Source organism: Fibrobacter sp. UWB3 (genome assembly GCF_002210405.1).
Lineage (GTDB): Bacteria > Fibrobacterota > Fibrobacteria > Fibrobacterales > Fibrobacteraceae > Fibrobacter.
On record NZ_MWQJ01000007.1, the window covers coordinates 115,343 to 172,489 of the forward strand.

Genomic DNA, 57,147 nt, shown 5'->3' on the forward strand with positions numbered 1-57,147 from the left:
GCGCCAGGATGGGATTAAGTATGGGGCCCCGCCCGCATGAAGCTCATTTTAAATTAAAAAGGCTTTGGGCGTAAGCCCATATCCCTTTTCACACCAGTAAATATTCCAATGTGGTATTAGGACTTTGGCGATTCTGCCTCGCTGGAATCGTGTTTCTATTTATATTAATTTGGTGCAAGTAGCGAGGTTTGATTATGGTACTCGACGAATTTTACAAGCTGAATAACGGGCAGCGAATCCCGAAAATTGCTTTGGGAACATGGCAAACCCCAAATGATGTGGCGGCAACTGCTGTTGCGACAGCTATTGATGCGGGCTATCGCCATATCGATACCGCAATCGCCTACGAAAACGAGGCGGGCGTGGGTGCGGGGCTTAAGGCGGCGTTAAAATCGACCGGAATCCACCGCGAAAGCATCTTTATCACCACGAAAATCCCTGCCGAAGTCAAGAATTACGCCGACACGGTGCGCTGTATTCAAGAATCGATGGACCGCTTGGATGCGTATCATATTGACATGATGCTAATACATGCCCCCCGTCCGTGGGCCGAAATGGGCGTTCCTGGCGGGAACTATTATTACCGTGAAAACGTAGATGTCTGGAAGGCTCTCGAAGAAGCTTACGAGGCTGGTAAAATTCGTGCGATTGGTGTCTCGAACTTTGATATCGACGACCTGAACAATTTGCTGGCGGGTGCACGTGTGGTGCCGGCGGTGAATCAGGTTCGCGTTCACATTGGACATGTGCCGACGGAACTCATTGACTTCTGCGAACAGGTCGGAATTTTGGTGGAAGCGTATTCGCCCAATGCGACGGGGCGCCTTTTGAAAGTGCCTGAAGTCTGTGCCATGGCGGAGAGGTACCATGTGTCGGTGCCGCAACTTGCAAGCCGGTTTGTGTTGCAACTTGGGCTTTTGCCAATCCCAAAATCCGTGCACGAAGAACGCATCCGGCAGAACGCCAAGCTTGATTTCGAAATCAATTCGAACGACATGGCCGCGCTTTTGGAAATTGATGGACTGTAACAAAAAGGTCCCGCTCTAATGAGCGGGATCTTTTTGTTATGAAGGTCTAATCAGACTTTTTTTTATCTCACATTGACTTTCTTGTAATTATGCCCGACCTTGACGATATATGTTCCTGATGTTGGAACTTTCACGCGAGTCTCGATGCTGTTCAACGAACCTGTTGAAAGTACCTGACCTTTCATGTCTATGAGCGCATATTGCCTGGTCGCATTTTGCTTGCTTGTGATGATTGCAATTTCAAGCGTTCCTGTTTTAGCAACGCGGAATTGGCTGAAATCAGAGCTTGTTCTGCGACTTGCAATAGCGTATGGATCAGGACTGATTATGGATTGTTCCAAAATCATGTTTGTCGCGATTTGCAATGTGCTTGTCGGATTGCGACGGTTGCAGTAGTAAATGTCGATGTCGTAAACATCGCCCAATTTTGCACTTGGCAAGAACTTGTCTACATCGACATAGCCGGGGGCCGAAATATGGACGCCGCCGACATCGACCGCTAATTTGTTGTTGATGTAAACCCAGATGTCGTCATTTCCGACAATGCTAAAGTTCAACCCTTTTCTGTATTTGAATGTGGCGTGCGATTCAAGGCAGAAGTGATGGTTGCGCCCAGCAGTAGTTAAGATTGCACTCTCGGCAGAATCATTGTGTAGCTCTATAGACATCCAGCGAGGAGTACCATATTGATCTTGCGGTAATACAGGAGTTTCTGTACCATCTTTGTAATGCAACCAATCAATCGGTGCGTCATAGGCGCAGGACCATCCCCAACCATCTTCAATCCAGGAAACTCCAATTTTTTCGGAGATTTCCGTGCCCAAAGGAGTCAGTGAATTGCCCATGCCAAATTCCCCGCCTTTTATGTAAATGCCTTCGCAATCAATGCCTTTGTCCCAACCGGGACCATTGCAAATAAGTTTGTATGCTGGAACTTTTTGTGTAGCGTCAATTGTGCGTAGACCATCGGGTGTTTTTGAATTTTTTGAGGGGTCAGAACAGTAGAATACGGGACCTTCGGCTCTGCGCTTGCTCTCGGCGGCTGGCAAGCGTTCGGACAACATCATGTCATCATCTGGCGGAACTTCAGCGGGATAGAAACCGCCAGGGACTTTGGCTCCTTTACTTTGTTGATAGTCTGAGTCGAATTCTAGCTTGCCGTAGTAGTTCTTATAGAATGGAATGGCAAAATAGTAGCTTTCATTTATGCCTGGAGTAGCAGTGAAGAGTGCGGCGAAGGCTTCGTCTGCTTGGTCTCCGAAGCATTTTTGGCCTTTGGCGGTCAACTTCAACTTTTTGGTTTTGGCATCAAGCGATGATTCGACCATGCCTGTGGTTACGCCGATGCATGGAATCACGGTGTCCGCAACTGAGGTCGTCGGATATTTTGCGGTCGGATAATAGCAGGCGTTGTAGTTGGATTTACCGGACGCTTCTCGTTCCATTGTCCATCCCGGTGCGCAAGAGAACGCTCCGTGCAATGATGCGTCGGAATCGTAAATCGTAGCGATTAACTCGCGCATGTTAGACCCTTCTGAAGTCGGATGCTTTATATACCATCCATCGTTGCCAGCCGGAAGTTTTGACGCTTCTTCCTTGTCTGCGACAAAATACAGAGCATTGCTGTAATCGGGTTCGCTTGAAAATAGTTCAAAAAAAGCAACTAAAGGAATCGGGGTGGGTGTTGCACTTGTTTCCCATTCTCCATTCACACCGATTGCTTCTTTCTTATCCTCGTCACCTTCGTGGTAGATGAGAACGCTGCTTGGAATTTCTTCGTCAATGTAGCGTCTGATGTACCATCCAAGGTAAGATGGATCTGGGTACATTTCGTGAGGCTTGCCATTTTCTTCGATAATGGGGTTTCCGATAAGCCAGGATTGGTTGTTCGGAACAAAGACGTAAAAGTCGTGGATGACCGGTTCTTTGTACGTCATGTAGATTTGATACTTTTTGCTCGGATCGGGATGCTCCTGAATCCAGACTTCGGCGTTGTCTTCTTTGAAGGTGGAGCAAGTGAAATACTCGTAAATCGTAGATTTGTAGATGCCTTCGGGGGATATGCAAGCGTGCTTATAGCAACTTCTGCCACTGTTATTGTTGATGAAAAACTTGGTGGCATTTTTTGTGATGCTTTTGTCTGCAAGTGAAATCGTGGACCATCCGTTAGCATCTGCTTTAGGGAATGCTATAGCCGTATCACCTAAACTGATGAATGCGTTTATCCAGGTTGCTGGGACTTTTAGGTGTATGGTCGGCGAGCAGGCTGTGCTATCTTCGCGAATCAAGTCTGCCCAAACGCTGGATGCGCCAAAAATAATAGCAGTTGCTGCTAGAATCTTAAAGAGTTTCATTTGTTTTCTCCTCCTCTGGTAGAAGTTAAATAAAAAATACATAATAAAGTTTTTCGAATGAAATGAGCGTAATGATTTTCTTTCTTTTTCTTATGTTGTAGGAAATTTTGACGTATTATTGGTGTATCATGGTGGATGAATAAAAAAAATCCCGTTCGTTTGAACGGGATTTCTTATTCGTGTCACCCCGGACTCCGGGGTCGTCAATGTATTTTACTTTAGTCGTTGATCATGTGTTCGTAGAACTTACGATACATGTCCTTTTCTTCGGTCTTGCGGACGGCAATGGCGTCTTGCGGATGGCGGTTGAGCATGCCCGTGATCATCTGCGGGATGATGTAGCCCCATTCGTACTTGCTCTGCAACGGCAAGAAGAGTTCCTGGATGGCGTCGAGAACCGGGCGGAGGTCGTACTTCGGATTCTTGAGGAAACCGAGGAGGAGTTCAGTGGTGCAGTTGCCTGCGCCGCGGCCCATGCCGGACACGGAGCCATCGAGGTAGTCGACGTGGTTGATGATAGCCTGGATCGTGTTGGAGAAGGCGAGCTGCTGGTTGTTGTGACCGTGGAAGCCGAACTTCTTGTTCTTCACGATGCCTTTGTAGCGGGCAAGTTCCTTGTCGATGTCTTCCTGGTAGAAGGCACCGAAGCTGTCGACGAGGTAAAGCACGTCGGCCTTGCATTCTTCGTTGACCTGGTGGAGGGCTTCGTCAAGTTCCGGACCGCGGTCGCGGCTCACAGCCATGATGTTGAGCGTCGTTTCGTAGCCCATGTCGTGGAAGGCGTTCACCATGCTGATGCCCTTGTCAATGTTCTTGACGTAGCTTGCCACGCGGAACATCTGGTACGGGCTTTCGGAAGCGGGCTTCACGGCATCCATGTTGACGCGGCCCACGTCGGCCATCACGGCCATCTTCATCTTGGAATCGATGCCGTCCTTGACCTTCCAGAGCAAATCGTCATCGCAGAACTTCCACGGGCCGTATTCCTTCGGGTCGAAGAGTTCCGGGGAGTTCTTGTAACCCATTTCCATGTAGTCTACGCCGGCTGCTGTGAGAAGGGTGTACAATCTACGCACGAATTCAAGAGAAAAATCGTGCTTGTTGACGAGACCGCCATCGCGGATCGTGCAGTCGAGAACTTTAATTGTTTCGTAGTACATGTTTGTGTCTCAGGTTATTGGTTTAAAGTTGTTTGTGACGTCATTCTGAGCGATGGAATCGCGAAGAATCCAGTCGTTTTTCATTTACATCGCAAACATAGGTTTTGAATTTTGAATGGTCAATAAATTTTTTGAAGCTGTTGAAAAATATTTAATAATTAACGTAAAACTTGCGTTAAATTGTGATCAAATGGGCTTTGAACTTGTAATTTAAGGCTACAATGGTTTTGAAAAACATCCTTATCCTGATGCTGTTGCTGTAAAACAAGCCAAATAAAATGCGTTTTTTAGTCGCTCTGAACGGTTTCTCGAATGAACTGTAAATGGTTAATTTTGTTTTCTACGCTGAATATGCGTTAAATAAATGCAAAAACTTAACTAGGTTCTTCGTCCTTTCGGTCCTCAGAACGACGCGGCAATGGTCCCCTTTTCGTATGAGGATTATTTTACTTTTCGAAAAACCGTCGTGTATCTATATTTAGCGCATGCATGTATATAAGCTTTCCCCGATTTTGTCTGCCGCGGTTCTTTTGAGCGCGGGCGCTGCTTCTGCTGAAACCAAGTTTTTCTACAACCAGGTCGGTTATGATGTCGGTCAGCCGATTTCCGTGATCGTCAAGAGCGATAATCTTTCGGATGGTGCTGAATTTAGTGTGATGTCAGGCGAGACTGCGGTCAAGACAGGTAAGCTTTCGGCGGGTACGAATCCGGACAACTGGCTCAACAATGGCAAGTTTTTTGTGGCGGATTTGACGGGCCTTACGGCAGGTAAGTACACGCTTCAGGTTTCTGAAAATGGTCAACCGCAGAAATCGGGCGAATTTACGGTGGGCGAAAACGCTTTGGCTGCAAATACGCTTGCGTCAGTGCTCAATTACTTCTATGATGATCGTGCAGATGACCCTACTGTTGAAGGCTGGGATAAGCAGATGCCGGTGTACAAGTCTGATAAAAAGCTCGATGTGCATGGCGGTTGGTACGATGCCAGCGGCGATGTCAGCAAATACTTGAGCCACCTTTCTTACGCGAACTACTTGAACCCGCAGCAGATTCCTTTGACGGTCTGGTCGCTTGCTTTTGCTTCGGAACGCATTCCGGCGTTGCTTGCATCGACTTCGACCAAGGCGAAAACGGCTGATGAAGCCGCTTACGGTGCGGATTTTTTGGTGCGCATGCTTGCCGAAGAAGGCTTCTTTTACATGACCGTGTTCGATAACTGGGGCTCGCTTATGGGCAAACGCGAAATTTGTGCGTTCTCCGGTTCCGATGGCATCAAGAGTACTGATTACCAGACGGCATTCCGCGAAGGCGGTGGCATGGCAATAGCCGGTCTTGCAAGCGCTGCAAGGCTTCAGCTGAAGGGTGATTTTACGAGTGAACAGTATTTGGCTGCGGCTGAAAACGCTTATAAGCATTTATCCGAAAAACAGGGAATTGGCAAGTCTTGTGCTTACTGCGATGATGGCAAGGAAAACATTATCGACGATTATACGGCGCTCTTGGCTGCGACGGAACTTTATGCCGCTACAAAAAAACAGGAGTATCTGGAAGATGCTTATGACCGTGCCGAACATTTATCTTCTCGTGTAAGTGAGGAAGGCTATTTCTGGAGCGATGATGCAAAGACTCGTCCGTTCTGGCATGCAAGCGATGCGGGGCTTCCGTTGGTTGCCCTTGCTCGTTATAGTGAGGTTGTTGGCGCTATTGGCGAAGATGCCGGCATAGAAGTTCATGGTCGGCCATTCCCTTATTGGGCTTGCGTTACTATGATTGGTGGTGGTTGCGTGAACGAATCTATCGTTAATGTTCGTAATGCCATTAAGTCTCATTTTGACTGGCTTGTTAAAATTACGAATAAGGTTGATAACCCGTTTGGTTATGCCCGTCAGACTTACAAGACTCAGGACAAAATAAAGGATGGATTCTTTATCCCGCACGATAATGAAAGCAATTATTGGTGGCAGGGTGAAGATGCTCGTCTTGCAAGTCTTTCTGCGGCGATAATGTACGCAAAACGCATTATTGACGGCGAATATAGGAATGTTACCACGAGTGATGTGCAAAAATATGCTACGGATCAGCTCGACTGGATTTTGGGCAAGAACCCGTATGCGACTTGCATGATGTATGGCAAGGGAACGAAGAACCCGAAAAAGTACGATGGTCAGTCTGAATATGATGCAACGCTTGAAGGCGGTATTGCAAACGGCATTACCGGCAAGAATCAGGATGGTTCAGGCATTGCTTGGACGGATGATGGTGTTGCTGCAGTGGGCTTTGATTCCATGAAGGAATCTTGGCAGGTGTGGCGCTGGGATGAACAGTGGCTTCCGCATAGCACATGGTACTTGATGGCACTTGTGGAACGCTATGATGAATTGACTAAGCCTGTGAAGTTCTCTGTTGGACTTTCGAAGTCTGTGGTTGCAGCGAAGTTCGGCATGTCGCTCGTAGACAACACGCTTTCGCTCCGTTTGCCGCGTTCTGTCGTGGGCAAGTCCATCAAGATTCTTGATGTGCAGGGCAATGTGCAAATGCAAAAGACCGCTCAGAGCATGAATGAATCGCTCAACGTCAGCACACTCAAAACCGGACTTTACCTCGTGCAAATTCAAGGCTTTTCCGCCAAGAAGTTTGTTGTAAAGTAAGAATGCTTTGACGTCATCCTGAGTCCGTAAGGACGAAGGATCCAGTTAATTCTTGGTGAAGCAACTGATAATGTAACTGGATTCTTCGCTACGCTCAGAATGACGAAGCCCCGGATTTATCCCGGGGCTTTGTTGTCATGCCGGCCTTGTGCCGGCATCGCCTTTTTTAATTAGACACTTTAAACTGTTTGGGAGCGGCGTAGGCCATTTGAACTAGGATGTCCTTGCCGGTTTCCATAAGCTTCTTGGACTGCTCGGCGAGCGTGTCGCTGTCGTTTTCCTTGATGACCTTGGTCAAATGCTCCATGGCTGCGTTCACATCGGACTTTGTCTGAATGCGGAGCTCGCCAATGTCAAAGTGCGCACGTCGCAAAAGTTTTGCGTCTGTTTCTTTTGCAATTCCCTTCTCGAACAGAGTAATGGCGGCCTCCGGGATTTTCTTCTGCTTGGCGATAGCGCCCCATTCGAGCCATTGCGTGCTCGGAATTTCTGCATAGCAGGCTGCAATTCGATTCACGGCATCCTTGACTTCCAGGAACTTGACCGGTTCTTCTTGCAGAAGCGCCGTCAGCCCGTATTGCAGTAGGCGAGCCGCATTCTCGTTTTCACCATTGTTTGCCGCTTCAAGTCCCTTGCTGATCATCTTACGGGTGCGTTCGCTAGGTGATTCCGTTTCTTCGGGCCTTTGTTCGGTAACAACTTGTTTGGCGTTTCCTTCTGCGCGATGAGGCATGAAGTACCCTGCAAGCCCGCCTAAAGCAAAGAAGAACGGCGATTCCACAGCGACCGCATTGAATATTCCAGGATTCAGGAACCAGTCAATCGCCATGCTCCCGAAAAGAGCCAATTGCGATATCTTGCTCACGTAAGACGGAATGGCGTCTTTCTCCTTGTCGAAAACGTTTGCTCCAAGCAAGAAACAGACCATCAGGCTTACGCCCATGTAGCGTTGCGATGCAAACTGCCCAAAGAACGATGTGTCTACGAGTAAATCGACAAAGAAACCGCTAATAATTGCGATTACTACCGCGTAAATGTAAACAAAGATTGCGTGCCAGCGCTTCTCAAGCTGCATCAGCGCAAACATGAAAAATACGACGAAGAAAATAAAGGACCATGCGCTTGGGAACAGCAAACTGCAAGTGAGCCAACTTTCGGTATTGCCTCGGCTAGGCTGGTATGCCCAACGGTAACGGAGGAATTTGTCCGTATAATTGTAAATCCATTTTTTGAGTTCCGCCTCATATTGCTTGTCGGTGGGGTAGTTGCCATGCTCCTTGGCGTACTGTTCCTTGCCGCCCTGATTTTCCCACCAATCAAGGAATTCTCCCTTCATTTCCTCGATGCGGTCTTCTATAATCGGTGTCGGTTTCTCGACTTTGTAGCGTTCTTTGTAAAGCTCGAATTCTTGCGCCTTTATGGTGTCGTTTGGCGTGAGTCCCACGTTTCTGAATTCCTGGGCGCGTTCTTCGTCCCACCACTTGTCGAAGGACTGGTGGATTTCCTTTTCCTGGCGGAATTTTTGGATGATGGGGTCAAAGCTGGTCTGGACGTTGAATACCCCGAGTGCTGCGATCGCCAAAAGCGTCACGTAATGGTGAAATTTGAAAAATCGGAACGGTTTTAGGAGGATGCTCAATATTTTCTTCATACCAATGAATATAACTAAAAAGAGCGCTTTCCGTATTCGTTCAGCTGGTTCCACAGAAAATCGGTGTTTACATCCCGGAATCCCTGGGCATTTACCTCTTCGCGGAGCTTGTGGGCGAGGGCGAACAAGTTCGGGCTCTTTTTCATGCGTTCGTTGGCGTCAAACGTGGTCAGGGCATCGATCCAATCGTGAATTTCCGGGAAACGTTCATCGTTGAACACGTTTTCGCGACCGTTCTCGATGTATTCCATGTAGCGCTTGGTAATCAGGCGACCTTCTTCTGTGTAGATTTCCTTCGCCTTGGGGTAGAGCTTTACGCCGGTCAGGTATTCGTGCATCACGGCACCGAAACTAAAGTAGTCCACGGCGTACGTGATGTTTTCGCTAGACTGGGCAAGTTCGGGGGCGCTGTAGCTTGGCGATGAAAGCCCGCCGCCTTCGGTGACGGTTTCGCGCATCTTGGCCTGTGCGTAGCCAAAGTCGCAGAGCAAAATCTTATGGTTGTTCTTGTGCGCCGGATTCTGGCACAGGAGCAAGTTCTTGGGCTTGATGTCCTTATGCACAATTTGGTAGTAATGGAGCTGGCTGATGGTGTTTGCAAGGTAGGCGATTTGTGCCACGCGCTGCAAAAGTTCTTCGTCAGTGAGCTTTGGCTTGATGACTCTATCGAGCGAGCAACCCTTGATAAACTCTAGCTTGAGGTAGGGGTGGCGACCCGCGATGCCTCCGCCAAAAGTCTGCACCACGCCTTCGATGTTTGTGGCGCGGATGAGGTTGTTGATGCGGATCTCGTCTTGGAACGCACTCAAGAGCATGTTCAAACGGTGCAAACGGTTTTTGCCTGGGGGTGCCCAGTATTTGCAGATTTTCACGACGATTTCTTTTTCGTCGTAGCGCTTTTCATCGCGCGGGTGCTGCATCCAGAGCTTGGCGCGGTATAGCTGGTTTGTGCCTACGAGCGAAAGCGGCTCGATAAGCTCGATGCGTTCTGCATTGCCGTTGTGCTTAAAGTCAGGATTGTGGTCGAACCACCGCTGGTATTCTTCCATGGTGTAGTTCGGACGGAGCGCCAAATTGCGCGAGACCCTGTCCATCGTTTCTGCCAAATTGTTCCAGAACATGAAAAAAAATTAGCAAAAAAGGTGACCCCGGCACGGAGGCCGGGGTGACAGGGGCGACAAAAAAGATGCCCGCTTACTTCGACTGCGCTCAGCACAGGCTCCGACGGGCATGACTTTGTTACTTCTTCTTTTCTTCGTCTTCGGCGTGGGAGCGCGCGAACGTGACCTTTTCTTCGCTTTGTTCTTCGAGCTTGGATGTGATGAAGTCGTAAGCCTCATCAACGGTGTCGCAGAACTTGAAGAGCTTGAGGTCTTCGGGATTGATCATGCCTGTTTCGGCAAAGAATTCCCAGTTCAGAGCCTTCTTCCAGAACTTGGAATCGAAAATCACGACCGGCATCTGCTGCGCATACTTATCGGTCTGGATAAGCGTGAGCATTTCGAAGGCTTCGTCGAGTGTGCCGAATCCACCAGGGAAAATAACGAGCGCACGAGCCATGCGCAAGAACCAGTATTTACGAACAAAGAAATAGCGGAACTGCAAATTCAGTTCGTCATCGATGTACGGATTGCAATGTTGTTCGAAAGGTAACTTGATGTTCAAACCGACAGAAGGCGTACCCACGTCAGATGCACCGCGGTTGCCGGCTTCCATAATGCCCGGACCACCGCCCGTCATGATGGCGTAGCCGTGGTGGCGCTTGTTTATCCACTTGCCGAGCTTGGCAGCGAGTTCACGAGCTGCATTGTAAGAATCAGCGACTTTGGAGAGTCGGTCAAGCCTTGCAAGTTCCTTTTTATCCTTGCAGCCCTTGCGGCGTTTTTTGATTTCGTCGGGCGGAAGTGTGCGGGCCGAACCAAAGAACACGATAGAATTCTTGATATCTTCTTGTGCAAAAACTTGTGCAGGCTGGAAAAATTCAGAAAGGAATCGAATGGGGCGTGCGGCATCGCTTTCCATGAATTCGGCGTTGTTGTATGCCATCAGCCCTGGAATCGTGCGTACTTTTTTCGGTGCCATAATGCGAACCTCTTAATTAAGTTTAAATTGATTCATTCTTGTCATTCCCGCGAAAGCGGGAATCTCCTATTTTCTTTTAAAAGGGAGATGCCCGAATAAATCGGGCATGACATTGTTGTATCTTATTGAATAATATACGATAAAATGGCTTTAGGGGCGAAAAAATAAGGTTTTTATCTTCTTACTTGGACTAACATTTATATATTAGTGGTATGCTAGTAAAAATGTGGACAGATAATTTTGTCATTACGGGCGAAATCGACACGCTGCGTGACGAACGCCTCACGGACTATATCCGTGAAAACAAGGACTTTATTGCGGTGACGCAGGTGCGCGTTTGCGATAGGAATGAAAAGGACCTGTTCCGTACGCACTTCCTCAACGTCAGCACCAGTCACATCGAGATTATTCTCCCGGCGGAATAGAACTTGTCATGCCCGCTAAATTGACCTTGCTTAATCGCTCGTCATCCTGAGCGTAGCGAAGGATCCAGTAAAGTCTTGTTTTGCAATACAGAATTTCACTGGATCCTTCCGCCTTTGGCGTCAGGATGACATCTACGGGGGTGTTGGTTACCACTCGATTGCAATCTTCGCGACGAGGAAGCGACGGGAGACTTCATCGAGCTTGGCCGGGTCAATCTCAATGCCAAGCAGCCCTGCAAAAATGACAAACGGACTAGGGGTTGTCCCCTGGTTGTTGCACTTGACGCGCACGACCATCGTGCCGTTTTGAATATCAATACCCAAAATCTGCTCGTTCAAGTCCATCTGCTGACCGCGGTGGTTCGTGACAATAGGCAACTGCTTTTGTTCAAACTTTTGCATAAGGTCGGCGGGGATGCTTTCGGGCGTATGGCGGTAGACCATCGCCTTCGGGAAATGCTTCGAGAGCTTTTCCTTCAAAGGCTCGATGTCCACGATTTCCATGCCGCGCGGGAACGGAGCGCTGAGCTTTGCGATAATGGCGGGTTTACCTTCGGCGGAGAGGTCGAGTTTTTGCAGCAAATCGACGCTGATGACTTCGCAGTAAGTCTCAAGTCCGAGCGGGAGCGCGCCCATGTTCACAATGCGGGGCTTCGGGCTGAATCCCTCGCTGAACTTGATCGGGATGCCTGCGCAAATGAACGTGCGTTCAAAGAAACTGAGCATGTTGTGGTGCGGCAGGAATCGGCTGATGCCGGACTTCTTGAATGTAATCTTGTAGCTGTAGCTCACCTTCTGGCTCGGACGGCGTTCTGCCACGAGCTTCTTGATTTCTTCAGGGGTACGGCTCGGCGCCTTGTGGCGCACAGGGTCGTCGGCGAGGACTATTTCTTTGCCGAATCCCGGAATGCCGCATGCTTGGCAGTCGCCCCATTTGCAGTTTGGCACGGGTGCGGAATTTGGATCGAAAGCCTTTTCCCATTCGCGGCGCAAGTATTGCTTTGTCGTACCTGCGTGAATAAAGTCCCACGGGAAGACTTCGTCCTTATCGCGTTCGCGGTAGACCCAGCTTGTGTCATAGCCGCATTCTTGCCAGACTTCGAGCCACTTGTTAAAGTCAAAACGATAGCTGTCGCTTTCAAAGATGATGCCCTTCTTGTAGGCGGCGTAAATGACAGGACCGAGACTGCGGTCGCCACGGCTGTAGACTGCTTCCAAGAAACTTGTTTCCCAGGCCGCCCAGTTGATTTTCACGTTCGGGTGCTTGAAGAACTTTTCGCGCACATAGCGGATGTGCCCGAGTGCTGTTTCTTTGTCCATAAACGGAGCCCATTGCAGGCCCGTAAACGACTTCGGGATGAGAATGCCAATGCTCACTGCAATTTGAATGCCGCGGTTATACTTGCGTCCGATTTTCACGAGATTGAAGATGAGTTCGCAGAACGCCTGCATGTCATCCAGGTTCTCGGTCGGGAAACCAATCATCGTGTAAAGCTTAATCTTGTTGAACCCGCTAGAGAAAGCGTGTTCGGCAGCGTCGTACATGTCTTGGTCGCTGATGGTCTTGTTGATCATCTTGCGGATGCGTTCGGAACCTGTTTCTGGTGCGAACGTGGCGCTACGACCGCCCTTGAGCGCGGCTACCTTTTCGGCGAGACTTTGTCCAAAACTGTTGACGCGGATACTCGGAAGGCTTACGTCTACGTTGTCATAAAACGGGTCGTCAATGATGGAATCTGTGAGCGCTTCGACCGGCTTGTAGTCAGCGGTCGAAAGTGACAAAAGACCGAGTTCGCGTTCGCCAGTCGCCTGAATGCCTGCCTTTGCAATGTCCAGAACATCGTCCGGATTGAGCTCGCGGCACGGCCTGTACCAAATGCCCGCTTGGCAGAAACGGCAACCCTGCGCGCAACCACGCATTACTTCCACGCTAAAACGGTTGTGAACAAGCTGCATGTTTGCAATCAAGTTCTTGATGGGGTAGTCTTTCGGATCCAAAACCGGGATGAACTGGCGACGTACACCGTTCGTTTTTTCGTAAGAGCCCTTTGCGGGTTCTGCCGGGACAATAACGCCGTATTCGTTCTTGACGACATTCGTCAAGCTCGGTACGTAAACGCCATCGATTTTAGACAAATTTTCCAAAATCTGGGCGCGCTTGAGGCCCGCCTTGCGTCCTTCGCCAACGCAACGCACAAATTTGACAATCAGCTTTTCGCCATCGCCGATCATGAACGCGTCAAAGAAGTCTGCGACCGGTTCGGGGTTCCCCATCGAGGGGCCGCCCGAAACGACAATCGGGTCGCTCTCGGCGCGGTCCTTTTGCCATGCTGGAATCCCTGCAAGTTCAAGCACGTACGGCACGTTTGTAAAGTTGAGCTCGGTCTGGAGCGTAAGCCCCACGACTTCGTAATCCTTGACCGCCGTATAGCTTGCGTGCGTATAAAGCGGAATATCGTACTTCTTCATCTCGGCGGCCATGTCGTCCCACGGCGCAAAAGCCACTTCGCAAAGCAAATTCGGTTCGCGGTTCAGCACATGGTACAAAATTCTGAGCCCGTTGTTGCTCATGCCGATTTCGTAAGTGTCCGGGAACACAAACGCCATGCGCGCCAGCATTTTGCTATGGTCTTTGATGACGCTATTTGCTTCGCCACCCATGTAACGGGCGGGGGATTCAACTGCAGGGAGTGCAAGAGCGATTTTCTCAAGGATTGTCATACCCCCAAAAATAGATAATCTTGTTGCCTGCCCTGTAATATTTTAATATTATTTATGGTATGAATATCGTTAAATATATCTTTTGGTTGGTCGCCTTTTTGATGGGCGTCATTGCTGCATATGTCGTCCCCGAAGAAACCATGTCCATCGGGGCGAAGTTCATATTTGTCGGAGCTTGGGGCGCAGTACTCGGCTTCGTTTTTTATACCGTCTGCAGCAGGCAGATTGAAGCCATCGAAAACGATTTTAACGAGGTGCTGAACAAGCCGCAGCCCAAGGACACGCAGTTCGTGTCGGTCCGCCTCCAAGAAGAAAAGAAGAACCCGCTTCCGCCGGGTGCTATCCCCGCCGCCGAAGCCCTCAAACAGCAACCCGTGCCTGCTTCCATCAAGAAGCTCGATGCCGCCGCCCTCAAGGTCGGGTTCCCGCTCGAAGCCTGGAACGGCTTTAAGGTGGGGATTCTCCGCAACCGTCCGTTTACCGAAGTCATCGACGCCATGCAAAAGCTTTTGCCGGAACTCTTCCCCGAAGCTTCTGGCGTGCTTTATATGTACGGCGGCGTGCAGACTGAACTCTCTCAGATTTTCCGCTTTGGTCCGAACGTCATCAGTGACGAAACCGTGCTCCCAGCCGAATGCGCAAGCTTCAATACCGGCGACATCGTTGTGACCGACTATAGCTCGCCTGAAGTCTCTAGCGGTTGTACGCACTTGCACCACCGCCCGAAGGGCATCGCCATTTGCGCCCCGATCGAAGGCCTTGAAGAACACTTCGGCATTCTGACACTCCAGGTCGATAAGCTTCCGGAAACCGAAACCAAGGAATACTGGCAGGCTAAGGTGAGTATTGTCGCTGCCGCGTTTGGACTTTACGTGGCGAACCAGGACCTCAGCATGCGCTTTGAACAGCACAGCATCCGCGACGTGCTGACCGGTCTTTTTAACAAACGTTATATGGAAGAATCGCTCAGCCGCGAAATCACTGCTGCTGTGCGCCACAAGTCGCCCATTGGCATTGTGATGCTTTACCCCGATGCAATCCCTGCCGTGCAGAACGCTCAAGGTCGCCACGCTGTGGAACAGCTCTTCTGGGAACTTGGACAGCGCTTGCCGAGCTACATCCGTGGCGAAGACATCCCGTGCCGCTACTCCGACGACGTGTTCTGCGTGATTATGCCGGGTGCCGACCTCCAGATTACCAGGAACCGTGCCGAACGTATTCGCAATGAAATCTCGCAGCTCCAGATTGCCTACGGTGAAGGAATCCTCGCGACCACGCTCAGCATGGGCGTTGCCGTGATGCCGACCCACGCAAACGATGCAGGCTCGCTCATCTACACCGCAGAAGCCTCCCTCCAGATGGCTATGCAGGCCGGTGGCAACCGCGTCGTCGTCGCAAATTCTGTGATGAAGTAATCGCTTTCACGTCGTTCTGACGCCGCCTATTACGTCATGCGTTATATCGTCGTTCTGACACTGTTTATTACGTCATCCTGAGCGCAGCGAAGGATCCAGTTAATTCTAGAAAAGCCTCCTTCGGGAGGCCTTTTTTATATGTATATCTGTGCTAAAATGGAAGTGGACTTCCTGTTTTGCATGAAAAAGCTCTTGAATGTAAATATTCGTAAATGAATGGACTGCAAAACGATGTGATGGTCATCACACCTCCGAATAATATATTCCAAATTGGAATATAAAAAACAGATGAAAATCCCTTTTTCGTAAAAAATTATCTATATATAGTTCATCGGAAAGTTTGGTTAATATTTGCGAAATTTTGCGAAAAACGGCACTTTTAAGTTGGAATATACTGAGTCATGACAAAAACGTGACAAAAGTTTGACAAAAGTATTGCTTTTCGGAAAAAAAGTGGATATATTACTGAATGTAAACGAGCAATAACGCTCAAAACAAGAATGTGTCACAAAAACAAGGAGAACACACTATGAAGAAGCAAGGTTTTACCCTTATTGAATTGATGGTCGTGATTGTTATCATGGGCATCCTCGCCGCCGTCGCAGTTCCGAAACTCTTCGGTATGATTGCAAAGTCCAAGGCCTCTGAAGTCGGTCCGGCAGCTGGAACCTACGTGAAGTTGCAGGATGCACATGCATCTGAAACCGGTGCTATTGGTACATGGCAGATGATTGGTTATATTGCTCCGGGTTCCAAGCAAGGTGGTAGCTCCGAAAGTTACTCTACTTCAGTCTTTGATTATACCAATGCGTTCACAGGTACTGGAACTTCTGGAACAACAATGGTTGGTTCAATGGCTGCCAATCAGGAAGGTTGGAGAGCTACTGCTAAGACCGCTTTGAACGATTGCACGATTCAGAGTTACTGGAAAATTGTAATGAATCAGGCTGGTAACGGTGCTTCGGTTAGCTACACTGCATCCATCACGGATAACGGCAACAGCACTAGCAATGCAAATTGCAAGACTTTGACTGCTAATTTCGAAAATATCGGTCACGACTAATCGTCTGACTGAACGAAAACTTCAAAAGTCCTCCCATTCGGGAGGGCTTTTGTTATATCATAATTGATGTTGGGTTTGTCGTAATTATAGGCTATTTTGATAAGGTGAAAACAGAAATTCTCGTTTGAAAAATTAAGCTGTATTGACTTCTTTTCCGAAAGATTCTATATCTCATATATGGATGTACAAAATTTAACCTACACTCTTATAAATAAGGATGTTCCTCTTTGCGACTTTATCATCGAAGGTGAAGGTGAACTTGAATTTTGCAAAATCGTAAAAACGAATGCACCTTTACCGTTCTGATGTGATCCGCTTTCTACATGGGTTGCAAACAGAAGTGCTGCCAAACATCGTAGCCACGTGAATAAAATACTGGAATTATGCGGTGGAAAAACAAAGAGCGGTTTTATTGCTTTAACGCATTGTCTCTCCTTGACCGACACACTTTGGGTAAAAAGCGAACGGGAAAATATTTCTTGGAAAGATGTCAATCTGTACGAAAATCACTTTGATGAGGATATTTCTAAATTTGTAATTTATGGGCATGATGTAGTTAAATTTCAAAAATCAACGAAATACCCCGAACTCACGACTGACGGTGCTTACGACAAATGCTGGTTGAATGAGAAAGATGGGATCCATCTTATAAAAACGGGTAGCTCTGGAGCAAGAAATGCAGGACTTGAGCCCTATGGCGACGTCCTTGCAAGCCAGGTCTTTGAAAAAATCTGCTGTTCTGTAAAATATGACCTGAGAAAATACGATGGTCGAGTTGTATCGGATTGTAAAATCTTTACGAGTCAGGAATTTGGTTATCGACCGATAGCACTGTTTTACAAAGTGCGGTTGACGCTTCCGAAGTTACTTGAAATTTACCGCGAATTCAATTGCGAAGACGAATTCCGTCGCATGGTAGTGGCTGACTGCATAACGCTGAATTCCGACCGTCATTTTGGAAATTTCGGCTTTTTGGTCAACAACGAGACTTTTGAACGCACCGAGCTGAATCCGTGCTTTGATTTCAACATGGCTTTTGTCCCTCTCGCCGAAGACGGCTTTGATTTCGGCGTAAGAGGCGACGGATCAATGCCAGACTTTGACGAATACTTGTCGAAGCGAAGCCCTGTAATTGGCTGCGATTACGTTGCCCCGGCTCGTGCAATACTCACGCCTGAAATCAAAAAATGCGTCGAAGAAATCCGCGAAACTCCGCTATCAGTGCCATGTGACGACAAATTCACTGAAAAACGCCTTTCGCAAAAGAACATGATAAAGAACGTCCAATGCGAACGAATTCTCGGCTTTGATTCAAAGTGGGAATTTTAGAATTCTCATCACTTAGTTCCATTTTCAAACAACTGCAAATTCAAGCCTAGCATTTTCAACACTTGAAGCGTTTTACCCAAGTGTATGGACTCTTTTCCGTTCTCAAGTTCAGAAAGAAAACGGATGCCAACCCCGCAAAATGCGGCACATTCAGCCTGAGTAAAACCCAGACTTTTCCGGCGTGCCCTAATCTGCGATGAAATATCTTTGAGCGATTGGATTTCCATGCTCTAAATATAATATTCCCGAACGGGAAAATCAACGTCTCGATTGTCGATAAAAATCAAAATATTCCCGAACGGGAAGATTAAATTTCCGTCTGTACTATTTTCCCATTCTTTAATTCAGAATCAAGCAAATCGTAATTGTAGGCTGAACTTTCCGTGCAAAGTCCTGTTGTCGGATTTTGTAACAGCTCAAAAGTTTTTGAATTATAGATGAGACTTAACGCCGCCTGCAGTGAAAGATTGCGTTCTTCCATCAGCCATTTAGCCATATCGCTGACTATGCCTTCAACGAGAAATTCCTGTTTTAAAGTCATACACTAGGTCTCTTTTGCAAAAAGGATATCGCCTTCGGTGTCCTAAAAGCGTATTGGTTGTTCAGTCTACGAGATTTTAAACCATTCACCAATTCGTCTATTGAAATCACATTAATCGCAAATGTTCTGAATAGTGTAGCGATATCATCATTTGCCACAGGACCAATAATTAAATCAAACTCTTCTGCGGGATGCTTTTGATTACGACTTCTATTCGCCATCACAAATTCAGCCCATTCCCGATCTGGTTGTCCGAAATTTTTAATTTTTAAGGAAGATAAATCGGAATCGTCAAACTCGAAGGCGTTTACTACAGGCTTACCCCCAAATCTATCGGCAACTTTTTGCGACATTTCACGAGCTTGCACTAATATTGTTGTTAGATAAAAAGACTGTCCAAAATCTTTAAACGGCTTACACATGGCTAAGTCGATTTTTTCAATATCGCAATTGGAACCATGGTACAAAATCATTGAATCTGCCCTCCGTTTTTTTGACAGATTGCAGTCAAATCTTCAATGGTATCGTCAAAAGAAAGCAAATGTTCAGCTCCATAGTGAGCTTCTAAGAAATCCATTCCTTTAAAAAGGTGCAGATAATTAAAAGCTTGCTTTACCGAAAGCGCTTTTGCTTTCGCAAATTCACTAATTGCAGCGACAGTCCATGTTATTTGCTTATCCATATAGAGAAATATACAAAAAAGACATCCCTAGTCAAAATTATAAGCATTTCGATTTACAATCTAACTCTACATTTACACTTTATATGCTCCTATATTCCAACCACCAATCTGGGTTGTTGTCAGAGATGTATGCTTTGTGCAATTTTACGTGAATGTAACGAAATCACGTTTTTTAGTTATCGGCTTAGTTGCTTAAAATTGGGTGTTAAAGGTTCTGCATTTGGTGGCATTGTCGCTGTATAGCGGATTATACCTGAATTATCCGTGCCAACAGCGATTGTCCAAGAAGAACCGGCGGCAACATCATTCAATGCAGTCAAACTTGAGGCAATCCACCCCACAGTTGCAGTTCCTGAATTTCCTCTAAAGGTCACTGAAGCCCCCCCACCTTTCAAAGTTCCTCCGCCATAGCAAAAGTTTGTGCTTTTGGTAGAATCTGTAGCAACGATAGAGCCTGGTCCTATATACCCAATAATCGTCCATGATCCAAGTTGATGAGTCTCACCTATATAAGAGTCTTGCAATTTTTCGTAAGTTCTTGCAGCTGGTCCAATTTCAGCAGCTTTGGATTTTGCAATCATACCAAACATCTTGGGAACTGCTACAGCAGAAAGGATGCCCATGATGACGATCACAGTCAGCAATTCAATAAGAGTAAACCCTTGCCTTTTCATAAGCTCCCCAATGGTAAAATTGAAAATTTTTTCAGTTTCTAAAGATAAACATTTGAAGAAAAAAAACAATGCATAAAAAATTTACTTAGAGAAAATAAGATTAAAACAGAAGCTACTTCACAGAGCTGAAAAAAATCCTTCCCCTTGGGAAGGATTCATTATTTTCAGCAAATCTGTTTAAAAACTACTTGCCGATGTTTTCGAAGTTTGCCGTCAAAGAAGCACAACCGGTTCCGGTCGGATTTTTAGCAACGTACTTAACCATCGAGCCACTTGCAGAGGCATCGCCCTTTGCCAATTTGACAGTCCATTCGCTTTTCACAGCACAATCATTGAGTGCAGTTAATGCTTCAGCAGCCCAACCGGCTTCACCAACCTCCGTAGTACTCAACTCACCAACCATCGTTGTGTGTTTGGTATTATCTTTTGGTGCGAATTGGTCACTATACTGAAAAACCGTTGTCTTAGAAGACTTTCCGTCAGAAGCCTTTGTACCCGGAGCGATATAGCCGATTTCCGACCATGCACCAGCGGCACCAGTTTCAGCTGCATAAGCATCCTGCAACTTCACGTAGGTTGCGGTCATTTTTGAGTGAGTAATTAGTTCAATATCACGAACGGAACCCACCGCTTGTAGAAGCGTTCTTGGAACTTGATAGGGGAGAGGATGGGGTTGTGGTCGCCTTGAACAATGAATCTTGTTTCGGGGTGTTTTTGTGCCAAAACGGCGATTTGCGAGAGTGTCTTGATAAGTCGTTCTGTGTAGGCGGAATCTATAGCTTCGGCGTTGTTATTGTAAATATCAGAAAATCCGGGTAATGGAAATTTTGTATCGTGGGTTGTCCAAGCTATAAAGTGTTTTTGAGTAGTGTCGGCGAGGATGTTGTCTATTTTGGCAATCATTTGAGCGTCGTTTAAAATGAGATCGCTTTTTGATTTTTTGCCATAAAACGAATCATTAAATCCTATGTTTGCGATGTATTTGTGCCGCCATTGTTCCATGCTGTCTCCGCCAAATAGGAATGTTGTTTTGTAGCCGATGTTTGCGAATGTTTGGGGTAAAAAGGTGGTATCTCGATGGCCTGTGGAGTCGCGTGTGAAAGTTTGTATTAGGTCTTCTCGTTCTGCTGTGCGGGTGCGGCTATACATGCGATTGTGAATGCCAACGAATATTGGGGCGTTGAATGTTTTTAATTGTTTTTCGAATCGCTTTATATCAAGAGGAATGCCCCAGCTTTCTACAAGTATGATGACATTGTTGCGTGTCGTGTCAACGTAATTTTTTGTGATGGAAACGGAATCTGTGACTGCCCATTCTTCTTTGAATTCATCGGAAATATTAGTTCGCTGAACGGGCTTGGGTGCGGTGCGTTCTAAGTAGTCGATTGTCGGGAATTGGACGAGTGGCTGGGCAGGATAGTAATTGAGTGCAGCTAGGTGAACGAATAGCGTAACGAATAAAATAAAGCTTATGGTGTTGAATTGGAATGATTTGATTTTCCAAACCATGGCGATTGCGAGGCTGCATGTGGCGAATGGTAATATTCCATACCAGCTTGTCTTCCAGTTTTTAAAGGCGAGTTGGTTTTGCAAATCTGTCCAAGCGATGGTGAAAAGTGCTGCAATGAGTAATATTAGGAGTCCTGAATATGTTATAAAACGTGCCGGGATTTGTTTTGGGCTTTTTAGGAAACCTCGCGGTGAAAAGAGTCTGCTACTCGGTATTGTCCTTAAAAGTTTTTCTTTGATAAAAACAATGAACAGCAACAATGCAAAGAACTCATAGCCGAATAGGCCGCGGACAATGTTCTGCCCTTTCTCGAATGTCAGTAAAAAAGATACGATGGTGATGAGAGCACTTGCTATGAGGGGGTATAGGAGACGTTGCATTATTCAGCCTCCTTTGAAAGAGTGTCTGCACTTTGTGTTAAACGGTATTTATAGAATGTCATGTCCCCAAATTTGGCAAGTGTGTCTAGGACAACTTTGTTGTAATAGTGGCGTTCTAAAAAATCGGTTAATCCGGGCTTGTTTAAGACAATTACGTTGTTTTTGACAACGTCCTTGATGGGATTGCTTATGCCAAAGTCTGCTAGTGCTGTGGTAACTTCGGGTAAGTAGGGTGTCCAATAGCCGAATGAAACTGTGCGTCTGAATGAACCGATTGGCGTTGCCAAGTAAGGCGGATTGCGGTGGTGGCTGAATCGCATGAATGCGTTCATACTGAGCAAAAACATTTTGTCGGGTTGGCTGTCGATGTAATTGAAAACTTGTGTGTAATCAGTGGAGTCTTCAACTGCAATTGTTCTCTTTTCTCCATTGACGGGGTTGCGAACTAAGTTCCCTGAATTTGCGTATGAAATTGTATTTGCAGTGGCGATTACGCCTAGTATGGTGTAAACAAGCTTTCGTGGAATTGCTAGCGTGATTTTATTGAATAACGGAATGGCGAGGACTGCTGCATAAAGCCAAAATCCGCTTTCGACGCGATAGACTAGCCGTCCCATAGCAAGCAGTTGAGCCATCAGTGCCAAGATGATAAAAAGGGATGCCCATGCGTAAATGGATTTTTTTCGATTCGTTATATAAATCAACAAGCACATGATAAACCACGTCCAAAAAAGTGGAGAGTGGAGTGCGTTGCTGAGGGCCGAAAATAATTGGCGAGGGATGAATTCTAGTGGATTTGTATCGCGATAAGGGGGAATGACATCGGTGTATCGTTTGAGACTGTCAACAGAGAAAACTTCGGTGTCATAGTGAACCCATTCTGTGAGCATGAGGTAATCTTTGCTGGATAATCCTAGTTCTTCGATATCTTCTAATACTGCGTTCTGATTGTAATTGCTGTTGTCGCCTAAAGCCACGCGAGGCCCTTGAAATTTATTGAATGCTTCGTATTCGGGAGTCTTGTATATATTTTGATCGAAATTGTGCATTGCGAATGCTGCCGCAAAAAGAATTGCTAGGCCTGCAATCACATGCCATTTGGCTTTCCAACACTCACGCAAAATAAATAGTAGCCCAAGACAAAAGAACGGCATGCCCATGAGGAACGCTTGCCACCGCATCACAGAACCCCACAGCATGAGGAGGACTCCTAATATAAATGGAATTGCTTTTTGAATGTCATTCTGGAGCGAAGCAACGGAATCCATAAAGCCATTGCGAGCTCCAAGGTCGTTGAGTCTCGCTGAAACGGTGGTGTGGCAATCTGTGTTTGATTGTTTTACCACTCCGTATGCAAACAGCAACATTCCTGCGGCACTCAAAATAGATGCACATTGCGTAAATTGAACCACTAAATAAAAGTCGCTTGCGAAAAGGGCCGTAAATAGAGCCGCTAGAATTGCTCCCCAACGTTCTCCGCATCGCTGTAACAATACGTATCCAATAACTGTGAACGAGAGAAAAACCGAGAACATTTCGCCAATATAATACCATCCGATTTTAGGGAATAGGTGGTATAATGGCGATAGTGCGTAGCCATAAATGGCGTTGACGAAAATCAAATGCGGATTATAATCTGTGCCGAGTGCGCCTGTGAGACGCGCTGCCATAAAGTAGTCATCGACGGCGCCAAACTTAAGGTCGCCGAAAATCAGGCATAAAGCTAAAAAGAAAAGATTAATAACTAAAGAGAATGTGAGTGCGCGTTTAAAAGGCATGTGAAAAATATATATTTTTTTGATATGATTCGCGTTTGTCAGGTGTTGCATGGAATTGTTGGTGGTGGTTCGGAACAAGTCGTTTTGAACTACTGTTCGCGTATGCACGACATTCATTTTGATTTGCTATATCAGTACGAGCCGAATCCGCAAATTTTGGAACGGTTCCGCGAAGCTGGAATCAATTGTATCCAGATTCCAGACAAGGTGCATCATCCGTTGAAACATTTATGGACGATGTTTAGGATCTTTCGTAATGGTAATTACGATGTGGTCCATAGCCACTTGGATTGGTTTATGAACAGCTATGTGTGCTTCTTGGCGATGCTTGCCGGTGTCAAGAAACGAATTGCTCATCACCACCAGGCTTATACTGTTTCGCAACCTTCTCGTTCTGGCTGTAATGTCACCCCGGACTTGTTCCGGGGCGGAATCGCCTATTCCATAAAAACGACATTATGCTCCGTAATGCGAATCCCTTGCAAACTTTTCGCCACTCACTGGCTTGCTTGTGGTGAAGCTGCCGCCATTAATGGTTGGGGTGCAAATACGGTAAAAACTGGCAAGGTGACGATATTGCCCAATGCCATTGATCCGGAACGGTTTAAATTTTGCGAATCCGTACGGCGAGAAATCCGTGTGAAATATGGAATTACCGATGATGATTTTGTAATCGGACACGTTGGGCGATTTTTCCCTGAAAAAAATCACAAATTCATTGTTGAATTGTTTTCAGAATATTCGCAGAACCATAGTAATTGCAAATTGCTACTGGTAGGGAATGGGCCTCTGCAAACTGAAATTCAGAACCAAGTAAAACAAAAAGGTATTGAAGGTAGAGTCATTTTTGCTGGATTGCAAAAAGATGTCGTTGGATTCTATAGTGCAATGGATGTCCTTTTGTTGCCTTCAACGCGTGAAGCTTTCCCGATGACGCTGATAGAGGCTCAATATACTGGATTGCCATGTATAGTGAGTTCTGCTGTGCCAAAGGAAACTGCTATAACGGACTGTGTATTCCAATTGCCAATTGAAAATGCAAAGCCTTGGTGTGAAATGTTAAGCTCGCTGAACTTGGCTGTTGACCGCAGGAATCCGCAGATAAAAAGCGAACGGTTTGATATTTGGAAATGCTACGGAATGTTGGAATCACTTTATCAGGTTGTATAATTTCATTATCAGCTTTTTTCCAAAAATTCGAATCATAAAATTTGCAAACTGTTGTTTAGGGCCAATCCATGATGCTGCGTAATGGTGAATTGTGCGTGTATTTTCTGTAATTTGGATTTTCCCAAATTCTGAAGGCTTGGGACAGAAATATTCGGCCGGATAAAAGTTTGCTCCTTCGAAATTAATAATGCCGGGTGATGCTTGTAGCCCTTTTGAACTCAACATTTCAGAAAAGTACTTGACAATCGTTTTTTTGTTGAGTGTGCCAGATGTAGTCTCGAACTGTATGTTGGCGTATAAGTCTAGCATTTCTTTTAATAAATGAAATTTTGGTTTGCAGGCAAATCCAAGGCCGGGATTACAAGCGAAATGGCTTTCGTTTTCGAGACCGAAAAATGATCCTTTTGCGAGAATATCATCTAGAGATTTGATGACCTCAACGTCTGTGTCAAAATAAATTCCGCCGTATTCATAAAGAATTTTGAATCGTGCATAGTCACTGACGAATGCGTATTTCTTATGCTTGTAGGCTTGTTTTGTATAGAGAATGTTGTTGACATCAAAGTTGTCTTCGTTCCATTCCTTTATCTCATAATCGGGTAGAAATTTACGCCATGAAGCAATGCATTTCTTTGCAAGAGGCGGCAACTTGTTATGACCGAACCAACAGTAATGTATGACTTTGGGAATCATTTTTGAATATTACCCGTTGTAAAAAAATAAATAATTGCTTATATCATTATCGGTTTCGTTATCTATTCTTTGGTGGTTGTATCCAAAATCTTTCAAGTATTTGTTGATTTCATTGAAAAACGGATTCCTAATTTCTATGAATATAGTGGGCTTGTGCGTTTTAATTGTGTTGAGCATTCCTTTTATAACATTGAGTTCGAATCCTTCAACATCAATTTTTACAAAAGAAATATCTTGCTCAAATTTTAAATCGTCGATGGAAATTATTGGAATATTGCCTTCGCTTGAGATCTTTAGTTGTGACGAACCCGTGTTGTTTATGTTGTAGCTTTTTATTTGTGCCGTTCCTCGTGTTTCTCCTACGCCAACATTAAATAATTTCACTTTATTTTGAAGATTGTTTATCGAAATATTTTTCTGTAATATTTGAAAAGTGTCTTGTACGGGCTCAAAACAGTATGCGCTTTGTATAAGGTCCTTTGAAAAACAATATAAAGTGTGATTTCCTATATTTGAACCAATGTCAAGAAAAATTCCTTTTTGGGGCGTGTAAAATCTGGATTGTTTGAAGATTGTGTTTAGTATTTCTACTTCATAAAAATTTTTTGTGTTGGCAATTTCTTTTTGAATAAGATCCGTTTTGTAATATGGAATGTAAAATTTTATCCCATTTTTCATGGTCAAAACGAAATCATTCTTTTCCATTTCTCTATCCATGTATAGAAATCGTTTTAATGCGTATATTCTTTCATGCCATTGCAAAATAGAGTAAAGTTTGATGCAAAACTTGTTTTTTTTAAGATTGTTTCGAATGTTGGAAAACATTTTTATCCTTGATTTAATGAATTTGTTATATAAATAAATCTGTTTAATTGGGTCTCTGGAGAATAATCTTTTTTTAATTTTTCTGCAATTGCCTTTAGTGAGGCTTTGGATGGAGGCGTGCTGATAATTTCATCTATTTTTTTTGATAATGAAATATAATCATTTGCTGGTTTGTAATAATTTAGTAATCCTTGTGTTGACTCTTTTAGAGCTTCGCTAGTTGAACTGATTACAGGGACTCCGCATATTGCAGCTTCTATGGGGGTGTAGCCAAAGCCTTCATGTAGTGATGTGGTGATGAATAGAGAGGCGTTTTCATAAACATAGTGGAGTTCTTCATTAGAGAGATCTTTTAGATGGATTATGTTTTGCTCTAGTTTATTTTGCTTAATTAGCGATTTGACCTGATTATCCCAAAAAGTGGTTTCTTTACCAACGATGACTAATTTATAATCGTTTTTAAACTTACATTCATTGTATGCTGCTATAAGTGTTTGAACATTCTTATGCGGCTGAAGTGTGTTTACATATAGAATGTATTTGTTGGGGATACCTTCTATTTGAGTGCTGCTTTTTGACAGTGATACACTATTGGGAATGATATGGATCTTGTTTTCGGAAATAGACAAATATTGAATAATGTCTTTTTTTGTACACCCAGAAATGGCTACTACTGTAGATGCTTGATTTATAAGTTTTTTGTAAAAGGCAAGATTTTTTAAATTTATTATTCTGGAATTTGTTTTTATCCCTTTTAAATCATGAATAACGATGATTTTTTTTTGAGTGATTTCAGCTATTGTTCCGCGATCTTGATCGCTTGCGATAAGGACTGTGTCGCAGTTTATTTTTGAGAGTGCTTTTTTGTATGTATAGCGAGCATATAAGTCGCTGATTATTGGAATCCTGTAAAGAAGATAATTTCGCTTGATTGTGTATATCTTGTAGTTTGGATACCTTTGGGAATATGACTTAAATTGGCTTATGTCTGCTAGCAATGTTATATTGGAAATCCCGTTAGAGTAAAAGGAGTCAACCAACTTGGTTATGTATGTAGGAATGCTTGCGTGAACATTCTTCGCATTTATGCAGGACATGTCAATTAAAAGATTCATAAGGGATTTATTAAAAGGCTATTATTTGGTTTTATGAGCTAATTTAGTTGAAAAATCATATAAGGGCTTGTAGAGCATTATTATCGTGTAAGCTAATATAACTGTTAAAGAGCTTATATTCAAATCAGATGCGGTTTTGAATATGTTTTGTCTTTTTCTTACAGCACCATGATATATTCCGATTGCTAAAAAACGTTTTCTCCAGTCTCTTGGAAATGATAAAATTTGTCCTTTTGCCCATAATAGGCATCCTTGTGGATTTTGTGTATGCTTGTTGTTGTTGTATGTTAGTCCGTTTTCTAAATAGTCCCCAATATATATAATTTCGTTGAACCATCGCATGTAATAACCATTTCTTGCGAGTTTATTTGATACAATTTCTTCGGAAATGAAATTTTCTCCAGGAATTTCGGGAAATGGAAATTTTTTTAGAATTTCAGTAAAATAGATTTCGGGTTTATCGCCTTGAAGATTATTCTGCCTTCGTTCTGTATTTTTTGCGTCTATGTAAAGGCTTGAATTGTTCCTTTCTCCAATAACGTTGAGTTCTTTGTTTCCTCGAAGTCCTGCTACGCCTGCCCATTTGTGCGAATTGTCTAAGGTATTGGTCCATTTGGTTACTTTTTCTACAGCATCTTTTGTTAAATAATCGTCTGAATCTACAGTAAAAAATAATTCTCCATTTGCTAATTGGACTCCGCGGTTTATTGCTCTATGTTTACCGCCGTTGGTTTGTTTTATATAGCGAATTGGGAATAGCTGTGATTTGGAAAGTATTTCAGAAAAATATTTTTCCGTGTCGTCTGTACTACCATCATCAACTACTATCCACTCAAAGTTTTTTGCAGTTTGTGACAAAAGTGATTGATAGAGCCTTTCTATCAATTGTCTACGGTTATAGGTGGGTGTGAAGATGGTGACAAACGGCATAAAAAACTCTAAAATATTTTTTTATATAAAAGATAAATAAAGGGGAAATGACAAAAAAAACTTAAAGAATGTGAATGTTCGTAATTGACATTGAAATCCTGGAAATCTTTTAAATATTGGGTTATTTTATTCTTTGCAAAATTTCTTTTGTCTTTCTTCAAGATGTATAAAGTTAAACATTTCCATAATAATGTTGCTAAGGTTTGTTGAAAAAATGCTGTATCTTTTTTTTCTTTAAAAAATTCATATTGTGATTCGAATACTTTGATAGCATCTTCAGGGTGTTGGGGGTATACAGATTTTGTTAATCCATTTTTTGACTGAAAGTAAAAATACGCTTTATAATTGCATTCTGCAATTTGATTGGACGCGTAAAAATACTTATATACAGTAGCTTCATCTTCAAAATGGAGCCTTTCAGGGAAGAATATACCAAATATAATTTTTTTCTTGAATATCTTACCCCAAGGAACGATTATTGTGAAATTTCCTTTTTTTTGATTTTCAAGCAAATAATCTTTTGCGTTTCTGTATGAAAAATTGTGATTCAATTCGGGTGGTGTTAAAATGTAATCGTTGCATATTTGGTAATTGCATATGGATATATCAATGTCTTCGTATTCAAATGGTATCATTAGTTGCTCAATGTAATTGGAGGCTATCCAATCGTCTGCATCCAAAAATGCAATGTACTCTCCACAGGACATCTGAATGCCTATATTTCTAGCTACAGAAGCGCCCTCGTTTGTCTTGTTGATAAGTACAATTCTGGAGTCTTTTTGGGCGTATTTATTGCAGATATTCAGGCTTGTATCGGTTGAGCCATCATTAATGAGAATGATTTCCAGATTAGTATACGTTTGGTTTACAATAGAATTTAAACAGCGGGTTAAATATTTATCCGCATTATAAATGGGGACGATTAAAGATACTAGGGGATTCATTTTCTGATATGGAATGGTGAAATTTTTCGAAGGATTGTATATAAATAGGGGTGCTTGCAAAAAATTTTAAGTAGAAAATAGTGGATAAAGGGATTGCTTTGTTTTTTTAGATATTTCTCGTAGTAATATAGTTTTATTTTAAGATTTTCATTTGATGAAATACTATTAATGTATAAAATTTGCCAACAAATAAGTTTGGCTTGGGTGGATAGTAAATCAATCATGTTATTTTTTAATATAAAATCAAATTGTTTTTCTTCTGCTTCTAACAAATCATGTGGGTGTTGATTTCCCATGATGCTGTCGGGGCGTTGAAAATAGAAATAGAGAATTTTGGAAGTGTATGATATTTTTTTTGATTTATTAAATAGGAGATAAGTCGTGAATTCGTCTTCATGAAATTTCCCAATAGGAAAACGAAGTGTAGAAAAAAGATTTTGTTTGTATATTTTCCCCCATGAAACTATAAATGCAAGGTGATTCTGGCTGAATAAGTGAAAAATCGCTTCTTTGTTTGAATATGTTTTTATAACGCTTTTAGAGTCTTGTTTTGGTGTGTTTTGCGTAGTTCGGATATTTTCTGCAATAGCAATGTCAGTATTTTCTTTTATTGTAATTTTAAATAACTCTTCAATATATTTTTCATCCACCCAGTCATCGCTGTCAACAAACGAAATAAATTCTCCTTTGCATATATCTAATCCAACATTTCGAGCATCTGATAACCCGCCGTTTTGTTTGTGAATGACTACAATGCGTTTGTCCTTTGCTGCATATTCATCACAAATCTGTGGACATCCATCGGGGGAACCATCATCTACCAAGATGATTTCAAGATTCGCGTAGGTCTGGTTGACAATGCTATCTAAGCATCGCCGCAAATACGGCTCAACCTTGTAGATGGGGACGATTATGGAAACTAGAGGATGAATCATGCTTTATTTTTTTTGCTTGATTGGAAAAATTTTTTTCGAATATCTGTGTTAGGTAAGTGGAGAAATTTCCAAATTTTCGCATATAGCGGGAGATTGTCGTATGGATTTACCCAGGAAGCTGCAAAATGATGGATTGTTCTAGTATTTGGGGTAAATTTTTTTTCGCCAGTTACGTAACTTATAGGGCAAAAATACTCCATTGGGTAAATGTTAATTTCATCAAATTGGATTATTCCTGATTGAGGCTTTACTCCTTTTTTTATAAGTAATTCTGACAAGTATTGAACTACGGTGTTTAAGTTGAGTTTTCCATTGGGAAGTAAAAAATTTAATGATTTATATAACTCTATCATGTCTTTACATATTCCAAGCCCGGGATTACAAGAAAATCCAAGCCCCGGAGCGCATGCAAATTTTCCAGTAAGGCAATCTTCTTCTAATCCCCAAAAAGACCCTTTATCAATGATATCGTCTAAAGGTTTTATAACTTCCACATCTGTGTCAAAATATATGCCTCCATGTTCATACATTATTTTGAATCTGGCGTAATCGCTTACAAATGCATATTTTTTTTGTTGGTACGCTTGAGTTGTATAGGGAATTTCGTTGACGTTAAAATTGTCTTCGGTCCATTCTTTTATTTCATAGTCTGGAAGAAATTTTTTCCAGGAAGCAATGCATTTTAAAGCTAAATCGGGGAGGGGCTTTCGTCCGAACCAACAGTAATGAATTGTTTTAGGAATCATGATTATTTCCGACACTAAATTACGTTTAAATTTTATTTTTTAGCCATTTTTTATTTTCTTTGATTTTTAGGTCTGCAATATCCCAATTTATATCGCATAACAGTATGTCAAGATTATCCTTGTAGATTCTTGTTTCCAACTCCATTTGTTTTGTTAAATCGTATATTCTTTCATTCATATCGCTCATTAGATTTATAAGAGGAAAAACAAGGAATGGCTTATGATAAATTATTGAAAATGCAGTCCCGTGGAATGAATTTGTGATTACATATTTTGCATTACTTATCAGACCGAGCCATTCTTCTACAGTTGCATAGATTTTGTTTGGAATATTTTCATTTCTACCTTGACTTTCTACATACTTAACTTCTAATCCATGTCTGTTACAAAATTCAATGATTTTGAATATAGGCAACGCAATTTCTCCGCCAAGCATATAGATTAATACATATGGCTTATTAAGGGGAACTTTTGTTGCAAACTTGTTGTATTCTCCAGTTTCTAGTAAAAAAACGGGGTCCAAAATTTTAACAGCATCGTTTCGTCCGCATTGTTTGCAAAGCTCAATGCCGTTGTTTTCGCGAACGGTGATGAAATCGAATTTTTTTAAATAGGGGGTAAAACTTTTTAGTTCTTTTTTTGTGTATTTTCTGTGCCCAACGCTAGGCGCTATCGAAAAACGCCTTATTTTTTTTTGCACCCAGCCGAGCATCCAATACCATCCTGCCGCAGACCATGTTTGATCGCTGCCTACACAGAACGAATCGTATCCACTTGAAAGTATTTCGTCAAAAGTCCCAGTTTGACATGAAAAATACTTTTTTCTGAAAGAGTTAAAGTGTCTGGGATGAGTTTTTTCTTGATTTGCTGTAGTTAATGCCCATTCTTTGAATGTGTTTTCTTTTTCAAGTTCTTTTTCAATAATTGAATTTTTTTTGTGAGGCGTTAATCGTGAAGCGACGTTTTTAAGATAACCATATGTGATTTGTATAGACCACTTGATAAGACGGGGGAATGTTCTTTTCCATCCGTTGGGCTCGACAAGGATTGGAACATGACCTAAACTTTTTAAATATTCCTGAGTTGCCAAATATTGGAGTATTTGACCATAGTTGTCGATTGTCGAATTGAATGTTATAATTCCTATTTTTGCCATTTGCGGATGAATAAAATTTTCTTTATGATAAATAATGAGAAAAAATAAAATTTTTGAAAAAATATGTACGAATACTTTATTGCTAGACCCGTATTTAAACTCAACTTTAATGGGAAATGAAATCTATCATACATGAAATAGAATACTTTTGAATGAAAATTCTGGGGGGGGCTCTTTTTTAGAGCTATGTTTCCGTAACAAAAATCGTCAAAATTTGTTTCTATATAATTAGCGTGAGACTTGATACAATTATGTAAAGGTGAGCTCCATGATATTAATGCGCTTACTCCAATATCGTCAAAATAATCAGGATAATTTCGTTCTATTCCCCAATAGTCCGCTATCGTCATGTCCGAGCCGCTCTTCCCATTTCTAAAATGACAAAAATGGCATGACGGGCGTAATACAAAATCATGTAAAAACAATTGCATATATGGTTGTTGCCATGCATTTTCAATGATTTTTTTGCCAGAAAGCGTTATGCTAAAACTATATGAATCCCATTTCCATCCAGTAGACTTATCTTTGAAAATTATGTTTTCAATTTTTCCTTTCGATGAAATGTTTTTTAAATAGTCTTCCCAAATTCTTGGATTTGGTACACCGTGGCAGGCAACATCAACGGTGGTTAAGTTTGAATATTTCTTATTTAGAAATCTCAATAATCCTGCGATTTGACAAGGTGTTCCTGAAAATAATACAGGAATTTTATCTTGTAAATCTTTTTGAACTTGTTTGAATGTTGTTCCCATTGTGCTTTGAACGTATTTTGAACCTCGTAAAAGGTATAGTTCAGTTTCAGATTCTACACGAATGTGATGTACTTTCCAATTGTTATCAAACGCAGCTCCATAAACAGTTCCTCCTTTAGCCAATGTGTCTTTGGCGAGAATAGAGAATACTCCGCCTGAGGAACTAGCTATTCGTTCTTCTTTATTTTTGCTTTTTACGGCATAAACGTGTTTGGGGATACGTTCTTCAGACTCGTTTTTTATAGGACACACTTTATCACATGCTTTGCAATTTATGCATGCTTTTTCGTTAACAACAGGATAATCAAATCCAAGTTTGTCCCTATGCATTTTTATTGCGTGAACAGGACATGCTTGTTCGCATGCCGAACATCCACAGCAATCTATTTCGTTTTCAATCCTTATCATACATTAGTTGAAGAATTTCTTTAAAATAAGTTGTCTGTCTTCTTTAGTTAAAATTATAATAAAACTGAAAATGAAACATGGTATGCAGATGGCTGTTGTTGCGATGAATAGTTCAATCCATGAATTTGGAACTACTATGTGACGAATTCCGTAGCCTGCCAAAAGACAAAGTGCTAGACAGAAAAGAGATTTGAAAATGTCCTTAAAGAAAGATTTTTTGGATATTTCCAAGCACTGAGCTCCATATATCGGTAAGAAGAGGAAACCTCGAATAATTCCGCAAATAGAACGAGTACCAGCAAGAATGAAAAGTCTTTTTTCTGGTGATTCAAAAAAACACATGGATACCATTACAATTGCAAAAACAAGAAGATTGTTTGCGACTGTGAAAATTGTTGGAACTTTGATTTTATTTGTTACTGTAAAAATGTTCCAAAGGGATTCTAAGGGTAAGGTGTATGGCAGGGCGAATGTCCCCAAAATAGTTAATCGTATTAGTTTAGATGAATCTTCTGTCGGTAGCCAAAGTTTAAAGAAACAATCTCCATAGATGTAGAGAAATACTAAGGGTACTACTGCAAAAAAAGATAAGAAACGAATAGATTTATGGATCTCTTTTAGAAGATTGTCTTTTTTGTTTTGGGCGTATAATTTTGTGAAAACTGGGGCGAAAACTCCGGATATGGTTTGGAAAAGACCGAGTATCAAAAAAGGAATATTTTTAGTTATTGCGAACATTCCCATTTCAATGGTGCCAATAAATAAATTTGCAATTAGAAGATCTAAACCCTGCCCAAGAATGTCGCCCAACTTCGCAATTAGATTCCAAACACCTGATTTTAGAAGTTCCTTTATTTTCCCAAAATCGAAATAACTTTTTTTTATATGTAGGTCTGGTGTAAGGCTTGCAGCGAATCGAAAATTCGTGATGGCAGTGTATGCTGCGAGAAGAAATCCGGCAAGGCCGATATACCAAAGATGGATATTAAAAAAAGAGAAGCACAATACTATGGTTGATGCGTTTATCACAGTTCCTAGGATGTTTCGAATGTTTCCTAAATCTAGTCTGTTTTTTACAAAGAGAGAGACTCCCCACGTGTTTGATATTAGGTTGAAAATGTTGTTTAATGCTAATAATGCAAATAGCATTTTGACTTCAAAAATAAGAGTCTGAGGAATGCTGACGATAGATTCCATCCATATGATGAAAAACAAAGAAAGTAATGCAATGATTAAGCTAAGGATGATATTGGAAAAGAAAACGGATGTGTAGTATTTGTTGGCAGAGTCTATCTTGTTTTTACAATATTCAATAGTGATAAATCGTCCGGCCATGGAATTTAAGGCTATTGAAATCAGTCCTGTATAGCTGATGATATTTGTTGTCAGGCCTATAAAACCATATGCTTCGGTTCCTAATGATTTGACTATGTATGGCGTTAAGAAAAAATTAATAAAAAATCCCACTACAAATGCTGCAACTGCGGCTATCATGTTGAGTGGAAGTTGTGAAAATGTTGCCATTATATATGTGAACCTGTTTGTTGTCGTTTTTTATTTCAATATGGTCATGCTGCTGTTGCTTTTCATCTAGAACAGGTTCTCTTTGATAACTTTTTTCTGCTTTTGCTTCAGGATGAAATCTGTTACCAAACGAAAAAAATCAGCTTCTTCTGGGTCTTTTGCCGATGAGATAATGTCAAAGGATTCGTCAAAATTGATTTTTTGACATTGTGTGTAGAGTTGATGTAATGCTTCTTTGTTTGACATAGAGATCTATTTCAATAATATAGATTAAAAGTCCTATGATGGCGAATTTATATGGGGATTGATGCCTAATTTGGGGCTTTATACTAGTTTTTGTTGTGGGTATTGACAATGTCTTTCTTATCCTGATTTTAATGCTGGTAGCAATGGCTATGTTCTTTCTGCGAGGTAGTGTAAAAAAACGCTTTAAATTTGTTTTTATATATTTTATTAACGATGGACGAAAAATCGCAAATCATCTATATGCAGACTAGGCTTACGCGTCTTGCGGCGGAAAGGTGGAAAATGTCGCTTCCGCAGGTTGCAACCCTTTTTGAAGAAAAGGGGGTGTATCATTATATCGCGAAGATGTGGGATTTGTTCCATGTAGAGGGTGATTTAGCTGTACTTGACGATGTAAAGCAGTATCTTGACGCGAAGGGGGCTACCTGTGGTTGATTTATTGAAAGATGGAGACATCCTTTACCATGGTAGCTTTTGCGAAGTACAAACTCCTGATTTACAGAAGTGCGCTCGTTATAAGGATTTTGGTCAAGGCTTTTACCTGACAACTGACAAGAAACAGGCCGAATCCTTTGCTAAAATTTCTACGCAGAAAGCTATAGAAAATAGTCTTGTTGCAAGTCAAAAATATGGCGTGGTCTCGGCGTTCCGGTATAAAGAGGATGGCTATCTCAATATCAAAATCTATGAGACTGCTGATTCATCTTGGCTTCATTGTGTAGTTGCTCATCGAAAGAAAAACGTTTTCGCTGATGTGCTGGGAGATTGCTCTAAATATGATGTTATTGGGGGCAAAATTGCAAATGATGCAACCAATAGTACGATTGTGACTTATATGGCGAATGCGTTTGGCGAGATTGGCTCTGCCTCTGCAGATGATATTTGCATTCGGTTGTTACTTCCAGAGCGATTAAAGAATCAGTATTGCTTCAAGTCTAATGCCGCATTGAACCAACTGTCGTTTATGGGGAGTGAACGTGTATGGATGTAATGACTGATCGCATTAATGCAGCCATTGACTTGCTTACTACGATGGTTGTTGAAAGCATAGCAAAAGAGGATGGTTGTGATGCATCCGATGTTTTGCCTCGCTTTTTACGCTCGCATACGGGACAAATGCTCTATAATGAAAGTAGCAAGCTTTGGTGGGATGGCCCCGCATTTATAGAGGAACTATACCGTCAGGAACTATCTAAAACGTCTGTTCGCGCACAACGTATTGCGGTGACTGGTTGATGCTGATGTAGATGCGGCCGATGTATTCGCCGATGAGCCCGAGCAAAAGCATGATCATGCCGCCGGTAAAGAGTATGGTGGCGAGCATGCTGGTGTAGCCAACGGGGACTTCGGGGAACATGAGTTTTTTGTAAATGACAAAGAGGCCGGCCCCGAAGCCTACGAGGGCGCAGAGGATGCCGATGAAGGTGGCGGCGCGGAGGGGCTTCACGGAGAATGCGGTAAAGCCGTTAATCCAGAGTCGAATGAGGCCTGTGAGGGTGTAGCCGGATTCGCCTTCTATGCGGTGGCGGTGTTCGACTTCTACGTTGCCGAGGCTCTTGGTGGCGCGGAAAACGAGGCCACTGATGTAGGCGAAGGGGTGGGGATAGCGCACGATTTCATCGGCGATGAATTTGCGCATGATAAAGAAACTCGTGGTGTGGAGCGTCTTGGGTTGGCCGATGATGGCTTCTGCCATTTTCTTGTTGACCCAGCTACCAAAGCGGCGGAACAGGTGCTGCGCGGAGTGCCTGTAATAGCCGTAAACAACATCATAACCTTCTTCGATTTTGTCGACGAGCTTGAAGCTTTCGCTGGCGGGCGTTTGTCCGTCGTCATCGAGGCTGATGATGTAATCGCCAGTAGCTTGTCCGTAACCAGCCATGAGCGCGCTGTGCTGACCGAAATTTTTGGCGAGGCAGATTCCCTTGATATGCGTGTCTTCGGCGGCAAGCTTCTTGATGACTTGCCATACGTTGTCGGGGCTGCAATCGTTGACGAGTACGATTTCGTATTCGGTGCTTGGGCGTGTGGCGATTGTTTCGCGGATTTCTTGGACGACTGCCGAGATTGTGTTTTCGCTACGGTAACAGGGAATTACAAAAGAGAGTTTCATCTAGAACCTTTGCTGAACGGATTCCCACTTGTTGCTTTGGGCGGACTTGGCGGCGGCTTGCATCATGGCGAGGCCTTCGAGCGATGTGCGGATGCCGCATACGTACTGGCTTTTGAAGCTGCCGGTGGCAAAATACTGGTTGAGGCAATCGGCGATGTCTTTATAGTAGTTCGCGAAAGCTTCGATGAATCCGGCGGGGTGGCCTGCTTTGAAGCGATTGTAACGCTGCTGGTTGGCAATTTTGACGTCGCCGGTGCGGTCGCGGAGGCTAACGTTGCCGCGCAGGTCGCACGTCTTGAGCGTTTCGGGTTCTAGCTGGAACCATTCGGCGCTGCCTTCGCTGCCGTAAACGCGGATGCGCAGCCCATTGCGGTTGCCGAGTGCAGTCTTGCTGAACCAGATTTGTGCGCGAACGTTGTTCGTGTATTGCACGAGTGCGCCCACGTTATCAACGATTTGCGGGAAGAGTCCGAAGGTTGTCTGGTCGGCGACGATGTGTTCGGGGCGTTCGCCTGTCAAAAAGTAAATCATGTTGTGCAGGTGGCTGCCGAGGTCGAGTGAAATCTTCGGAATCACGGTGTCCTTGAGTCGCCAACTTTGCGGCTTGGGCGGTTCGTTGTTTGCGCCTAGGCGCATAAAGCCTTCTTGCGGCATTTCAACTTGCACTTGCTGAATTTTTCCGAGCTTACCATCGGCGATGAACTGCTTGAGTTCGCGAATCATCGGGTATCCGGTGTAGTTGTACGTGGTGCAGAAAAATCCTTTTGTTTCGGCAACAACTTTTGCAATGGCTTCGCCTTCGGCAACGCTTGTGGCGAGCGACTTTTCACAAATGACGGGGTAACCTGCTTTGAGCGCGTCGATGACGATGTCTTTGTGGTAGTCTGTCGGTGCGAGTACTACGACTGCATCGAGTTTGCCTTTTTCGGCTTGCAATAAATCTTGATATTTCGCGTACGTGCGTTCTTCGGAAACACCCCAGGTGTGGGCAGTTTCGCGGTTTGTTTCTTCGTGCGTGCTGAATGCGCCGGCCACGAGTTCAAAATGGCCGTCCATCTGGCTTGCCGCCTTGTGGACTTCGCCGATGGCTGAATTGATTCCGCCTCCGATAAACGCAATTTGGTAAGGTTCTTTTTTCATCGTTTTTGAATATAGGATATTTCTTTTCGATTAGATGGCGGATCTGGTCCGCCATGGCGTTTTTAGTTGTCATTCCGGGCTTGACCCGGAATCTCCTTTATTCTACTATGATTTTGGCAAGTTCCGTCATTCTTGCTGTTTTGTCTTGCATTTCGGCGAGGGTGTCGAACTTGAAAAATACGATGCCTGCTTTGTATAAGAGCTTGTCTGAAATAGATTCGCCCGGCTTGTACCACAGAAATTTTTCGACGATATTCTTTTGAATTTCTGGAGCAAAGGTGACGTCGCGGACTATTCCTTCACGGTCCGCCATAATGCAATGCCTGAGCCAGGATCCTTGCGTGGGAACATCGGCGATGCCCGAAATATCCATTCCAGTTTCTGCCATCACAATGAATTTTGGGTAGTCGATTCCGGTGGCGTATTTGACGAATTTGATGTACAGATCTCCTGGCGGTCGGCGACATATCTCAATGATGACTGGCGTGCCGTCAGCACGCTCGATGTATTGGATATGCAAAATGCCATCGACGAGGTGTAATTCGCGGGCGATGCGTTCGCTGTAGTCACGGAGCTTGGCGAGGCCCGCAGCACTTGTGGTGCTTGGCGAGTTTGCTCCCGAGACCATGTACTTGTTGAGGTGATACTGTTCGTTGTCGGAAAATGCAAATGCGACTTTGCCTTTCACGAGCATGGCGGAGAATCCGTGGTTTGTGCCTTGTACGAATTCTTCGACTACAATGTGGTCTTGCCGAGTGCAGCTGCAGGCATCTTTGTAGGCCGCGCGAGCTTCTTCGATGTTGGCGGCACGGTGGATGCCTTTGCCACCGGTCAAATCAACGGGTTTGACGATGATGGGAAAGGTGAGCTGTGCAATTGCCTCGTCAAAATCTTCGCGCATCTCGGAAGAGCACTTCTCGGCGACTTTAATTGTAATTGCCTGCGGTGTCGGTATTCCTAGTCTTGTCGCAAGTGCGCGATATTTGTCCTTATGATGTAGCTCAAGGCTTGTCGCATAGGAATCATGCCCTGGCAATCCCATTTTTTCGCAAACGTACACTGTTGAAAGCAAAGCGAAATCGTTGCATCCGGAACAAACTGCTTGCACGCCTTCATTGCTGGCTAGTTCTAACATAGCGTTTTTGTCGCTGAAGTCTGCAAAAACGGTCTTGTCGGCGTAAGGGTGTCCGAGCCCATCGCGATTGTTACCCGTAGTAATCACGTACCAGCCGAGTTCATGTGCCGCTTGAATGAGCGGAATTTCAGCATGGCTGCCGCCTAATAACAAGAGCTTCTTTTGTGGATTGCTTTGCTCCATTTCTTTTTACTTCCCGAAAAATTCCTTTACTTTATCACACACGAATTCCTGATCGTCTGGCTTTAATCCGTAGAACATGGGGAGTCGCAACAGACGGTCGCTTTCGTGGGTGGTGTAACGGTCTTCGCCATTGAAACGTCCGAAACGTTTACCGGCGGGGGCGTTGTGGAGCGGCACGTAGTGGAATACGGCGAGAATCCCGTTTTTGACGAGGTGCGCAATGAGTGCGGTTCGTGTTTTGAGATCGGCGACCTTCAGGTAGAACATGTGCGCGTTGTGGCAACATTCTGGCGGAATGTACGGAAGTTGCAAATCGCCTGCATCGGTGAGCGGCTGTAAACGTTCTCGGTAAGCGTTCCAGCTTGCCATGCGATTGTCGAAAATTTTCTGAGCGTTTTCGAGTTCGGCGTAGAGGTAGGCTGCGTTGAGTTCGCTTGGCAAGTAGCTGGAGCCGAGTTCCACCCATGTGTACTTGTCGACTTCTCCGCGATGGAACTGCACGCGGTTTGTGCCTTTTTCGCGGATGATTTCGGCGTGGTCAGAATACTTCTTGTCGGCGATGAGAATGGCGCCGCCTTCGCCCATGCTGTAGTTCTTTGTCTCGTGAAAACTATAGCAACCGAAATCTCCGAGCGCCCCAAGCGAACGACCTTTGTAGGTGGCCATCATGCCTTGCGCGGCGTCTTCGATGACGAATAAATTGTGCTTTTTAGCGATGGCGTTGATTGTATCCATTTCGCAGCCGACGCCTGCATAATGCACGGGGACGATGGCGCGAGTCTTTTCTGTGATGGCTTCTTCAATTAGCTTTTCGTCAATGTTCATTGTGTCCGGACGGATGTCCACAAACACGCATTTGGCACCGCGCATGGCAAAAGCATCGGCGGTTGAAACGAACGTGAACGACGGCATGATGACTTCGTCACCGGGCTGGATGTTGCACAAAAGTGCGGACATCTCAAGAGCGTGGGTGCAACTTGTGGTGAGCAATGCGCGGGCGACACCCGTTTTTTGTTCCAGCCAGGCGTGGCATTTCTGGTTGAATTGCCCATCGCCGCAGATTCGGCCGCTTTCAACGGCCTTCCGTACATAATCAATTTCAGGCCCCACGAAGGGAGGCTGGTTAAAAGGAATTTTCATTGCTCTACACATCCCTAATTCTTTACAAAGCGTAATATATAATTTCTTTGGGAGTGTAGTGCTCATTTTACCTCCCAATGGCCGCCTTTGTCGGGGCCTACACGTTTAATGATTCCTTTTTGTTCCATTTTTTTCATATTCTTATTTACATGAATGCGGCTGATTCCTACGATAGCTGCAATTTCGTCTTGAGACACTGACGGATCTTGCTTAATTATCAATAAAATTTTTCTTTGGTTTTCTGTAACCTTTTCTGTAACCTTTTCTGTAACCTTTGGTGAGTTTTCGGATTCGTTTCTGGAAATTTCTTGTGTCTCTTTTCTCCAGATGATGGTCTTAAAGTCGTCGTCATCTTGGAATAGAGGCTTTTTTAAACCGTATTGTAGGCATTGCTTTACAATGTCTCCTGTCCCGGTTCCCGTCTTTTCTATGTATCCACAACGTTGCATGGCTTCTTTTACGGCCTCCATAGGAAGTTCTGGATGTGTGGGGACTGCTGCGGTTAGGCCTTGTGCTCTTGTTCCTATCCAATTGTCAACGCGGCTCAGTACGAAACTCGTTGCTTGGTCAATCAGTTGAAAAACATCGCCTTTGTAGATTTGTAATGAGGGAATTGGTTTTTCAACTTTGTTCCCATAAAATTGGGCGCATTTTACTTCTGAGGTGATAAAGAATTTTTGAGGCTTTTTGCCGAAAAGGAGAATGGATGCGTTGGCTAATTTGCCTTTTTCATCAATCATATCTAAATGTCGTAAGAAGTTCTCAACGGGGGTGTCGGAACTTAGTTTAAAATTACGTCTTTGTTTTGAAAGCTGGATGAAATTTCGAACTTTCTCTTCGTCAATATCGTCTATGGTAGCCTCGTTATTTTTGGCTTGATCAAAAGGACCTGTTCGAATGAGTTCTTTCTCTTCCATGTAAAGAACAAGGGCTTTATATACAGCATTTTTCAATTCATCATAGTCGGTAAATGATCGCCTCACGTTGTTCTTTTCAACTTTTTGAATGAATTTTATCTCTTTGGGGTGTCTTTGTGAATTGTCTTTTTTGATGAATATAAGGCATGTTTTATGTAGCTTATTTGCAAGATTGTATTCCTGTTCTGTGGGGGATATGCTGTTTTTCGATGCCGTGCCATATTCGTTACCCAAAAGTCCTAGATATATATCGCTTTTCTCGACTTCTTTAAGATAAATGTCATGGGTTTTGCTGTTGCTTGCTGGATGATTTTCAAAGATGAATGGCTTGAAAAATAACGACAAAATTGGGTCGTTCGTTAAGTATGAGAATAGCTGTTTGCGTTCTTCGGCAAATTCCCTTTGTACGCTTGAAATAAATATTTGAAATTTCATAAATCCTTCCGTTGTTACTCCTTTAACTATTTCAAAAAATAGGTGCCCCTAAATTTATACTCCTCGCGATTTCGCTGTCAAGGGGGCGGACTTTTGTTGGTGCTCTGATGAAAATACTACACCACTTGCTTATATTAAAATTTTGAATTATATTATAGGTGTATTAAAATTATGAGGATTAAATGCGGGTTTATAGATGTGATGAATTAGCTGTAGTGACGCCGCCTGGGCGGCATCTTGCTGAAAAAATTGAAGAAATGGGCCTTGATGCCAATGATTTGGCTGCACGCATGGGCTACACGCCCAAGGCGGTGAATGACATTTTGCAGGGAAATTGCCGAATCACGCCCGAATCGGCCATTTCTCTTGAAATGGTTACGGAAATACCTGCTGGGTTTTGGCTGCGTAGTCAGATGGCTTACGACGAATTTTTGTCGCGTGAGAAAATTAAGGCTTCGCTTATGGATCAGTCCCTTTGGAAAAAGTCTTTCCCCGTGGAACTTGATGTCCGCGAATGGGTTCGACAAAAAAAGGATGAAAGCAAATCTTTGATGCCTCTGTTGAAGTTCTTTGCGGTGGCATCTCCGCAGGCATGGGATGGTTATTACAAAAAGGCGCAACTGAAGGTGGCGTTCCGTATTTCGCTTGCGGAGGTCAAGGATCCGTATGCGACTTCGGCGTGGATTCGCCGTGGCGAGATTCTGTCGGATCAGGATCCGATGGAAAAGCTGGGGCAGCCTGCGGTTCGTAAAAAGCTTAAGGCGGCGCTTCCTGAAATTATTGCGTTTGCGGCTGCAAACAAGAAGTTGCCGAAGCGCGAAAAGCGTATCACCTACTGGACGCCTGAGGCGGAAGTGGTTGACGACTGCATGACTGGCTTGCAAGAGTTATGCCGCAAAATAGGTATTCGCGTGCTTTTTGTACAGAATTTCAAGAGCTCGCCGATTCACGGCATGTATCGCTGGTACAAGGATGTTCCGCTAATCCAGTTGCATGACCGCTTTAAAAAGCGTGAAACGATGTGGTTCACATTCTTTCACGAACTTGCGCATGTGCTTTATCATGGCAAGAAGGGAATCTGCTTGCAGAACATCGAAATCACGCACAACTATCCCGAAAAAGAGGACGAGGCCAACTGCTTTGCGCAGAAGTGCATGCTGGAGGCGGGTTTCGACGCTTAGTATGTCAACCCGAATCCGTATGGGTAGAGTCCCTTTTTCCCGTCGCCAACGTTGATCGGGATTTGCTTGGCGTCTTTGGGCCAAGTGTGGGGGAGTTTGCCCGTGGGCTTGACTTTGCCAAAGAGTACGTCCGCAACGCCAGCTCCTTCGCTTCCGGGGAGCCATGCGACGACGAATGCATCGGCGGCGTTGATGAGCGAGGTGATGGGGAGTGGGCGGCCGGTGATGAGTACGACGGCCACTTTGTGACCTGCTTTTTGCCATTCTTTAATTTGTGCGATGTCGCTGTCGGTGCTATTGAATGACATGTCGGTTCTGGCTTTTTTGGTGATGATTTTGTTGTTGAAGTCATCGCCGCGGTAGTCACCGAACCATTCGGCATACGGAACTTCACCGATGACATAGACGATTGTCTTTGCTTCTTCGGCGGTGGCGACGCGTGCGCCATTTGCAACTTCGTCAAAGCCAGCCTGAATAGATGTTGCGCCGGGGACGTTTTCCATGGTGCCTTGCCAGCCTTGCGTCCATGCTCCGCATTGTAAGCCGGTGTTGTTGGCGTGGCTACCGGTGACGAAAATTTTGTCTGTAGTCTTGAGCGGGAGGACCATCTTGTTTTTCAAAATGACGAGGCTCTTTTGCACGGCTTCGCGGGCGAGTTGGCGGTGCTCTGCACTGCCGATGTTCTTTGTGACGCCAACGTAAGCGGCTGGGCCGCTTGGATTGTCAATCCTGCCCGCGCGGATTTTTGCACGCAAGATTCTGCGGCAAGCATCCTTGACACGTTCTTCGCTAATCGCACCTGATGCAACGAGCTCCTTCATGCTCTTGACAAAGCTTTCGGCAGATTGCGGAACCATTGCCATGTCGAGGCCTGCGTTGATGGCGTTCTTGATGGCGTCCTTCGAAGAAATTCCGGTGACGAGTCCGGGCGAGTAGTCGCCTGCGGCGCCTGGCGTTGTGGAGCTTTCGATGCCTTCCCAGTCGGCGATGACGTAACCGTCAAATGCTAGTTCTGTCTTGAGGATGCCTGTGATTTTTGCGGAGTCTACGTGCTGGTGGATGCCGTTCACCTGGTTGAAACTAGCCATGACGCTGAGGGCGCCTTGTTCAACGCCAGCTTCGTAAGGTGGCAAATACTTTTGGCGGAGGACTTTGTCTGTCATGGTGGCGTTTCCGCGGTCGAAACCGTTGTCTGTAGCACCGTCGCCAATGAAGTGCTTGAGCGTGGTGATGACGCGCCATTCGGCATCATTGTTGTCTCCCTGCTGACCGCGTACAAATGCGGCTCCGAGGTCAACGGCAAGTTCTGTAGTTTCGCCAAAACCTTCGTACACGCGGCCCCAGCGTTCGTCTTGCGGAACGGTGATGGCGGGTGCGAAGTTCAAGTCGATGTGTGCTGCCCACATTTCTTCGGCGACGGCTTGCCCGATTTTACGAACGAGTGCGGAATCTCGCGTGGCGCCAAGCCCGATGTTATGCGGGAAGATTGTTGCGTTATTCACGTCGGCGACGCCGTGGACGTTGTCCTTGCCGTAGATGACAGGTATTTTCTGTTTCCAGGCGTTGGCATAAAAGTCTGCCGTGTAAGCGCCGCCGCCTTCAAGAGCAGAACCGCAGATGCTGTTGCCGCATTTTACGGCCGGTGCTTTGGCTTGTGTCATTTGGGCAATCATGTCTTCGAGAGTCATCTTTGCCATGATGCTGTCGATGCGAGTTTCAATCGGGTCGCGCTTTAGCGTGATGCTGCCGTAATTGTTTTTGCCGGGAACGACGCTGAGTGTTTCGGGTAAAAATCCCGCTTTGTGTACGACGATGCTTTGACCTTTCTTGGCATTACCCAAGCTGAATGCGCCCTTGTCGTTGGTGAGCGTTCGCGCGTTGGCGATGAGCTTCGGGAGTGTCCTGACGGTGACTGCCGCGTTGTGGACGGGAGCGACCGATTCGTCAACGATATTCCCCTTGATGCTAGCCTGAGTTGTGGCTGCTAATGTAGCGATTGCAAAAATGCCGATTTTTGAAAAATTCATAATTTACCCTTTTACAAGATAAATCTACATTCAAAAAAGCGGGCGTGAAAACACGAGCCCGCTTTTTACTGTGTACGTCTGGAAACAATTTTTATTCTTTGCCGCCGGGTGTTGTGATGGGCGTAGTTGTATTGCTCAGTCGTTTGAAATTCGGAGTCAATGCGTCACTGCATTTGGTGACGTCGGTGTTGGATGCCCAGAACATGACGTGGTGGGAACCATTTTCTAGCGAGTAATTGATGAACCATTTGTTGCCTGTGGTGCAGTCGTTCAGGTTCACTGTAGATTCGGCTGACCAGTTGTAAAAGGCTTGCGTGGCGTCGTAAAGGAAATTTGTGGAGCCCGCAATTCCTCGGCTGTTGCCTGCGGGGGACTTGTATCCGATATCGTGCCAGTTGCCGCCTTTGCTATGTTCTGACACATAGGTTTCGAGTAGCTTGACGTAGGTGCCTGCGGCAAGGCTGATTTCGGAAGCTTTGGCTTTGTCAATAAAGCCAAATAGCTTTGGAACGGCAACCGCAGCAAGGATGCCCGAGATGACGACTGCCACCATTAATTCAATAAGGGAAAAACCTTGTTTCTCCATATTGCTCCACATATCGATGTTTTATTTAATTTAAAAATAAGTTATTTACCGATGAAAAGGATTGGAAAAGAAAAAAAAGCACTACCTTGTTAGGTAATGCTTTTCGTGGGGCCTCCCGGACTTGAACCGGGAACCAACGGGTTATGAGTCCGTGGCTCTAACCGATTGAGCTAAAGCCCCAGTTCACCCAAAATTAGTAAATATTTTGAAATTGTCTTTGCCCACTCGTAGTGGAATCCGCTATAGGCGTTTACAACGCATTTGTCCCAATCGGCGACTTCCGTGTTGTACACATTGATAGCATCCTTGATGCGGCGCAACATCTGGTGTGGGGCGTTCGCATCATCGACGAGGAAGGCGTTTGCTTCGCCTGCGGTCTCGAGGGTGTAGTCGGTGAGCATGCTTGCAATGCCCACGTTACGGCCGGTAAGTGGGAGGGTGCCTGCGGCCATGGCCTTGAGGATAATCGAGGCGGACGGCTCTTGCAGGTTGGCCGCAAACAAAATGTCAGAAGCGGCGAGCGTGTCGCGCAACTTTTCTCTGTTGTTCGCTTCTTCGGAATCGAACTGGAGGATGCGGATGAAGTTGCCGTACTGGTGCGAAACTTCTTGGTAGTAATTCCATTCGGGGTGTTCTGGCGGAATGCCCACGATGATGAGGGCGTTCTCTTTTGCAATGTCCGAAAGGATTGTTGCAAGCGTTTCGGAGGCGTTGCCCGAATCCATGTCCATGTGGCTGTAAATAATCAGCTTGTTTGTGAGATCCATGCCGAACTGGCGGCCGAGGCTCGCCTTTGCGGTGCGTTTCGCTTCCTTGATGGGGCGCTTTGCTTTGTCGTTGAAGTCCCAGAACTTGTAGTTCACGCCGAACTGGATGCCGAGGAGCTTTTCGCTGTTGCGGTTCAAAAATCCGCTGAGGCCGCCGGGGAGGTTCGTGTTGAGCATGGCGTCACGATAGCCCGACGACGGGAAGAGGACCTTGTTGGCGTACAGAATGCCCGCCTTGAGAAGGCTGACCTTGCCCCAGAATTCGTAACCGTCCATGTTGAAGTCCTTGCGCGGGAGGCCGATCTTTTCGATTTCGCTCGGCTGCACGTGGAAGTCGTAAGTGATGTTATGGACGTTGAAGAAAAACGGGATGTTGTGGAACGCTTCTTGGTAAACGGTGTGGCAGAGTGCGCCGACGAGTGCGCCACCCCATTCGTGTCCGAGAATTGCCTGGAACTTGAAGTCGCTTTGGCTGCAGTATGTGAGCACGGCTGATGCGAACATGGCAAATCTCAGGTGGTTGTCGCTATAGGGGAGCGAGTGCGGAGGCCCGTAAACATAGGGCCTGCCGAAATATTCTTCATTGTATATATAGGTGTGGAGTGGATCGTCGTCAGAACGCCAGACCTCAAACGGCTTGTCTTGTAGCGCTTCGACGCCCTTGAAAACGCAATGATACTTGTCGGAATCTACAATATGGTCTTTGTAGAACGGCGAACAGGTAATAACCTGGGACCCGGCATTGGCAAATGCCTGTGTCATGCAGTTTACTGCAGTTGCAAGGGGGCTCGGTACCTTCCAGTTCCCCGCTTCTGGAGTTACGACGAGTATATTCATTGTTTTTTTTATACACTCCAAATAAAAATTTACCTATAAAAATAGGTATGTATAAATTTATTTATTTAAATTTCAACTGAAAGGGTGAATTTTATTTTTTAACCTGATAAAGAGTCCTTTTCAATATTTTTTACCAAAACTTCATCTGAAGGATACAAAATGAAGAAGATTTTCATTGCTGCTTTGGCTACTGCCGTCGCCTTGACGATGACTGGCTGTAAGGGTACTAACGAAAAGCGCGGCGACGAACACCTTAAGGAAGGCCGTTTCCGCAATGCTATCAACTCTTATCTTGAGGCAAAGAAGAAGGGCAAGATGTCCGATGAATTCTTTGACAACTTCACCCTCGCTCTCGTGCGTGCCGGTGATATGGAATCCAAGAAGGACTTGAGCAGCGATCTCATCAGCAACTACTTTGAAAAGGCTGCATCCAACATCGGTAAGGTCAAGGAAGACGCTACTGTTGAAGAATACGTCAAGACGCTCGGCGATATCGGTAAGCGCCAAGCTGCTCAGGAAGGCGTTGACTACGCAACGATCATCAATGCTTTTGCAAAGATCGACTCTGCTGAATCCGTCGCTAAGACCCGCCACATTGCAGAATCTGCCATCAAGAGCATCCGTGAAGAAACTGAAAAACTCTATGTCTCTCGCAACTTGCAGGAAGCTTTGAGCGAAGACGATCCGGTCGTGAAGGAATACTTGCTCCTCCGCATGGCTGAAATGGCTCCGACGAACCAGGAAATCCAGAATGCTTTGAACAAGAGCCGCAAGGTCACTCGCGGTTACTTCCTCATCTTCGGCGAAAACGTTCCGGACTTGAGCGGCAAGCAGCGCGTGGACAAGTGGGGTTACGTGATGGCTCTCCCGACTATGAAGCAGTCCAAGAATGGCTTCTCCTGCGAACTCCAGTTCTGGGCTTCTACGGGTAACAACACTGAACTCGACCCGTCCCAGATCAAGCTCGTTTCTACCGATGGCAAGGAAGTCTACGCCAAGGGCAACACGGGCTGGTGCGAAGCCGAAGTTCTCGTAGGCAAGAAGGGTGACGAAAAGATTGAAAAGAAGCAGAAAAAGTTCAAGGGCAAGGGCAAGTTGATGAACGAATTCCAGTGCTCTGTGAATGTTAGCTTCTCTTACCCGAAGGGCTTTGTTCCGGACTACATCGAATACAAGGACCAGTACGGCATTGGTCGTAAGTACCTCGGTCACTAATTCGTAACGGAATTTAAAGACTGTTTAAGGCTCGCCGCGGATGCGCGGCGGGTCTTTTTTTGTGCGTGCGGTAAGATTGTTTGCGCTGCCTCCGTCACCTTGAGACCCGTTAGGGGCGAAAGGTCCAGTAAAGTCTCGCCATACAAAAAAATCCCCGGCGTTTACCGGGGAGCTAAAACGTTTTCAAGAGGGCGATGCCCGCTCGGAGACGGGCATGACAAATGTTAGAAGTCTGCGTGGGCACTCATGCCGAGGGCGAACTTGGATTTGCCGACGACCGGGTTCTTGTCCTTGCTGAAGTTGTAGCCGAACCAGAAGACCACATTCGTGTTGAGTGTCGGGTAGACGTAGAAGTTCATGCCGAGGAACTTGAATTCGTCTTTCTTGATTTCGGAATCCGGATCGTGGTATTCGAAGCTCAAGCCGAGAGTGAACTTCTTTGTGATGTTGAAGCTCGGTTCGATGGCGAAGAGCATTTGGTCTTCGGTGAACATCTGCGGGGCGGCTTCGTAATCCTTGTTAGTGATTGCGTAGAAGTAGTTAAGTCCCAAGTTGAAAATGCCGTAGTTCAAGCTCGGTTCGAGGAGGAAGGAGTGAACGGCATTGCCCTTGTACGGGTGGAGGCCGTAGACGGCATAGATGCTGTAGTTGAGGACTTCGAGGCTCTTGGAGTAGTCAAGTTCTGTGCCGAAGAAATAGGTGTAACCACGACCGACTTCGGAACCGAATACCCAGTCTACGCTCGGGGTGATGGTCAAGTGTTCGTCCGGGCGATTCAAAAGCTTAAGGCCGTAGCTGCCGAACACGGCAACTGCGCTCTTGCTGTCGTCCGTGGCGCCAATGTAGAACTTGCCGTCGCCGAACTTGTTGTTGCCAACTTCGACACCGAAACCGCGAATGCTCTGGTCACGGGAAATCACGGCGTAGCGGCCTGCATCACGCCAGAAGTAGTAATTGAAAGTACCTGCGTTGTAAGTCAAGTCACCGAAGATGAAGCTTACGTCCTGGAACGGAGTCCAGCGGAGTTCTACGCCGTCAAAGTTGAATGCGGTGTAGCGGTCTGCGTCGCTATTGATGGCGGTCGAACGGGCGAGGCCATGGCGGATTTCTGCGGCCTGGTCGGAGTTCGTAATATTGCTCTTGGTGTTCGTGAATACGGTCACGGAAACGTTTTCGTCGAGATTAGCCTTGACGGACAAGTCGATGTCCTGGTTTGCGGCGTTGGTGGGGTCAAAATCCCTGTCGAAATAACTAGCGAAGTCGAAATCGACATTTCCGTGAATTTCGACATCGGCGGCCGCGGCAAAACCGGTAGCGGCGAGGGCAATCGGCAAAATGAGTTTACGCATACAATCCTTCCAAAAAAGATTTATTGATTTTTACGTGCAAAAGATAGAAATATCTTGGCTGTGAAACCAATGTTTTGTTCCATATACCCCAAAATATACGAATATGCAAAGTCCAGAAAGATTCAGTTTTGTAAATTTGAAGGAGTCTTTAATAAAGGTGAATATGAAATTCTCCTCCCGTTATCTTGTTTTTTTGTTGCTTGCCTTGGTGCAAGGTGTTTTCGCGTTGACTGCAGAGCAGGTCTTGGACAAGTCCAAATCCTGGTTTAAGTCGGGCAAGGCATGGAGCCTTAATTTTAGGGCTCAGGTTTATCAGGCTGATTCTCCGGATATCAATACGCAATCGGGAAGTCTCGTTGTGGCCGAAGGGGATAAGTTCAAGCTGGACCTATTGGGCATAAAGTTCTATAGCGATGGCGAGAGCCTTTGGCAGTGGAATGTGGAACAGAAACAGGTCCTCATCAAGGCTGTGGAAGACTTGTCGAGTGCGCTCCATCCTTCAGAACTTTTGTTCAAGTACCTGAACTGCAAGGCGCTTTCGATGGGCGAGGCAAAATTTGCAGGGCAAGAACTCTGGGTGCTGAAACTTGATCCGGCGAAATATGCGGGACAGTTTACCAAGATGGAAGTCTGGCTTTCCAAGAAGGACTATTCTCCGGTACGGCTTTTTACGGAAGATCCGGCGGGGAACAGTACATGGTACGGAATTTTGGATATCAAGGTCATCAAGAAAATTTCTAACGACGATTTCAAGTACAAGCCTGTCGCAGGTGTTGATGAAATCGATATGAGGTAGCTTGTGAAGTTTGGCAATATAAAGAGTATCGTTGCTGGCCTCCTTGTCGGGGGTGCTTTGTGCGGTAATGCCATTGCCGCCGAAACATTGTTCAGTAACAATGTGTTTGCGGTTGCTCCTGCTGGTGCCGAAGGCTCGTTGTGGGCTTTTTCCCGAAATGGTAGCTACAGCGGCGTTACGTTGTTGACGTTCAATGTGCCTGACAAGGGCTCCGTGTCGCTCGAATCTACGGAAAAGGAAGCTGTTTCGGATACGTTGACGGCGGTGCATAATGGGTTCCTGTTCGACAGTGACGAATTTGCAGAACGCAGGCGCATCCCCGCTGTTTATACGGGTTCTAAACTTGGCCTTGTGCTTCCGATGTTTGCAATGGACGACGATGACCGTTACTTGCAGCCGGCTGGATTTTTCTCGATTCTTGATCCGAAGACGATTAATGAATATGCCATTGAAGTTCCTTCGAATGTCGAAGATTTTAAGGACCCGATGAAATATACGGTGAGCGGATTTGCTTACGATTCAACGGGAAAACGCTTGTGGCTTGCCCGCGGTGCTTTGGGCTTGATGGTCCATGACGTTTCGAGCAATAAGGGCTCGAAAGATACGACGTTTGTCTTGAATGTAGAAAAAGAAGAGCTCGAACAGCTCAAAGGTAGTACCGTTCTGGATTCGACAAAGTACCTGGATGTTTATGATGTGCGCTTGCACCCTGAAACAGGCGATCTTTGGCTTGCAACGGCTCAGGGAATTTGGGTCAAGTCTTCGAGCGGTCTCAAGAATGTTTCGAAAAATCTCAAGGATTCCCGTGTGACTGGGCTTTGGATGGGCGGAAATCCGCTTCAGATTATTGCCGAGACGAACTATAAGGATAAAAAGAATGTCGTAGGCGGGCTTTGGCGCATCTATGGCGAAAAGTCCAAAGACTTTGTCAAGGTGGATTTCTTGGATACGGCTGGCAAGGTCCTGAAAAAGGACATTTATGATGAAGCCGATTACACGGTGGGCGATGTCGCTTTTATCGGGAATAAGGCGTTTGTCCTTGTCCGTACGGCGGGTGGCTCGGCTAGTGGCTATCTTAAGCTTGATTCTCTTGGTGTTAAGGCCTGGGAACAAGATGATGACGGAAAGAACCAGTGGCTGTATGGCTATGAAACTGGTGCGACAGACCGTAGGTTCGTTATCAAGTCTATGTGTGCGTTCCCTCTTTCGAAAAAGCGGATGGGGCTTGCCATTGCGACTTATGGAAATGGAATTTCTGTTTCGGCAGACTCGGGCGCTACGTGGAATGTGATTTTGAACCGCGCAAAGCTTGATAACAACTTGGGTTCCATTCGCATGGTGCCTTCCGTGATTACGCCAGGCGACGAAGCGCTTGTTTCGTACAAGGTTGGTCGTGAATCTAAAATCACGATTGAAGTTTTCAGTTACGACATGCGCAAGGTCCGAACGATTGTGAAAAATGCAGTGCGCAATGCGGATGCTTTGCGTAGCACGAATCCGAAAGAAGATTTTTGGGATGGTCGAGATGACCACGGCAAGGATTGCACGATGGGTGTCTACTATATCAGGGTAAAGGATAATCACGGTCACATTGGCTGGGGCAAGACTATGACGCTCGGAGGTAACTTCAGATGATTAAGTTTAAGAATCTTGTTGTTGCCGCCTTGGCGGTTGGTGCTTTTGCCTCCTCTGCTATGGCTATCGGCTTTACGAAAAAATCCGAACTTGGTGGCTTTGACGGCTTTGTGGAACGTATGGGGGCCGGCGTCCGTGAACTTGGACGCGGTAATACGGGCTCGGCCGATACGGCTTCTATGCCTGGTGCTTACTGGAACCCGGCATTGCTTGGTTTCCGTGAAAATATTGGCTATACGGTGAACTTTGAAAAACGCGACTTGGACCGTATTGGTGGTGCCGTGGGTGTTGAAGGCAAGGTCGGGAAGCGCATGGGTGTTGGCTTTGCCATGCTCTATCGCGGTGATACGGATTTCAAGGTGATTGACGATGACGATAAGACGCTGGGTTCTGCGTCTCCGTTTTTCTCGATGTTCTATCTTGGCTTTGCGTTCCGTGCGACTCGTCAGGATGCATTCGGGCTTTCGCTTTCGATGAGCTATGATAATTTGGATGTGGCGCAGTATTTCGATGGAATTGAAATGGAAGATTCTTTCCGCAGCCCGGTGACGATCAACTTGAGCTGGTTTCGCCAGTGGAATGAAAAGTGGTCGTCTTCTGTCATTATCCGCAATTTAAGCTTTAGCGAAAACTTGTCTGCAAAGTGGACGAAGAATCCGAGCAAGGATAATTCGCTTGCATCGACCGAAGGCGTTCGCCCGAAGGTGTTGCAGATTGGGATTGGCTACCGTACAAAGTTGCTAGGAAAGAATGTGGGCGCCTGGATGGAAGCGATTGACTATCAGGTGGCTGATACGCTCTTGGCTTTTGACCCGCAGCTCCATGTTTGGACTGGCCGCGTGGGCTTTGATTGCGAAATCATCCCGAATGGTACGCTTCGCATTGGTATGGACGATTTGGATTGGATGTTTGGTGCGGGTTACAAGTTTGATATTCGCATTGGGCGTAAGAGGTTCCCGATTGAAGTGAACTATGCGTTCCTTTATGAATCTCGTGCTGGCATCTGGACTCCGTTTACGCTTGGCTTGCGGGGATACATTCCTTGATCTCTAAAGTGTTCATTTCGAAGGTACGCAGTCTAGAATCGATGGACTGCAACTTCGATGCTCACATCAATGTGATTTGCGGACCGAATGGCTGCGGCAAGACGACGATTTTGGAGTCGATTTATTTGCTTGCGCAGGGATTCTCGTTTCGGTCGCGTGACTTGCGTGAACTGATTACATGGAAGCAGAACGAACTGATTCTGCGCGGTGAATTTGAAGATGAGGGGCGCGAGCGGAAGCGAGCGCTTCGCGTGTTTTCTCGCGGGAGCGAGGTTCGTGAAAACGGTGAATCGCTTAAGTCTCCGACTGCGTTTTTCGGGACGTGCCCGGCGGTGATTATGCAGCCTTCGGATATTGAGCTTTTGCGAGGTGGACCGGATGTGCGCAGGCATTGGCTCGATGAAATTCTCTGTTTCCGTTCTTCTGCAAATTCTTTGGTGTTGCGCAATTACAAGCGCGTGCTGCAACAGCGTAACAAGTGGCTTAAGGAATTTAAGCAGAAGGGCTCTGCGGTCGGTGGCGAAGACTTATTCCGTGTGCTAACGCAACAGCTGATAGATCTTGGTGCCAAACTTTGGGCGGCGCGAATTGCGCTCTCGAAAGAAGTCTCGGAAATTATTACGCGGTACTATCGCAAGCTTTCGGGCGGGGTGGATGAAATCACTTGCGCTTACAAGAGCTCGATTCTGAAGTCGCTTGATGCGCTAGATGCGGCGGACCCGCTGTCGGATGAGATGATGGATGAAATTCCATCGGGCGCGACGGGTGCTGCTGAAGGTGTTGTTGAAATTGCTCGCAGGGAGTGCGCGGAATGTTCTGCGGACGGTTCCGGGAATGTCGCCGGGAACGCGGCGGATGGCTCGGATGCGGTAAGCGAGGAAATGCTGCGGAATGCGTTTGCGCGAAAGCTCGCGGATTTGGAATTTGTGGAACGCTTGCAGGGAATGACAATGGCGGGGCCGCACCGTGACGACTTGGCTCTGTGTGCGTCTGGTTACGAGATGCGTTCTGTCGGGTCGCAGGGGCAATGCCGTTCGGCGGCGGTTGCGATGCGTTTTGCAGCAGTCGATGTGGCGTCGCGTTACTTGACAAAGCCGATTTTGCTTTTGGACGATATTTTTGCCGAACTCGATGTGAACCGCCGTGATGCAGTCGCTTCGCTCATTCGCGAAAAGGAATGCCAGGTTGTAATTGCTACGCCGCAGGCGGAAGATCTGCCGTTTAAAGCAGATGCAATGTTTGAGTTGAAAATTTAAATCTTTATGTCATTCCCGCGAAAGCGGGAATCTCCTTTCAAGAAGGTGATGCCCGCTCGGAGGCGGGCATGACAATACAAAAAAACGCGCAAGGGTTTGCGCGTTTTTTGCATCGGGGCGTTGCGGGGTGGGAACAAAGTCCCAACTGCTAGGCTCAAAAGTAGGTCTGCAAGCAGCCCTGTTTTGTTCGCCTTACGCAGTTGCCCCCGCTAGAGAGGGTGATGGAAGACTCGGATTCAGCCGAGGCTGCAATCAGGGGGAGGCTTCCCCCTCTATATTACTTGTTCTTGAGCAAGTCGCGAATTTCGGTGAGGAGCTTTTCTTCGGCGCTCGGTGCCGGAGGTGCTGCCGGAGCTGCGGATGCTTCAGCTTCTTTCTTCTTGCGCATGTTCTGCATGAAACCGAGGAATTTCTTCATCATGAGGAACACGGCGAATGCGACGATGAGGAAGTTCAGGATTTCGCCAACGAAGTTGCCGTACGGAATGGTCACGCCTTCAGCGGTCTTGTATGCGAGAGTCTTGAGGCCTTCACCTGCTTCTTGGCCACCGCACTTGGTGATTATGGCGGTGACGAGCGGCATCACGATGTCGTTCACGAAGGAGTTAACGATTTTACCGAAGGCGGCACCGATGATGATACCGATGGCCATGTCGACGATGTTACCCTTGAAGGCAAATGCCTTGAATTCTTCAATGAGTGAAGCTGCTTTATTTTTAATGCTCATTTTTGAGTCCCCTTTATGATTGGTTTCTTATTAAATAATAGCAAAGTCTTTAAAGATTGGGCGGTATTTTTTAAATTTGGCGCGTTATGTCATGGTTAATATTGGCTTTTGCTTCGGCAGTTTTTCTTGGCTTTTACGACTTGGCTAAGAAAAAATCGGTTCAGGATAACGCTGTCCGTCCGGTACTTTTGCTCTGCAGCGTTTTTTATGCGCTTTTGATGTTGCCGGTGCTTTTGACCGGGCATTGCGAGCCGCTGACTTTGCATGACCACCTGTTTTTGATGGTCAAATCGGTGATTGTCGGCGGGAGCTGGCTTTTCACGTACAGCGCGATTGCGCACATGCCGCTCAGCATTTCGACGACGATTCGTGCGCTTGCGCCTTTGTTTACAATCATGATCGCAGTCGGATTCCTCGGCGAGCGTCCGCAGGTGATGCAGTGGATCGGCATTGCGGTTTGCGTTTGTTCGTACATCGGACTCTCGCTTGCGGGTCGCAAGGAAATGGGGCATTTCTTTAGCAACGGCTGGGTCGTGGCGATGCTCCTCGGAACGATTTTGGCGGCTTGCAGCGGCATTTACGATAAGCTGATTTTGCAGCGCATGAATTTTGAACCGTTGACAGTGCAGGTCTGGTTCAGCATTTACATGTGCGTGGTGCAGTTTTTGACGACTTTGTTCACGTGGTACCCGACGCGTAAAAAGACGACTCCGTTTCAGTTCCGTTGGTCGTTCTTGGCGGTGGCGGCGCTGTTGATTATTGCAGACCGTTGCTATTTTTTGGCGGTGAGCGATTCGGATGCGTTGATTTCGATCATTACGGTGCTGCGTCGTTCGAGTGTGTTCATCAGCTTCTTGGCGGGAATTCTTATATTCAAGGAACGCAAGAGTAAGACGAAGTTTTTTGCAATGTTGGGCGTGGTCATTGGCTTGTGCTTGATTTCGCTCGGACGTTGATTTTTAATGGTCGCGGAGTAGTGGCGTTATGCTGAAGATTGGAATTACGGGTTCGATAGGTGCGGGCAAGTCCTTTGTCGGGGCCTTGCTGCGTGCGCGTAATTTCCAGGTGCTTGATGCCGATTGCAAAGTGCATGAACTTTACCGCGATTCGGCGGGGCTGCGCGCTGAAATGGTGGCGTACTTTGGCGAAGAATGCTTGACGCCGACGGGCGTGAATAGCGCGCTGATTGCAGACCGCGTTTTTGCGGATGCTAATGCTCGCGTGAAGTTGGAGCAGATTGTTTACCCGTACTTAAACCGTGCCGTGGCGGAATTTTTTTCAGGGGAGGCCGCTGACTCTTCTAGTGAAAGTGCCTCGCAGTTGACGAGTGTCGCGGACAAGTGCCGATTCGTGGAGGCTGCGCTTTTCTCGCGTGCGCCCGAGCTTGTAAAAATGCTTGACGAAATCTGGATTGTCGATGCGCCTGAAAGTGCTCGCCTGGAACGCTTGGTACATCGCGGACTCAGTGAAAGCGATGCTAAACGCCGTATTGAAAATCAGCGTGGCGCCTGTGCTCTGGAACTTTTTCCGGGCAAGCGGATTCGCACGGTTATGAACGATGGCGATAAATTGCACGTGGAACAGCAGCTTGATGAACTGCTAAGAGACTTACACTAATTTATTGGAATTATGCAACCTTATATTCACCAGTTCGCGAACTTTTTAAGGGCTCACTTGAATTCAATTTCGGTCGGGCTGATTGCAACGCTTTTGATGCTCTATGGCGCCTGCATCAATAACTATTTCAAGCGCATCACGAAAAGCATCCCGTTCATTG

At 45.4% G+C, this 57,147-nt stretch carries 54 protein-coding genes and 1 tRNA gene (1 of these 55 running past the window's edge); 19 read left to right on the forward strand and 36 right to left on the reverse strand.

Annotated elements, in window-relative coordinates:
* The first annotated feature begins 194 nt into the window (after positions 1-194).
* Positions 195-1,028, forward strand: coding sequence for an aldo/keto reductase (locus B7991_RS09340; RefSeq protein WP_088630582.1), 834 nt, complete (start codon positions 195-197; stop codon positions 1,026-1,028).
* Positions 1,029-1,090: 62 nt separating this feature from the next.
* Here the strand turns inward: B7991_RS09340 and B7991_RS09345 are convergent, their stop codons facing one another.
* Complete coding sequence (locus B7991_RS09345; protein ID WP_176421792.1) at positions 1,091-3,382, reverse strand: fibro-slime domain-containing protein; 2,292 nt, start codon at positions 3,380-3,382, stop codon at positions 1,091-1,093.
* A gap of 218 nt (positions 3,383-3,600) precedes the next feature.
* The gene (locus tag B7991_RS09350) at positions 3,601-4,542 is read right to left on the reverse strand and encodes an aldolase catalytic domain-containing protein (RefSeq protein WP_014546686.1); all 942 of its coding nucleotides are present in this window, start codon (positions 4,540-4,542) and stop codon (positions 3,601-3,603) included.
* 485 nt (positions 4,543-5,027) lie between these two features.
* Between B7991_RS09350 and B7991_RS09355 the strand changes: the two genes are divergently transcribed.
* Entirely contained in the window at positions 5,028-7,190 is a 2,163-nt protein-coding gene (locus B7991_RS09355; RefSeq protein ID WP_088630584.1) for a glycoside hydrolase family 9 protein, read from the forward strand.
* 166 nt (positions 7,191-7,356) lie between these two features.
* On the opposite strand, the gene B7991_RS09360 is transcribed toward B7991_RS09355, so the two are convergent.
* The 3 genes from B7991_RS09360 to B7991_RS09370 form a co-directional block, all read right to left on the reverse strand.
* A complete protein-coding gene (locus tag B7991_RS09360) occupies positions 7,357-8,841 on the reverse strand; it encodes a hypothetical protein (RefSeq protein ID WP_088630585.1) in 1,485 nt (494 codons plus the stop codon).
* Positions 8,842-8,855: 14 nt separating this feature from the next.
* Entirely contained in the window at positions 8,856-9,962 is a 1,107-nt protein-coding gene (locus B7991_RS09365; protein ID WP_088630586.1) for a protein kinase, read from the reverse strand.
* 118 nt (positions 9,963-10,080) lie between these two features.
* Positions 10,081-10,923 carry an LOG family protein gene (locus B7991_RS09370; RefSeq protein WP_088630587.1) on the reverse strand — a complete coding sequence of 281 codons (843 nt, stop codon included), beginning with the start codon at positions 10,921-10,923 and terminating at the stop codon, positions 10,081-10,083.
* A 212-nt stretch (positions 10,924-11,135) separates the two neighbouring features.
* Between B7991_RS09370 and B7991_RS09375 the strand changes: the two genes are divergently transcribed.
* Positions 11,136-11,348 (forward strand): hypothetical protein, encoded by a 213-nt coding sequence (locus tag B7991_RS09375; protein ID WP_015732184.1) that lies wholly within the window; start codon positions 11,136-11,138, stop codon positions 11,346-11,348.
* Between the two features lie 147 nt (positions 11,349-11,495).
* Here B7991_RS09375 and B7991_RS09380 read toward each other — a convergent pair whose 3' ends face one another.
* Entirely contained in the window at positions 11,496-14,069 is a 2,574-nt protein-coding gene (locus tag B7991_RS09380) for a TIGR03960 family B12-binding radical SAM protein (protein WP_088630588.1), read from the reverse strand.
* A gap of 59 nt (positions 14,070-14,128) precedes the next feature.
* Here B7991_RS09380 and B7991_RS09385 point away from each other — a divergent pair, with 59 nt between their 5' ends.
* From B7991_RS09385 to B7991_RS09395, 3 genes are all read left to right on the forward strand, one after another.
* Positions 14,129-15,484 carry a GGDEF domain-containing protein gene (locus B7991_RS09385; protein ID WP_088630589.1) on the forward strand — a complete coding sequence of 452 codons (1,356 nt, stop codon included), beginning with the start codon at positions 14,129-14,131 and terminating at the stop codon, positions 15,482-15,484.
* Between the two features lie 529 nt (positions 15,485-16,013).
* Positions 16,014-16,547, forward strand: coding sequence for a type IV pilin protein (locus B7991_RS15195; RefSeq protein WP_088630590.1), 534 nt, complete (start codon positions 16,014-16,016; stop codon positions 16,545-16,547).
* A 435-nt stretch (positions 16,548-16,982) separates the two neighbouring features.
* Entirely contained in the window at positions 16,983-17,876 is an 894-nt protein-coding gene (locus B7991_RS09395) for a hypothetical protein (protein ID WP_088630591.1), read from the forward strand.
* 8 nt (positions 17,877-17,884) lie between these two features.
* On the opposite strand, the gene B7991_RS09400 is transcribed toward B7991_RS09395, so the two are convergent.
* The 8 genes from B7991_RS09400 to B7991_RS09435 all read right to left on the reverse strand — a co-directional run bounded on the left by B7991_RS09400 (position 17,885) and on the right by B7991_RS09435 (position 23,441).
* Positions 17,885-18,103: a helix-turn-helix transcriptional regulator gene (locus B7991_RS09400; RefSeq protein WP_088630592.1), complete on the reverse strand. Its 219-nt coding sequence runs from the start codon at positions 18,101-18,103 to the stop codon at positions 17,885-17,887.
* 80 nt (positions 18,104-18,183) lie between these two features.
* Positions 18,184-18,417, reverse strand: coding sequence for a hypothetical protein (locus B7991_RS09405; protein WP_088630593.1), 234 nt, complete (start codon positions 18,415-18,417; stop codon positions 18,184-18,186).
* Entirely contained in the window at positions 18,414-18,890 is a 477-nt protein-coding gene (locus B7991_RS09410) for a DUF3990 domain-containing protein (protein ID WP_088630594.1), read from the reverse strand. The genes B7991_RS09405 and B7991_RS09410 overlap by 4 nt, the downstream gene beginning before the upstream one ends.
* Positions 18,887-19,099 (reverse strand): DUF3791 domain-containing protein, encoded by a 213-nt coding sequence (locus tag B7991_RS09415; protein ID WP_088630595.1) that lies wholly within the window; start codon positions 19,097-19,099, stop codon positions 18,887-18,889. Before B7991_RS09415 ends, B7991_RS09410 begins: the two co-directional genes overlap by 4 nt.
* 176 nt (positions 19,100-19,275) lie before the next feature.
* Positions 19,276-19,773 carry a type II secretion system protein gene (locus B7991_RS09420; protein WP_088630596.1) on the reverse strand — a complete coding sequence of 166 codons (498 nt, stop codon included), beginning with the start codon at positions 19,771-19,773 and terminating at the stop codon, positions 19,276-19,278.
* A 184-nt stretch (positions 19,774-19,957) separates the two neighbouring features.
* Positions 19,958-20,359 (reverse strand): hypothetical protein, encoded by a 402-nt coding sequence (locus tag B7991_RS09425; protein ID WP_088630597.1) that lies wholly within the window; start codon positions 20,357-20,359, stop codon positions 19,958-19,960.
* 14 nt (positions 20,360-20,373) lie between these two features.
* Positions 20,374-21,663 (reverse strand): hypothetical protein, encoded by a 1,290-nt coding sequence (locus tag B7991_RS09430; protein WP_088630598.1) that lies wholly within the window; start codon positions 21,661-21,663, stop codon positions 20,374-20,376.
* Entirely contained in the window at positions 21,663-23,441 is a 1,779-nt protein-coding gene (locus B7991_RS09435; protein ID WP_097020135.1) for a hypothetical protein, read from the reverse strand. The genes B7991_RS09430 and B7991_RS09435 overlap by 1 nt, the downstream gene beginning before the upstream one ends.
* Here B7991_RS09435 and B7991_RS09440 point away from each other — a divergent pair, their 5' ends adjacent.
* Positions 23,442-24,611 (forward strand): glycosyltransferase, encoded by a 1,170-nt coding sequence (locus tag B7991_RS09440; protein WP_097020134.1) that lies wholly within the window; start codon positions 23,442-23,444, stop codon positions 24,609-24,611.
* Here the strand turns inward: B7991_RS09440 and B7991_RS09445 are convergent.
* The 11 genes from B7991_RS09445 to B7991_RS09495 all read right to left on the reverse strand — a co-directional run bounded on the left by B7991_RS09445 (position 24,591) and on the right by B7991_RS09495 (position 34,885).
* Entirely contained in the window at positions 24,591-25,304 is a 714-nt protein-coding gene (locus B7991_RS09445; protein WP_088630601.1) for a glycosyltransferase family 32 protein, read from the reverse strand. The genes B7991_RS09440 and B7991_RS09445 overlap by 21 nt on opposite strands.
* Positions 25,305-25,313: 9 nt before the next feature.
* The gene (locus tag B7991_RS09450; RefSeq protein ID WP_176421793.1) at positions 25,314-26,009 is read right to left on the reverse strand and encodes an FkbM family methyltransferase; all 696 of its coding nucleotides are present in this window, start codon (positions 26,007-26,009) and stop codon (positions 25,314-25,316) included.
* Positions 26,010-26,131: 122 nt separating this feature from the next.
* Positions 26,132-27,244, reverse strand: a complete 1,113-nt coding sequence (locus B7991_RS09455) for a glycosyltransferase family 1 protein (RefSeq protein ID WP_088630603.1) — start codon at positions 27,242-27,244, stop codon at positions 26,132-26,134.
* Positions 27,245-27,265: 21 nt separating this feature from the next.
* Entirely contained in the window at positions 27,266-28,174 is a 909-nt protein-coding gene (locus B7991_RS09460; protein ID WP_088630604.1) for a glycosyltransferase family 2 protein, read from the reverse strand.
* Between the two features lie 8 nt (positions 28,175-28,182).
* Entirely contained in the window at positions 28,183-29,118 is a 936-nt protein-coding gene (locus B7991_RS09465; protein ID WP_088630605.1) for a glycosyltransferase family 2 protein, read from the reverse strand.
* Positions 29,115-30,053, reverse strand: a complete 939-nt coding sequence (locus tag B7991_RS09470; protein ID WP_088630606.1) for a glycosyltransferase family 2 protein — start codon at positions 30,051-30,053, stop codon at positions 29,115-29,117. The genes B7991_RS09465 and B7991_RS09470 overlap by 4 nt, the downstream gene beginning before the upstream one ends.
* Entirely contained in the window at positions 30,050-30,799 is a 750-nt protein-coding gene (locus B7991_RS09475) for a glycosyltransferase family 32 protein (protein ID WP_088630607.1), read from the reverse strand. The genes B7991_RS09470 and B7991_RS09475 overlap by 4 nt, the downstream gene beginning before the upstream one ends.
* 25 nt (positions 30,800-30,824) lie before the next feature.
* Entirely contained in the window at positions 30,825-31,955 is a 1,131-nt protein-coding gene (locus tag B7991_RS09480) for a polysaccharide pyruvyl transferase family protein (protein ID WP_088630608.1), read from the reverse strand.
* Positions 31,943-33,115 carry a Coenzyme F420 hydrogenase/dehydrogenase, beta subunit C-terminal domain gene (locus B7991_RS09485; protein ID WP_088630609.1) on the reverse strand — a complete coding sequence of 391 codons (1,173 nt, stop codon included), beginning with the start codon at positions 33,113-33,115 and terminating at the stop codon, positions 31,943-31,945. Before B7991_RS09485 ends, B7991_RS09480 begins: the two co-directional genes overlap by 13 nt.
* A 3-nt stretch (positions 33,116-33,118) precedes the next feature.
* A complete protein-coding gene (locus B7991_RS09490) occupies positions 33,119-34,639 on the reverse strand; it encodes a lipopolysaccharide biosynthesis protein (RefSeq protein WP_088630610.1) in 1,521 nt (506 codons plus the stop codon).
* A gap of 66 nt (positions 34,640-34,705) precedes the next feature.
* On the reverse strand, positions 34,706-34,885 hold the full coding sequence (locus tag B7991_RS09495) for a hypothetical protein (RefSeq protein WP_088630611.1): 180 nt from the start codon (positions 34,883-34,885) through the stop codon (positions 34,706-34,708).
* Positions 34,886-35,125: 240 nt separating this feature from the next.
* Here B7991_RS09495 and B7991_RS09500 point away from each other — a divergent pair, with 240 nt between their 5' ends.
* Genes B7991_RS09500 through B7991_RS09510 form a run of 3 tightly spaced genes read left to right on the forward strand, consistent with a single transcriptional unit; the run spans position 35,126 to position 36,121 of the window.
* Complete coding sequence (locus B7991_RS09500; RefSeq protein WP_254917924.1) at positions 35,126-35,320, forward strand: DUF3791 domain-containing protein; 195 nt, start codon at positions 35,126-35,128, stop codon at positions 35,318-35,320.
* Positions 35,313-35,876, forward strand: a complete 564-nt coding sequence (locus B7991_RS09505) for a DUF3990 domain-containing protein (protein WP_088630612.1) — start codon at positions 35,313-35,315, stop codon at positions 35,874-35,876. The genes B7991_RS09500 and B7991_RS09505 overlap by 8 nt, the downstream gene beginning before the upstream one ends.
* Positions 35,876-36,121: a hypothetical protein gene (locus tag B7991_RS09510; RefSeq protein WP_254917920.1), complete on the forward strand. Its 246-nt coding sequence runs from the start codon at positions 35,876-35,878 to the stop codon at positions 36,119-36,121. Before B7991_RS09505 ends, B7991_RS09510 begins: the two co-directional genes overlap by 1 nt.
* Here B7991_RS09510 and B7991_RS09515 read toward each other — a convergent pair.
* The 5 genes from B7991_RS09515 to B7991_RS09535 form a co-directional block, all read right to left on the reverse strand.
* Positions 36,078-36,998: a glycosyltransferase family 2 protein gene (locus B7991_RS09515; protein ID WP_088630614.1), complete on the reverse strand. Its 921-nt coding sequence runs from the start codon at positions 36,996-36,998 to the stop codon at positions 36,078-36,080. The two genes, B7991_RS09510 and B7991_RS09515, sit on opposite strands and share 44 nt — an antisense overlap.
* The gene (locus B7991_RS09520) at positions 36,999-38,138 is read right to left on the reverse strand and encodes a Gfo/Idh/MocA family protein (protein WP_088630615.1); all 1,140 of its coding nucleotides are present in this window, start codon (positions 38,136-38,138) and stop codon (positions 36,999-37,001) included.
* A gap of 97 nt (positions 38,139-38,235) precedes the next feature.
* The gene (locus B7991_RS09525; RefSeq protein WP_088630616.1) at positions 38,236-39,456 is read right to left on the reverse strand and encodes an acetyl-CoA carboxylase biotin carboxylase subunit family protein; all 1,221 of its coding nucleotides are present in this window, start codon (positions 39,454-39,456) and stop codon (positions 38,236-38,238) included.
* A 6-nt stretch (positions 39,457-39,462) separates the two neighbouring features.
* Entirely contained in the window at positions 39,463-40,608 is a 1,146-nt protein-coding gene (gene rffA / locus B7991_RS09530; RefSeq protein ID WP_088630617.1) for a dTDP-4-amino-4,6-dideoxygalactose transaminase, read from the reverse strand.
* Positions 40,609-40,658: 50 nt separating this feature from the next.
* A complete protein-coding gene (locus tag B7991_RS09535) occupies positions 40,659-41,948 on the reverse strand; it encodes a DUF4062 domain-containing protein (protein ID WP_088630618.1) in 1,290 nt (429 codons plus the stop codon).
* 182 nt (positions 41,949-42,130) lie between these two features.
* Between B7991_RS09535 and B7991_RS09540 the strand changes: the two genes are divergently transcribed.
* A complete protein-coding gene (locus tag B7991_RS09540; RefSeq protein WP_088630619.1) occupies positions 42,131-43,129 on the forward strand; it encodes a HigA family addiction module antitoxin in 999 nt (332 codons plus the stop codon).
* Here B7991_RS09540 and B7991_RS09545 read toward each other — a convergent pair.
* From B7991_RS09545 to B7991_RS09560, 4 genes are all read right to left on the reverse strand, one after another.
* Entirely contained in the window at positions 43,126-45,156 is a 2,031-nt protein-coding gene (locus B7991_RS09545; RefSeq protein WP_088630620.1) for a glycoside hydrolase family 3 N-terminal domain-containing protein, read from the reverse strand. The genes B7991_RS09540 and B7991_RS09545 overlap by 4 nt on opposite strands.
* A gap of 91 nt (positions 45,157-45,247) precedes the next feature.
* On the reverse strand, positions 45,248-45,742 hold the full coding sequence (locus B7991_RS09550; protein ID WP_088630621.1) for a type IV pilin protein: 495 nt from the start codon (positions 45,740-45,742) through the stop codon (positions 45,248-45,250).
* Positions 45,743-45,848: 106 nt separating this feature from the next.
* Positions 45,849-45,922: transfer RNA gene (locus tag B7991_RS09555), tRNA-Ile, on the reverse strand.
* On the reverse strand, positions 45,913-47,346 hold the full coding sequence (locus tag B7991_RS09560) for a glycogen synthase (protein ID WP_088630622.1): 1,434 nt from the start codon (positions 47,344-47,346) through the stop codon (positions 45,913-45,915). Before B7991_RS09560 ends, B7991_RS09555 begins: the two co-directional genes overlap by 10 nt.
* A 159-nt stretch (positions 47,347-47,505) precedes the next feature.
* Here B7991_RS09560 and B7991_RS09565 point away from each other — a divergent pair, with 159 nt between their 5' ends.
* Positions 47,506-48,561 carry a hypothetical protein gene (locus tag B7991_RS09565; RefSeq protein WP_088630623.1) on the forward strand — a complete coding sequence of 352 codons (1,056 nt, stop codon included), beginning with the start codon at positions 47,506-47,508 and terminating at the stop codon, positions 48,559-48,561.
* Positions 48,562-48,785: 224 nt separating this feature from the next.
* Here B7991_RS09565 and B7991_RS09570 read toward each other — a convergent pair whose 3' ends face one another.
* On the reverse strand, positions 48,786-49,910 hold the full coding sequence (locus B7991_RS09570) for a hypothetical protein (RefSeq protein WP_088630624.1): 1,125 nt from the start codon (positions 49,908-49,910) through the stop codon (positions 48,786-48,788).
* 163 nt (positions 49,911-50,073) lie between these two features.
* Here B7991_RS09570 and B7991_RS09575 point away from each other — a divergent pair, with 163 nt between their 5' ends.
* Genes B7991_RS09575 through B7991_RS09590 form a run of 4 tightly spaced genes read left to right on the forward strand, consistent with a single transcriptional unit; the run spans position 50,074 to position 54,643 of the window.
* Positions 50,074-50,706 carry an outer membrane lipoprotein carrier protein LolA gene (locus B7991_RS09575; protein ID WP_088630625.1) on the forward strand — a complete coding sequence of 211 codons (633 nt, stop codon included), beginning with the start codon at positions 50,074-50,076 and terminating at the stop codon, positions 50,704-50,706.
* A gap of 3 nt (positions 50,707-50,709) precedes the next feature.
* The gene (locus tag B7991_RS09580; protein WP_088630626.1) at positions 50,710-52,341 is read left to right on the forward strand and encodes a hypothetical protein; all 1,632 of its coding nucleotides are present in this window, start codon (positions 50,710-50,712) and stop codon (positions 52,339-52,341) included.
* The gene (locus B7991_RS09585) at positions 52,338-53,387 is read left to right on the forward strand and encodes a hypothetical protein (RefSeq protein WP_088630627.1); all 1,050 of its coding nucleotides are present in this window, start codon (positions 52,338-52,340) and stop codon (positions 53,385-53,387) included. The genes B7991_RS09580 and B7991_RS09585 overlap by 4 nt, the downstream gene beginning before the upstream one ends.
* Positions 53,388-53,395: 8 nt before the next feature.
* Positions 53,396-54,643 (forward strand): DNA replication/repair protein RecF, encoded by a 1,248-nt coding sequence (locus B7991_RS09590; protein ID WP_235002859.1) that lies wholly within the window; start codon positions 53,396-53,398, stop codon positions 54,641-54,643.
* A gap of 277 nt (positions 54,644-54,920) precedes the next feature.
* Here B7991_RS09590 and mscL read toward each other — a convergent pair whose 3' ends face one another.
* A complete protein-coding gene (gene mscL, locus B7991_RS09595) occupies positions 54,921-55,370 on the reverse strand; it encodes a large-conductance mechanosensitive channel protein MscL (protein WP_088630629.1) in 450 nt (149 codons plus the stop codon).
* Positions 55,371-55,456: 86 nt separating this feature from the next.
* Here mscL and B7991_RS09600 point away from each other — a divergent pair, with 86 nt between their 5' ends.
* The 3 genes in view from B7991_RS09600 to B7991_RS09610 are tightly spaced (at most 28 nt apart) and all read left to right on the forward strand, a layout consistent with a single transcriptional unit that may run on beyond the window.
* Complete coding sequence (locus tag B7991_RS09600) at positions 55,457-56,326, forward strand: DMT family transporter (RefSeq protein ID WP_088630630.1); 870 nt, start codon at positions 55,457-55,459, stop codon at positions 56,324-56,326.
* Positions 56,327-56,354: 28 nt separating this feature from the next.
* Positions 56,355-56,987, forward strand: a complete 633-nt coding sequence (coaE, locus tag B7991_RS09605) for a dephospho-CoA kinase (protein WP_088630631.1) — start codon at positions 56,355-56,357, stop codon at positions 56,985-56,987.
* 12 nt (positions 56,988-56,999) lie between these two features.
* Positions 57,000-57,147 carry the 5' end (the start) of a DUF3392 family protein gene (locus B7991_RS09610; protein WP_088640469.1) on the forward strand. 176 nt of this gene lie beyond the right edge of the window, so 148 of the gene's 324 nt are visible here — the first part of the coding sequence; the start codon lies at positions 57,000-57,002; its stop codon lies off the right edge, out of view.

Coding starts and splice junctions, on each gene's coding strand:
- B7991_RS09545 (WP_088630620.1), bottom strand. CDS start 45,156: ATGAATTTTTCAAAAATCGGCATTTTTGCAATCGCTACATTAGCAGCC.
- B7991_RS09370 (WP_088630587.1), bottom strand. CDS start 10,923: ATGGCACCGAAAAAAGTACGCACGATTCCAGGGCTGATGGCATACAAC.
- B7991_RS09570 (WP_088630624.1), bottom strand. CDS start 49,910: ATGCGTAAACTCATTTTGCCGATTGCCCTCGCCGCTACCGGTTTTGCC.
- B7991_RS09420 (WP_088630596.1), bottom strand. CDS start 19,773: ATGAAAAGGCAAGGGTTTACTCTTATTGAATTGCTGACTGTGATCGTC.
- B7991_RS09465 (WP_088630605.1), bottom strand. CDS start 29,118: ATGAATCCCCTAGTATCTTTAATCGTCCCCATTTATAATGCGGATAAA.
- B7991_RS09480 (WP_088630608.1), bottom strand. CDS start 31,955: ATGGCAAAAATAGGAATTATAACATTCAATTCGACAATCGACAACTAT.
- B7991_RS15195 (WP_088630590.1), top strand. CDS start 16,014: ATGAAGAAGCAAGGTTTTACCCTTATTGAATTGATGGTCGTGATTGTT.
- B7991_RS09340 (WP_088630582.1), top strand. CDS start 195: ATGGTACTCGACGAATTTTACAAGCTGAATAACGGGCAGCGAATCCCG.
- B7991_RS09490 (WP_088630610.1), bottom strand. CDS start 34,639: ATGGCAACATTTTCACAACTTCCACTCAACATGATAGCCGCAGTTGCA.
- B7991_RS09365 (WP_088630586.1), bottom strand. CDS start 9,962: ATGTTCTGGAACAATTTGGCAGAAACGATGGACAGGGTCTCGCGCAAT.
- B7991_RS09600 (WP_088630630.1), top strand. CDS start 55,457: ATGTCATGGTTAATATTGGCTTTTGCTTCGGCAGTTTTTCTTGGCTTT.
- B7991_RS09460 (WP_088630604.1), bottom strand. CDS start 28,174: ATGCCGTTTGTCACCATCTTCACACCCACCTATAACCGTAGACAATTG.
- B7991_RS09540 (WP_088630619.1), top strand. CDS start 42,131: ATGCGGGTTTATAGATGTGATGAATTAGCTGTAGTGACGCCGCCTGGG.
- B7991_RS09415 (WP_088630595.1), bottom strand. CDS start 19,099: ATGGATAAGCAAATAACATGGACTGTCGCTGCAATTAGTGAATTTGCG.
- B7991_RS09375 (WP_015732184.1), top strand. CDS start 11,136: ATGCTAGTAAAAATGTGGACAGATAATTTTGTCATTACGGGCGAAATC.
- B7991_RS09430 (WP_088630598.1), bottom strand. CDS start 21,663: ATGCAACGTCTCCTATACCCCCTCATAGCAAGTGCTCTCATCACCATC.
- B7991_RS09455 (WP_088630603.1), bottom strand. CDS start 27,244: ATGAATCTTTTAATTGACATGTCCTGCATAAATGCGAAGAATGTTCAC.
- B7991_RS09470 (WP_088630606.1), bottom strand. CDS start 30,053: ATGATTCATCCTCTAGTTTCCATAATCGTCCCCATCTACAAGGTTGAG.
- B7991_RS09510 (WP_254917920.1), top strand. CDS start 35,876: ATGACTGATCGCATTAATGCAGCCATTGACTTGCTTACTACGATGGTT.
- B7991_RS09405 (WP_088630593.1), bottom strand. CDS start 18,417: ATGACTTTAAAACAGGAATTTCTCGTTGAAGGCATAGTCAGCGATATG.
- mscL (WP_088630629.1), bottom strand. CDS start 55,370: ATGAGCATTAAAAATAAAGCAGCTTCACTCATTGAAGAATTCAAGGCA.
- B7991_RS09565 (WP_088630623.1), top strand. CDS start 47,506: ATGAAGAAGATTTTCATTGCTGCTTTGGCTACTGCCGTCGCCTTGACG.
- B7991_RS09400 (WP_088630592.1), bottom strand. CDS start 18,103: ATGGAAATCCAATCGCTCAAAGATATTTCATCGCAGATTAGGGCACGC.
- B7991_RS09485 (WP_088630609.1), bottom strand. CDS start 33,115: ATGATAAGGATTGAAAACGAAATAGATTGCTGTGGATGTTCGGCATGC.
- B7991_RS09475 (WP_088630607.1), bottom strand. CDS start 30,799: ATGATTCCTAAAACAATTCATTACTGTTGGTTCGGACGAAAGCCCCTC.
- B7991_RS09515 (WP_088630614.1), bottom strand. CDS start 36,998: ATGAAACTCTCTTTTGTAATTCCCTGTTACCGTAGCGAAAACACAATC.
- rffA (WP_088630617.1), bottom strand. CDS start 40,608: ATGTGTAGAGCAATGAAAATTCCTTTTAACCAGCCTCCCTTCGTGGGG.
- B7991_RS09380 (WP_088630588.1), bottom strand. CDS start 14,069: ATGACAATCCTTGAGAAAATCGCTCTTGCACTCCCTGCAGTTGAATCC.
- B7991_RS09360 (WP_088630585.1), bottom strand. CDS start 8,841: ATGAAGAAAATATTGAGCATCCTCCTAAAACCGTTCCGATTTTTCAAA.
- B7991_RS09445 (WP_088630601.1), bottom strand. CDS start 25,304: ATGATTCCCAAAGTCATACATTACTGTTGGTTCGGTCATAACAAGTTG.
- B7991_RS09425 (WP_088630597.1), bottom strand. CDS start 20,359: ATGACCGCAACCTACGTGAAGTTGCAGGATGCTTATGCAGCTGAAACT.
- B7991_RS09450 (WP_176421793.1), bottom strand. CDS start 26,009: ATGGAAAAGAATGATTTCGTTTTGACCATGAAAAATGGGATAAAATTT.
- B7991_RS09435 (WP_097020135.1), bottom strand. CDS start 23,441: ATGCCTTTTAAACGCGCACTCACATTCTCTTTAGTTATTAATCTTTTC.
- B7991_RS09355 (WP_088630584.1), top strand. CDS start 5,028: ATGCATGTATATAAGCTTTCCCCGATTTTGTCTGCCGCGGTTCTTTTG.
- B7991_RS09535 (WP_088630618.1), bottom strand. CDS start 41,948: ATGAAATTTCAAATATTTATTTCAAGCGTACAAAGGGAATTTGCCGAA.
- B7991_RS09550 (WP_088630621.1), bottom strand. CDS start 45,742: ATGGAGAAACAAGGTTTTTCCCTTATTGAATTAATGGTGGCAGTCGTC.
- B7991_RS09350 (WP_014546686.1), bottom strand. CDS start 4,542: ATGTACTACGAAACAATTAAAGTTCTCGACTGCACGATCCGCGATGGC.
- coaE (WP_088630631.1), top strand. CDS start 56,355: ATGCTGAAGATTGGAATTACGGGTTCGATAGGTGCGGGCAAGTCCTTT.
- B7991_RS09560 (WP_088630622.1), bottom strand. CDS start 47,346: ATGAATATACTCGTCGTAACTCCAGAAGCGGGGAACTGGAAGGTACCG.
- B7991_RS09520 (WP_088630615.1), bottom strand. CDS start 38,138: ATGAAAAAAGAACCTTACCAAATTGCGTTTATCGGAGGCGGAATCAAT.
- B7991_RS09385 (WP_088630589.1), top strand. CDS start 14,129: ATGAATATCGTTAAATATATCTTTTGGTTGGTCGCCTTTTTGATGGGC.
- B7991_RS09410 (WP_088630594.1), bottom strand. CDS start 18,890: ATGATTTTGTACCATGGTTCCAATTGCGATATTGAAAAAATCGACTTA.
- B7991_RS09495 (WP_088630611.1), bottom strand. CDS start 34,885: ATGTCAAACAAAGAAGCATTACATCAACTCTACACACAATGTCAAAAA.
- B7991_RS09500 (WP_254917924.1), top strand. CDS start 35,126: ATGCAGACTAGGCTTACGCGTCTTGCGGCGGAAAGGTGGAAAATGTCG.
- B7991_RS09585 (WP_088630627.1), top strand. CDS start 52,338: ATGATTAAGTTTAAGAATCTTGTTGTTGCCGCCTTGGCGGTTGGTGCT.
- B7991_RS09525 (WP_088630616.1), bottom strand. CDS start 39,456: ATGGAGCAAAGCAATCCACAAAAGAAGCTCTTGTTATTAGGCGGCAGC.
- B7991_RS09345 (WP_176421792.1), bottom strand. CDS start 3,382: ATGAAACTCTTTAAGATTCTAGCAGCAACTGCTATTATTTTTGGCGCA.
- B7991_RS09575 (WP_088630625.1), top strand. CDS start 50,074: ATGAAATTCTCCTCCCGTTATCTTGTTTTTTTGTTGCTTGCCTTGGTG.